Here is a 57,671-nt window from a genome sequence, read left to right as displayed (position 1 = left end):
TCCCCGTGGAACCCCGAACTCCCGACCGCACGGCGCCCGCCGTCCCCCCGCTGACGGACGAGGTCGCCCAGGCGCTCGACGCCGGCACCGTCGCCGAGATCCGCGCTCTCCGCGACGACTTCGCGCGATTCATGCTGCAGTACAAGTTCGGCATGGACGAGATCGTCACGAAGGTGACGATCCTGCAGGAGGAGTTCCGCGAGATGCGGGAGTACAACCCGATCGAGCACGTCTCGAGCCGGCTGAAGTCGGCCGACAGCCTGATCGAGAAGATCGAGCGCAAGGGCTGCGACACCTCGTTCGAGGGCATCGCCGGCGCGATCACCGACATCGCGGGCGTCCGGATCACCTGCAGCTTCGTCTCGGACGTCTACCGCGTCTTCGACATGCTCACCTCGCAGGCCGACGTCCGCGTCCTCGAGGTGAAGGACTACATCGCCACCCCGAAGGAGAACGGCTACAAGAGCCTGCACGCCATCGTCGAGGTGCCGGTCTTCCTCTCCGGCGGCTCGGTGAACGTCTGCGTCGAGGTCCAGTTCCGCACCATCGCGATGGACTTCTGGGCGAGCCTCGAGCACAAGATCTACTACAAGTACGACCGGCAGGTCCCGCAGCAGCTGCTCGACGGCCTCTCCGACGCCGCGCGCACCGCCGCCGCCCTCGACGCCGACATGGAGCGCCTGCACCGCCAGGTCCGCGGCGAGCTCCCCCTCGACCCGGTCCTCCGCGTCCTCGACGTCTGACCCGCCGCGGACATGCTGATCGAGCAGCCCGCCCCGCCCCGACCATGCTGATCGAGCAGCCCTCGCAGAGGGCGTATCGAGATCCACCTCCCTGCAGACGTCGGTCTCGATACGCCGCTCCGCGCCTACTCGACCGGCAAGGACCGCATGCTGATCGAGCAGCCCTCGCAGAGGGCGTATCGAGATCCCCCTACCCCAGCGCCGTCACCAGCACCAGCAGCAGCACCGCCGACCCGTTCAGCGTCGCGTGCGACACGATCGCCGCGCCGAGCCGCCCGGTGACCGTGGAGATCCAGCCGTGCGCGAGCCCGGCGATGACGGTCGTCGTCCCCAGCGTGACCACCGTCGCCGGGTTCACCATCTGGTGCCCGTGCAGCAGCGCGAAGACCAGGGTCGACGCGATCACGCTGAACACCGCCGCCCACATCCGGCGCCCGCGCGCCGGCGGCGCGGCCTCGCCCTTCGTCCGCAGCATCCGGTTGCGCACCGCCCGCATCACCACGCCGCGGCAGAGGATCTCCTCCACGAACGGCGCGACCAGCACCGGGATCATCACCGAGCTCAGGACGAACCACAGCGGATCCGGATCCAGCTCGAGATTGCTCTCCGCCCCCTGCAGCAGCGGCGCGAACACGATCAGCACGGCGACGATCGCGATCCGCACGCCGATCCCGAGCGCGATGCCGATCGGCACGTCGATCCAGCGGAACCGCAGTCCGTAGTCGGCGGCCAGCGACCCGAGTCCGCGCAGCCGCGAGGCGGCGAACGGGATCACGAGCGCGACCAGGTAGCTGGCGAAGGACCCGGCGAAGACGAGCCCGGGGGAGTAGGGCAGCACCCCGAAGCCGAACAGCAGGATCAGCAGCGCCAGCGGCAGCACGATCCCCGCGATCGTCAGGGCCGCGGTCGGCAGCCCCCACCGCACCCGCGGATCCGGCAGATAGAGAAGAGAGGAGTACGGCGCCGCGACCGACGGCTGCGGCTCGGGCGGAGCCGGCCACGCGAAGGGGGCGCTCCCGCCCTGCGGCGCCATCGGCGCACCGGCGAGAGGAGGCTCCTCAGGAGCGACGGTCGACGGATCGGGCGGCGGGAAGGCGGCGGGATTCATGGCCGGTCCAGGCTACGCAGCCCACCTGTGCGAGACGCCCATGCGCTCGGCCGACCTCAAGAAGCAGATGATCAAAGCTTCCGTCGAAGGAACGGTTGTGCACCGCTCCACACGCCCTGCGGGAAGCACGACCCCGTTTAACGGAAGAAACCCCCGCCATGTAGAAGCTAGGCGAGGGTTTCCGTGGCTCCGACGGGCGTCGATCCCGTGACCTCACGATTTTCAGTCGTGCGCTCTACCAACTGAGCTACAGAGCCGTGTCCGACGTTGGTGTCCGAGGATACCGATGCCGCGAGGAGACGAACTCGTCGTCTCCTGGAAAAGGCCCTTCCTCTCGGAAGGGCCTCTCTGCGACCCTGACGGGACTTGAACCCGCGACCTCCGCCGTGACAGGGCGGCACGCTAACCAGCTGCGCTACAGGGCCTCGTTGCGAAGACAAGCATACTGCCTTCGAGGCTGTTCGATTGTCACGTCCCGTCCGTCTCCGGCCGATCCGTGGTGGTGCTCTTTCGTGCGGTGGTAACCCTCATCCGTGACCCCAACGGGATTCGAACCCGTGCTGCCGCCGTGAAAGGGCGGTGTCCTAGGCCACTAAACGATGGGGCCGGAAGCTCGCCGGGGCGACCTGCGGCCGACCCACCATGACTACCGACACGCAAGCATAGGGACAGCCGACCGGATATGCAAAATCGACCGCGCAACGGCGTCCGACACGCGGTCCGCGGGTGCGGCAGGCCAACCCTGTTCCGGCGCCTGTGCCCCTGACGGGCGGCGCCGGTCTCTAGGCGTACGCGAGGGGCTTGACTAGTGTGGGTCGGAATCATCACTTCCTCGCGACGGAGCCGCACCGCCGCCGGGGGAGTACTCCGCCCCCAGCACCGAGGTCCCATGATCCACTCCCCGCGCCCCGATCGCCCTGCACGCCACTCCGGCGCGCTGCGGATCGGGCGACTCCGCGGCACGGCTCTCGTCTCGGCCGCGGTGGCCCTGGTCGCGGGTCTGCTGGTCGCCACTCCCGCCCAGGCGGTCGAGTACCCCAGCTGGGCCGACGTCGAGGCCGCGAAGGGGAACACGCAGGCCGCGGCCGCGCAGGTCGAGAACATCCTCGGCCTGATCGACGATCTGCAGAGCGAGGTCGCGGCGGCGCAGGAGCTCGCCCAGCAGCGCGGCGACGAGTACTTCGCGGCGCAGCAGGACTTCGACGACGCGTCCGACACGGCGAGCACCCTCGAGGCGAAGGCCACCGAGAGCGCCGACCAGGCCGACGCCGCGACGCAGCAGGCGGGCCTCCTGGCCGCTCAGCTCTACCGCACCACCGGCACCGACCTCTCGGTCAACATCTTCCTCGACGGCGAGGGCGGCAAGGCGGACGACCTCCTCGGCCGGATCGGCAACATGACCAAGCTCGTCGAGCGGTCCAACGCGATCTACGAGCAGGCCAGCACCACGAAGAACACCGCCGAGTCCCTCGGCGACCAGGCGAGGATCGCGGCGGCGGAGCGGGAGAAGCTCCGTCTCGCTGCCGAGAGCAAGCTCGCCGAGGCCACGGCCGCGCAGGCCGCGTCCGAGGCCGCTCTCACCGAGCAGCAGAACCAGAGCATCGTCCTGGAGCAGCAGCTCGCCGCGCTCCGCGACACCGAGTCCGCCACCGTCGCCGACTACGAGGCCGGCGTCGCCGCACGCGAGGCGGAGCGCCTCCGCAAGCTCGCGGAGGAGGAGGCCGCCCGCCAGGCGCAGGCCGAGCTCGCCCGCCAGCAGGCCGCCGCTGCGCGCCAGGCTGCCGCGGCTGCCGCGGCCGCGGCTCCCTCACGCGGCTCGAGCGGTGGCGGCTACAGCGCTCCTGCTGCCCCGGCACCGGCGCCCGGCGGCGGTTCCACCGCGGTCAGCGACTCCGGCTGGGTGCGCCCGGCGGCGGGTCGGATCACCGGCACCTTCGGCCCCCGCGGCAGCCTCTCCACCGGCGGCGGCTCGACCAGCTCCTACCACCGCGGAACCGACATCGCGGGCGGCTGCGGGATCCCGATCCTCGCCGCGCACAGCGGGACGGTGACCTACGCCGGCTGGTTCGGCACCTACGGCAACTGGATCGAGATCGACCACGGCTCGGGCATCAGCACCGGCTACGCGCACATCATGCCCGGCGGCATCTACGTCAAGGTGGGCCAGCGGGTCGAGGCGGGCCAGCAGATCGCGGCCGTCGGCACCACCGGCGCCTCCACCGGCTGCCACCTGCACTACGAGACCCGCGTCAACGGCTCCGCCGTCGATGCCCAACCGTTCATGGCCGCACGAGGAGTCACACTTGGTTGACGCGCAGAAGACCGCCCGCAGCTTCACCCCGGCGCCGCGCGAGCGCGCGTGGAAGGGTCGGCTCCCGCTGGCGGTCTCGGCCGCCTTCGCGGTGACCGCCGTCACCGCCTCCCTCGGGATCGTGCCGGCCCAGGCGGACGACCCGTCCTACCCCTCGTGGGACGACGTCCAGAACGCGAAGACGGACGAGGCGACCAAGCAGGCGGAGATCGACTCGATCACGGCCCTCATCGGCGGTCTGCAGACCTCGGTCGATGACGCGTCGATCGTCGCGATGAAGAAGGCGGAGGTCTGGCGCCAGGCCCAGGAGGCGCTCGACGCCGCTGCCGCCGCCGTGACCGAGCTCGACGACCGCGCGAACGAGGCCGCGTCGACCGCGCACACCTCGCAGATGCGCGCCGGACTCCTCGCCGCGCACCTCTCCCGCTCCGCCGGCGGCGACCTCTCGATGAGCCTCGTCGCCAAGGGCCAGGACGCGGGCGACCTGCTCTACCAGCTCGGCGCCATGTCGCAGCTCTCCGAGCAGTCGCAGCGCGTCTACGCCGAGGCGCTCGCCGACAAGCAGACCGCGGAGTCGCTCGCCGAGCAGGCCGACGTGGCCGTCGCGGAGCACCGGAAGCTCTCGGAGGCCGCCGACGAGGCCCGCACCAGCGCGGACGCCGCGGCCGCCTCCGCCCGGAGCGCTCTCGCCGCGCAGGAGGCGAAGTCGGAGGAGCTCATCGCGCAGCTCGCCCTGCTGAAGGACTCCACCGTCGAGATCGAGACGGCGTTCCTCGCCGGCGAGCAGGAGCGACGTGCTGCTGCGGCCGCCGCTGCCGCCGCGGCGAAGGCCGAGGCCGACGCGAAGGCCGCGCAGCCCGCCGCGAGCGCTCCCGCCGCCTCGCAGCCGTCGTCCGGCTCCCAGCCCTCCGGCGGCTCGCAGCCCGCGGCCCAGCCGTCGGCGCCCGCTGCGCAGCAGCCGGCCGCCCCGCAGCCCGCCGCCCCGCAGCCCGCACCCCAGCCGGCCGCCCCGCAGCCCGCGCCGGCCGCTCCCCAGCCCGCGCCGGCCGCCCCGCAGCCCGCGCCGCAGCCCGTCGTCGTCCTCCCGCAGCCCGCCGCTCCGCAGCCCGCGCCCGCGCCGGTGCAGAACCCCGCGCCGCAGCAGAACCAGGTCGAGACCGCGATCTCCTACGCGATGGCGCAGCTCGGCGAGCGCTACGTCCTCGGCGGCATGGGTCCGGACGTCTGGGACTGCTCCGGTCTGACGAAGCAGTCGTACGCCAGCGCGGGCGAGTACATCGGCACCCACTCGGCGACGAACCAGTACAACACCATGGCGAACGAGGGCAAGCTCGTCCCCTACAGCCAGCGCCAGCGCGGTGACCTGCTCTTCTGGTCGGACTCGCCCGGCGACTACTACCACGTGGCGATCTACCTCGGCGACGGCCAGATGATCGAGGCGCCGAACCCCAACTCGCCGGTGCGCGTGCACTCGATCTGGGGCACCCCGACCGGCATGGTCGGCCGCCCCACCGCGTAGCTCAGCACCGCCCGCAACGACGGAACCCGCCCCCGCGAGGCGCCGGCAGCAGCCGGTCGACTCGAGGAGGCGGGTTCCGTCGTTCGCGGAGCCGAGGGGTCAGTGACCCTCTTCGGCCAGCTTCTTGATGCCGTCCTGGACGATCTGCTCGGCCTCGGCGGCGTCGCCCCAGGCCTCGACCTTGACCCACTTGTTGGGCTCGAGGTCCTTGTAGCGCTCGAAGAAGTGCTTGATCTCGTTCTTGGTCTGCTCCGGGACGTCGGAGATGTCCTGGATGTGCTGCCAGCGCGGGTCCTTCGCGGGGACCACGATCACCTTGGCGTCGGAGCCGGCCTCGTCGCTCATGTTGAGCACGCCCACCGGGCGGACGGAGACGCCCACGCCCGGGAAGACGGGGTACTCGAGCAGCACCAGCGCGTCGACGGGGTCGCCGTCGAGGCCGAGGGTGTTCTCGAAGTAGCCGTAGTCCGTCGGGTAGACGAAGGAGGTGAAGAGCACGCGGTCGAGGTAGACGCGACCGGTCTCGTGGTCGACCTCGTACTTGTTGCGGCTGCCCTTGGGGATCTCTACGACGACGTCGTATGCGGCCATGTTCGCTCCTTGAGTCGGTGGCGCCGCGGGCGGCGCATCGGCGGATCGGACCGGCCGGGGAATCGCGTGCGGACGCGCGCGCTCGCAGGCCGGATCGCTGGCCTAACGTTACTTGATGTGCCCGATCGCCCCCGCCTGACTCCCGCCGTCGCCGACATCCGGCGCGCGGTGCGCGCGAGCCTGGACGAGCTCGATCCGGGGGCCCTGGTGCTCGTCGCGCTGAGCGGCGGAGCCGACTCCCTGGCCCTCGCCGCGGCGGTCGCGTTCGAGGCCGAGCGCGGCGGTCGTCGCGCGGGCGCGATCGTCGTCGACCACGGTCTCCAGGACGGATCGGCGGACGTCGCGCGGCAGGCGGCGGGGCAGGCGCACGCGCTCGGCCTCGCGCCGGTCCTGATCGAGATCGTGTCGGTGCTGCCCGGCGGCGAGGGTCCGGAGGCGGCGGCGCGCACCGCGCGCTACCGCGCCTTCGACGACGCGGTCGAGGCGACCGGCGCGGCGGCGGTCCTGCTCGCGCACACCCTCGACGACCAGGCCGAGACCGTGCTCCTCGGCCTCGCGCGCGGGGCGGGCGCGGCGAGTCTGCACGGCATGGCGGCGGTGAGCGGGGTGCTCCGGCGCCCCCTGCTCGGGATCCGGCGCGCGAGCACCCGCGCGGCCTGCGCCGACGCCGGGCTCGAGCCGTGGGACGACCCGCACAACGACGATCCGCGCTACACCCGCGTCCGCGTGCGCGCCACCGTGCTGCCGGTGCTCGAGGACGAGCTCGGCCCGGGGGTCGCCGAGGCGCTCGCCCGCACCGCCGATCAGCTCCGCGAGGACGGCGACGCCCTCGACGCGATGGCGCTCGACTGGGCGCTCGAGCTCGTCGGGCAGAACGACGAGGGCCACGTCACGGTCGACGCGCGGGGCCTGGCCGCCGATCCGCCGGCGCTGCGCCAGCGGATCATCCGCCTCGTCGTGCAGAACGAGTTCGGCGTCGCCCTCTCCCGCACCCAGACCCTGGCCGTCGCCGCGCTCGTCACCGACTGGCACGGCCAGAAGGGCGTCGACCTCCCGGGCGTCCACGCCACCCGCCATGCCACCACCCTCACCTTCGCCCCGCGCTGACCCCCCCCGCCGCGAGATGCCACTTGTGCACGCGACACGCCGTGAAAGGCGTGCACAAGTGGCATCTCGCGGAGCTCGCGGAGGGGGAGCAGGCGCGGTGGCGGGTGCGTAGAGTGGCCGGGTGGAAGCAGCCGACATCGCCGACGACATCACCGAGGTCCTCTTCACGGAGGCCGAGATCCACGAGCGGATCCGCGATCTGGCCCGCGCCATCGAGCGCGACTACGCCGGCGAGAACCTGCTCATCGTCGGGGTGCTCCGCGGCGCCGTGATGGTGATGGCGGACCTCGCCCGCGAGCTCAAGCTCGACATCGTGATGGACTGGATGGCCGTCTCCTCGTACGGCAGCAGCACCAAGTCCTCCGGCGTGGTGCGGATCCTCAAGGACCTCGACACCGACATCACCGACCGCAAGGTGCTGATCGTCGAGGACATCATCGACTCCGGCCTCACGCTCTCCTGGCTGCAGGGCAACCTGCGCAGCCGCGGCGCCGAGTCGGTCGAGATCTGCGCGCTCTTCCGCAAGCCCCGCGCGGCCAAGGTCGAGGTCGATGTGGCCTACGTGGGCTTCGACATCCCGAACGACTTCGTGATCGGCTACGGCCTCGACTATGCCGAGCGCTACCGCAACCTCCGCGATGTCGCGATCCTCGCTCCCCACGTCTACGAGTAGCCGACCGGTGCCGGGCGACGCGCAGGCCCGCGCGGACATCGCGCAGTCGAGCCTCGAGCGGCTCTTCGCGGTGCCGGTCCTCGGCTACCACGTGACCTACCCGACGTCGCTGCGCGCGGACCTCGCCTTCCACTACTGGTGGCTGGCGCACGCGATCGACGCCGCGGTCGACGCGTTCGAGCGGACCGGGGACGCCGCGCACCTGGAGCGCGCCGAGCGGATCCACCGCGCGATCCGGATCCGCAACGGCGGCCGCCTGGTCAACGGCTACTTCGACGACATGATGTGGCTCGGCGGCGCGCTCGCGCGGCTGGGCGAGGCGACGGGGGAGGGGCGCTGGCTCGACCGCGCCGACCGGCTCTGGCGCTTCGCCGTCCAGCGCGGCTGGAACCTCCGGCACGGCGCGAGCCTCGCCTGGCGCCGCCGCCAGCTCGACTACAAGAACGCGCCGTCGAACGGACCGTTCGCGATCCTCGGTGCACGGCTGGAGCGGCTGCGCCCCGACGGCCGCGAGGAGCTGTCGCGCGCCGCCCTCGACTGGCTGCACGTGCGGCTGCGCGACGACGACACCGGCTTCGTCGCCGACGGCATAGGCCGCGAGGGCGGCTCGGCCCGCGACGACTGGGCGTTCAGCTACAACCACGGCGTCTACATCGGAGCGGCGCTCGCCCTGCACCGGCTCCGCCCGGACGCGCGGCTGCTCGCGCACGCGTCGCTCACCGCCGACGACCTGATCGCGCGCCTCGCCCCCGAGGGCGTCCTCGTCGACCAGGGAGCGGGCGACGGCGCCCTCTTCGGCGGCATCGCCTACCGGCACCTCGTCGACCTGGCGACCGCGGAGGGGGTCGACGCCGGCTCCGCCGCGCGGATCCGCGCCTTCGTCACCGGCAGCGTCGACGCCCTGTGGCGCTCGAGCGAGCGCGGGGGAGTGCTGCTCGCCGGACCGCGCTGGGACGCCCCGCCGACCCTGCCCGCGACCCTCTCGGCCGAGCTCGGCGCGGTCCTGGCGACGGAGGCCGCGGCGACCCTGGAGCGGCGCACGGTGCCGGACGCCTCGGCGGGCACAGCAGACTGAGACCGTGAGAGCTCCTTCCGACAGCCCCGTGGTCGCCGTCGTCATCAATCCGAGCAAGTTCGACGACGTCGGAGCGGCGCAGGACGTGGTGGCCACGGTCGCCCGCCGCGCGGGCTGGAGCGAGCCGCTCTGGTTCGAGACGAGCGTCGACGACTCGGGCGCCGGGGCCGCGCGCGCCGCGCTGGAGTCGGGCGCCGACGTCGTCTGCGCGATGGGCGGCGACGGCACCGTGCGCGCGGTCGCCTCGGTGCTGCGCGGCACTGCGGTGCCCTACGGGCTCCTGCCCAGCGGCACGGGCAACCTGCTCGCCCGCAACCTCGGCATCCCGCTCGGCTCGCTGGCCGACGCGGTCGAGATCGCGCTGCTGGGGCAGGACCGGGCGATCGACGTGGGCACGGCCGCCTTCGACGACGGCGAGGAGCGCGTCTTCATGGTGATGGGCGGCGTGGGCCTGGACGCCGAGATCATGGACAAGACCGACGACGAGCTGAAGAAGCGCGTGGGCTGGGGCGCCTACGTGGCGGCCGGCGCCGAGGTGATGTTCAAGGCGGGCTTCGAGGTGACGCTGACGATCGACGGCCGCCCCGAGCCGCCGACGCGCACCCTGATGGTGCTGGCCTGCAACTGCAGCTCGGTCGTGGCGAACATCGAGCTCGCCGCCGGAGCGGTGCTGGACGACGGTGACCTCGAGCTGGTGCTCCTGCGCCGCCGCTTCGGCCTCGCCCTCGACGTCGCGACGGGCAACCGCAACGGCCTCGCGTCGCTGCACCAGTGGCCCGGGCGCGAGTTCTCCTTCACGCTCGATCAGCCGGTGCTCGCCGAGCTCGACGGCGACCCGATCGGCCGCACCACGAGCGGCCGCTTCGGAGTCGATCCGGGCGCGCTGCTGATGCGGCTGCCGGTGCCGACCCCGAAGAGCCCGGGCCTCACCCCGCACGACTCCCTCGTCGTCGACACCACCGAGATCGCGACCCTCCTCGCGGAGGAGCCGCCCGCCTCCTGACGGGACGCGGCGCCCTCCTGCTGGTCGCGCAGCCCCGCAGGGGCACCCTTCTGCTGGTCGAGTAGCCCCGCAGGGGCGTATCGAGACCTCACGCTGTCCGAGGTGAGGGACGTCGCGCCCGACGGCCGGCGACGGTGGATCTCGATACGCCGCGCTGCGCGCGGCTACTCGATCAGCATGCTCCGGGGCCGCGCCGCGCGCGGCTTGTCGATCAGCATGGTGCGGGCGGCGGCGCGCACAGCTGCTCGATCTGCAAGGGATTGCCGACAGCTTCTTTACGGATGTAAGCTTTACTTACAAACGTAAAGGAGGCACCGTGACCGACCCACGACTCGCCCGCTCGCGAGAGCAGCTGATCGCCGCGATGACGGCCGCCCTCGACCACCCGGGGGACGAGCAGCCGTCGATCACCGATCTCTGCGCCGCCGCCCGCGTCAGCCGGCCGACCTTCTACCAGCACTTCGGCGACGTGCCCTCGCTGCTCGAGGCCGCCGCGCTGGAGCGCATGCACGCCCTCTTCGCCGACGTCGTGCCGCCCTCGCCGCTGGACGTCTGGGAGACCGCCGTGCCCCGCATCGTCCACGGCCTGCTCTCCGGTCTCCTCGAGCACCCCGACTTCTACCGCCGCGCGCTCAGCGGAGGGACGGCCCGCTCCGTGCAGGAGTCCGTCGTCGCCTTCCTCGCCCAGCGGCTGCTCACCTTCTCGCCCCTGGCCGCCCAGGAGCCGGGCGACCACGCCCGCGTCGAGCGCTTCGCCGTCTTCCTCAGCGCCGGCACCGTCTGGCTCGTCGTCGGCTGGCTCCTCGACGGCGACGACCGCCGCTCCGTCTCCTCCGCCTCGGCCGAGATCGCCGAGCTCCTCGTCACCGGAGTCGCGACGCCGCGGCTCACCGCACTCGCCACCGACTCCTCGAAGTAGAAGGACCATGCCCGCCACCGCCCCCCGTCGCCGCTTCCCCTTCCCGCGCCGCCTCCGCTCCGTCTCCCCGCGCCTGGTCGTCGTCTTCTCCGCGATCGCGCTCATCCCGCTGATCTACGCGGGCCTGCTGACCTCGGCGAACCTCGATCCGACCCACCACCTCGACACCGTCCCCGCTGCGATCGTCGACGAGGACACCGGCGCGACCGCGGCCGACGGCTCGACCCTGGCGCTCGGCGAGGCGCTGACCGACGAGCTCACCTCGAGCACCTCGACCTCGAACTTCGACTGGACGCTCACCGACGCCGACGAGGCCGCGCGCGAGCTCGCCTCCGGCGCCGTGTACGCCGTGCTGACCGTGCCGGCCGGCTTCTCGGCCGACGTCGCCTCCGTCGGCGGCGACGACCCGGCTGCGGCGACCGCGGCCCGGCTCTCGATCGAGACCAACGACGGCGCCAACCTGATCGTCGGCAACATCGCCGCGACGATCGGCACCACGGTCACGCAGACCCTCGAGAAGCAGGTCGGCGAGGAGTACCTGAAGAACGTCTACGTCGGCTTCACCGACGTGCACGACAGCCTCGAGCAGGCCGCCGATGGAGCCGCCCAGCTCGCGGACGGCGCCTCGAGCGCGTCGAGCGGCTCGGACGAGCTCGTCGTCGGCCTGGAGCGGCTGCGGGACGGGACGGCGCAGCTCGCCACCGGCGCCGACTCCCTCCGCACCGGCGCCGACTCGGCCGCGGACGGAGCGGCCGCCCTCTCCGCCGGTCTGCAGCAGCTCGCCGACGGCACGGCCGCGCTGCCGTCCTCCGCGGCGACGCTGAACGGCGGCGCGCAGTCGGTCGCCTCGGGCGCGCAGACCCTCGACGGGGGAGCGGCCGATCTCGCGACCGGAGCGGCCAGCCTCGCCGACGGCACCGCGGCGCTCTCCTCGGGCGCGGCGACGGCGGCGACCGGAGCGCAGACCCTCGCCGAGGGCGCGTCCTCCGTCTCCGACGGCGCGACGGCGGCGCTCGCCGGGGCCGGGACGCTGCGCGACGGCTCGGCGGCGCTCGCCGCGAGCACGCCGGCGCTCGCCACCGGTGCGGCGACGGTCGACTCAGGCCTGCAGTCGCTGATCGCGGGCTGGAGCACCCTCACCGACGCCGAGCGCCTGGCGCAGCTCACGCAGCTGGAGTCGGGGGCGGCCGGAGTCTCGACCGGAGCGACCGCCGCGGACCAGGGCGCGCGGACCCTCGCCGCCGGGTCGTCCGCGCTGGTCGGCGACTCCTCGAGCGGCCTCACCGCCCTTGCGGCGGGTGCGGCGTCCGTGTCGTCGGGAGCCGCCGATCTCACGACCGGCGTGCAGTCGCTCGCCACTGGCGCGGCCTCCGCCGACAGTGGCGCACAGACGCTCGCGACCGGCGCGCAGTCCCTCGCGACCGGCGCCGCCTCGCTCGACTCCGGAGCCGCGCAGGTCGCGGCCGGCACCGGCACTCTCGCCGGCAGCGTCGGCCCGCTGACCACCGGGCTCGACTCCGCCGCGTCGGGGGCCGACGCGCTCGCCTCGGGCACCGCCGCGCTCGCGACCGGCGGCGGCACCCTCGCCACCGGTGCGGACGCCGCCGCCCAGGGCTCGGCGGACGCCGCGACCGGCGCCGAGACACTGTCCTCGGGGATCGACTCCCTCGCCAGCGGCTCGGAGACCCTCGGCGGGAAGCTCGCCGACGGGGCCGCCGACGTCCCGTCCTACACGGCGGACCAGGCGGAGTCGCTCAGCGCCGTCGCCGCGGCCCCCGTCTCGCTCGACGCCGAGCGCCTCAACCGCGTGCCGGAGTACGGCTCCGGCCTCGCGCCCTACTTCATGGCGCTCGCGCTCTGGGTCGGCGCGCTCGCCTTCTACCTGATGAGCGCCCCGCTGAGCGAGCGGCTGCTCGCCGCCCGCCGGCCCGCCTGGGTGATCGCGCTGCGCAGCTACCTGCCGGGTGCCCTGATGGCCGTGGCGCAGGGCGTCCTCGCCGCGCTGATGATCCGCTTCGGGGTCGGCGTGGAGATGGCTCAGCTGCCGGCGCTGATCGGGATCGCGGTGCTCACGAGCCTGACCTTCGTCGCGATCAACCAGGCGCTGATCGCCCTGCTCGACGCGCCGGGCCGCTTCCTCGCGCTGCTGCTGATCGTGCTCCAGCTCTCCTCCGCGGGCGGCACGTACCCGATCGAGACGGCGCCCGCCTTCTTCCAGGCCGTGCACGGGGTGCTGCCGCTGACCTACACGGTCGAGGCGTTCCGCTCCCTCATCGCCGGCGGCAGCATCGGCGTCGCGAACGCGGTGCTCGTGCTCTCAATCTGGCTGCTGGGCGCCCTGGCGGTCACCGTGCTGGCCGCCGCGCGCCGCCGCCGCGGTCTCGCGCCGGCGCTGCGCGACCCGGAGCCGCTCCTCGAGACGGCCTGACCCGCGCCGCGTCCTTCAGACCGGGCTGCTGACGACGGTGGATCTCGATACGCCCGCTGCGCGGGCTACTCGATCAGCATGGTGCGGGGCCGGGTCGCCCCGTCCATGCTGGTCGAGTAGCCCGCGCAGGGGCGTATCGAGACCCGCCCGCTTCAGCTGATCCGCGCCATCCGGCGCGCCGCAGCCGCTCTCGCGCGCCGGAGTGCGCGCCCGCCGGATGCCCACCCGACGCATCCTCCGCCCAGGGCGAACGCGTGGCGCGCGCTCAGAGAGCGGGAGGTAGCCTGACACTCACATTTCCTCGTCAGAAAGGTGCCGGGCCTGCGCCCGCAACATTCATGAACGTCAAGCGCATCTTCCGGGGTCCCATTCTCTACGTCGTCCTGGCGATCGTGGCGGTCTGGATCGGCTCCTCGCTGATCACGATGTCGGGCTTCCGGCAGATCAGCACGCAGGAGGGGCTCCAGCTCCTCTCCGACGGCAAGGTCGACTCCGCGAAGATCGTCGACGGCGAGCAGCGCGTCGATCTGACCCTCGCGCAGGACGACGGCGACAACGGCAAGCAGGTGCAGTTCTACTACGTGGCACCGCGCGGCGCCGAGGTCGTGGACGCGGTCACCGCCGCCGCCCCGTCGGACGGCTACGACGACGAGGTCCCGCAGACCAACTGGTTCCTCTCCGCGCTCGGCTTCCTCCTCCCGATCCTCCTGATCGGCGCGTTCTTCTGGCTGATGCTCTCGGGCATGCAGGGCGGCGGCAACCGCGTCATGCAGTTCGGCAAGTCGAAGGCGAAGCTGGTCTCCAAGGAGTCGCCGAAGGTCACCTTCGCCGACGTCGCGGGCGCCGACGAGGCGATCGAGGAGCTCCACGAGATCAAGGAGTTCCTCAAGGAGCCGGCCAAGTTCCAGGCCGTCGGCGCGCGCATCCCCAAGGGCGTCCTGCTCTACGGCCCTCCCGGCACCGGCAAGACCCTGCTGGCCCGCGCCGTCGCGGGTGAGGCGGGCGTCCCCTTCTACTCGATCTCCGGCTCCGACTTCGTCGAGATGTTCGTCGGCGTCGGCGCGAGCCGCGTCCGCGACCTGTTCCAGCAGGCCAAGGAGAACTCGCCGGCCATCATCTTCGTCGACGAGATCGACGCCGTCGGCCGCCACCGCGGCGCCGGCATGGGTGGCGGTCACGACGAGCGCGAGCAGACCCTCAACCAGCTCCTGGTCGAGATGGACGGCTTCGACGTCAAGACGAACGTCATCCTGATCGCCGCGACGAACCGCCCCGACATCCTCGACCCCGCGCTGCTGCGCCCGGGCCGCTTCGACCGCCAGATCGGCGTCGACGCCCCCGACCTGCTCGGCCGCAAGAAGATCCTCGAGGTGCACGGCCGCGGCAAGCCGCTCGCCGGCGGCGTCGACCTCGAGGTCGTCGCCCGCAAGACCCCGGGCTTCACCGGTGCCGACCTGGCGAACGTCCTCAACGAGGCCGCGCTGCTCACCGCCCGCTCGAACGCGCAGCTGATCGACAACCGCGCGCTCGACGAGGCGATCGACCGCGTCATCGCCGGGCCCCAGCGCCGCACTCGCGTCATGCGCGACAAGGAGAAGCTGATCACCGCGTACCACGAGGGCGGCCACGCCCTCGCCGCCGCGGCGATGCGCCACACCGACCCGGTCACCAAGGTCACGATCCTCCCGCGCGGCCGCGCCCTCGGCTACACGATGGTGCTGCCGCTCGAGGACAAGTACTCGACCACCCGCAACGAGCTGCTCGACCAGCTGGCCTACGCCATGGGCGGCCGCGTCGCGGAGGAGATCGTCTTCCACGACCCGACCACCGGCGCCTCGAACGACATCGAGAAGGCGACCTCGATCGCCCGCAAGATGGTCACCGAGTTCGGCATGTCCTCCACGGTCGGCGCCGTCAAGCTCGGCTCGTCCTCGGGCGAGATGTTCCTCGGCCGCGACATGGGCCACCAGCGCGACTACTCCGAGCAGATCGCCGAGCGCGTCGACCTCGAGACGCGCCAGCTGATCGAGCAGGCGCACGACGAGGCGTGGCAGGTCATCAACGCCAACCGCGACATCCTCGACCGCCTCGCCGCCGACCTCCTCGAGAAGGAGACGCTCGACCACGACCAGCTGGCCGAGATCTTCAAGGACGTCCGCAAGATCGACGAGCGCCCGCAGTGGCTCTCGAGCGACAAGCGTCCGCTGTCCGACCTCCCGCCCATCGCGATGCCGCCCGCCAAGGCGCCGATCGACGCCGGCGCGACCGACGGCGCGGTCGTCTCGGAGGGCTCCGAGCAGACCGCTCCGCAGCGGCCGCCGCTGATCAACCCGCGCCCCACGACGGCGTAGCAGCGCCGTGCCGGTCGACAGGGCGCGCATCGAGGCAGCCGTCGCCGAGCTCCTCGCGGCCATCGGGGAGGACCCGGGCCGCGAGGGGCTCTCGACGACGCCGCAGCGCTTCGCCGACTCCTACGAGGAGTTCTTCGGCGAGTTCGACCTCGACCCGGCGTCGCACCTCGCCGAGACCTTCGCGGTCGTCGAGGAGGGCGAGCAGCCGCCCGCCACCCAGACCGTCGTCGTCCGCGATCTCGCGTTCCGCTCGGTCTGCGAGCACCACCTGCTGCCCTTCTCCGGTGTCGCGCACATCGCTTACCGCGCCGGCGAGCGCGTCGTCGGCCTCGGCAAGCTCCCGCGGGTCGTCGAGACCGTCGCCTCGCGGCCGCAGCTGCAGGAGCGCCTCACCGAGCAGATCGCGGACGTGCTCGACGCCGGCCTCTCGCCCGAGGGCGTGCTGGTCGTCGTCGACGCCGAGCACGGCTGCGTGCGCCTGCGCGGCGCGCGCCAGACCACCAGCTCGACCGTCACCGTCGCGGCGCGCGGCACCCTCGCCGACCCCGCCGCGCGCGCCGAGATCATCGCGCTGATCGGCGCCGCGCGGGAGGCCTGACGTGGCTCCCGTCGTCGCCGACCTCGCTCCCGGCCACCGCGCCGCCCTCCTCGGGATCCTCAACGTCACCCCCGACTCCTTCAGCGACGGCGGTCGCTGGCTCTCGGTCGACGACGCGGTGCGGCACGGCGTGGGCATGACCCGGCCCTCGGGCGAGGGCCCGGCCGCGTTCGGCGCCGACCTGGTCGACGTCGGCGGGGAGTCGACCCGTCCCGGAGCCGCGCGCGTCGACGCCGCGTCCGAGCAGGCCCGCGTCCTCCCGGTGATCCGCGCGCTCGCGGCCGAGGGCGTCCGCGTGAGCATCGACACCATGAGCGCGGCGACCGCCGAGGCGGCGCTCGACGCGGGTGCGGTGGTCGTCAACGACGTCTCCGGCGGGCTCGCCGATCCCGCGATGCTCCCGCTGGTCGCCGAGCGCGGTGCCGTCTACATCGCGATGCACTGGCGCGGCCACAGCGCCGGGATGACGGAGCTGGCCTCCTACGCCGACGTGGTCGCGGAGGTGCGCTCGGAGCTCGAGCGCCGCGTCGACGCCGCCCGGGCCGCGGGGATCCGCGACGACCGCCTCATCCTCGACCCCGGGCTCGGCTTCGCGAAGGTCGGCGGCCACGACTGGGCGCTGCTCGCCCACCTCGACGCGATCGTCTCGCTCGGCCTGCCCGTGCTGGTGGGGCACTCGCGCAAGCGGTTCCTCGCGCCGTTCGCCCCGGCCGGCGCTCCCGCGGCCGAGCGCGACGACGCGACGGCGCTGCTGAGCCTCGCCGCCGTCGACCGCGGCGCGTGGGGTGTCCGCGTGCACGACGTCCGCTCGAGCGCCCGCGCACTCGCGGTCGGCGCCCGCCTCCAGGAGGAGCTCCCGTGACCGACCCCACCCACCGCTCGCCCCGCCCCGGCTCGGCCCCCGAGCTCGACGCCGCGGCCCTCGCCCTGCGCGACTCGATCACGCTGACCGGCCTGCGCGTGCGAGCGCACCACGGCGTCTTCGACTTCGAGCGCGAGAACGGCCAGGACTTCGTCATCGACGCCACCGTCTGGCTCGACCTCGCCCCCGCCGCGGGCGGCGATGCGCTGGCCGAGACGGTGCACTACGGCGAGCTGGCCATCGCATTGGCCGACGCCGTCACCCGCGACCCGGTCGACCTGATCGAGACCGTCGCCGAGCGGCTCGCCGCGGTCGCGCTCGGCTTCGCCGCCGCCGAGGTGGTGCGGATCACCGTGCACAAGCCCGACGCGCCCATCCCGCTGCCGTTCGACGACGTCGCGGTGCAGATCACCCGGGTGCGCCCGTGAGGCCCCGGCAGCAGCGGATGCTGCCCGAGCGCCGCGTCGTCCTCGCCCTCGGCAGCAATCTCGGCGACCGGCTCGCGCACCTCGAGACCGCGGTCCGCGCGCTGGCGACGACGCCGGGGCTCCGGATCGACGGGGTGTCGAAGGTCGTCGAGTCGCCCGCCTGGAAGCTCGACGGCGTCGACGAGGACGCCCCCGCCTACTTCAACGCCGTCGTGATCGGATCGACGACCCTCGACCCCGACGACCTGCTCGCCGCCACCGCCGCGATCGAGAGCGCGGGCGGGCGCCTGCGCGGCGAGGGCGAGGAGCGCTGGGGCGACCGCACGCTCGACATCGACGTGATCGCGGTCGGCGGCGTCACCCGCGACGACGCGCACCTCACGCTCCCGCACCCCCGCGCCGGCGAGCGCGCCTTCGTGCTCGAGCCGTGGCTCGACGTGGAGCCGCACGCCGTCCTGGCGGGGCGCGGCCCGGTCGCCGAGCTTCGCGCCAGGGCGAGCGACCGGGTGACCGATCGCCCCGAGGCGATAGCGTGGCGGCGCACGCGATCCTCCGAGAACGCCCCCGCCTCCGCCCGCACAGCCCCCGGCCGCATCGACCCCGAGAGCAGCACTCCGTGAAGCGCACCCGCATCAGCTCCCTGCTGGGCCTCGGCCTGGCCGGGGCCGTCGCCGGCTTCCTGATCGACCTGGCCATCGCCTCCGCCGGCCGCCCGGTGCTGATCCCTCCCCTCACCGTTCCGCTGACGCTCGTGGTGGTCGCGGCGCTCGTGATCGGATTCGCGATCCCCATCCACCGCGCCACCAAGGGGACGCTGCGGCGCCCCATCGACCCGTTCCGCGCGATGCGCGTGGTCGTGCTGGCCAAGGCGTCCAGCCTCGTCGGTGCGCTGCTGCTCGGGGCGTCCGGCGGGGTGCTCGTCTACCTGCTGAGCCGCCCGGTGGTGCCTTCGCTAGGCTCCGTGTGGCAGGACGTGGCCGCCATCGTCGGCGCGATCGTCCTGCTGGTGGCCGGTCTGGTCGCCGAGCACCTGTGCACCATCCCGCCGACCGATGACGACGACCCCGTCGTCGGCGAGGTGAACCACGCCTGACGCCGACGCCCGCTCGGACGCAGGCAGGGAGGACGTCATCATGGCCGACGACCAGGAGGCGACCCCCTCGGTCGCTCCCGAGCCGCTGAGTCGGCGCGAGGCGAGGAACCGCGAGGCGGAGAGCCGCGAGGCGGAGAGCCGCGTTGAGGCGAGCACAGATTCGGTGAGCCCTCAAGCAGTGATTCCCGAGGTGACCCCGCAGACCCCGCAGACCTCGCAGCCGGAGGGCGTCCGGCCCGAGCAGGAGACCCTCCAGGCTCCCGCCGGGAGCCGCCTCGATCTGGCCGGTCCGTGGCGCCGGGTGTCGCCGAAGTACGTGGCCGTCGAGGTCGTCTCGGCCGTCGTGTCGAGCGTCGTCCTCCTCGCCGTGCCGATCGTGATGCTGCTGATCGGCGTGAGCTGGGCCTGGATCCTCGTGCTCGCGGCCGCGATCCTCGCCGTCACCCTGCTGATCGTCGCCCCCCGCCGCGCCCGCGCCTACGGCTACCGGCTGCGCGAGGACGACCTGCTCTTCCGCCGCGGCATCATGTTCCAGCGCTTCGTCTCCGTGCCCTACGGGCGCATGCAGCTGATCGACGTCAACCGCGGTCCGCTCGCCCGCGTGCTCGGGCTGGCCGACCTGCGCTTCGTGACCGCCGCCGCGGCGACCGGCGTGAGCATCCCCGGGCTCGTCGACGGCGACGCGGAGGAGCTGCGCGATCGGCTCGTCGCGCTGGCGGAGTCGCGCCGGGCCGGCCTGTGAGCGGGGCCCCCGCAGCCGTCCGCGGCATCGAGACCGATCTCGCCGACGGCGAGTGGCACCGCCTGCACCCGGCGACGCCCGTCCTCAAGGGCGGCATCGGCCTGCTGGTCGTCCTCGGCCTCCTGATCACCAATCTGCGCGAGCGGCTGCTCGAGCTCTTCCTGCCCGGCCCCGGCGACTACGAGAGCGGCGACCCGGTCGACGCGCTGATCGACCGCGGTCTGATCGGCTGGGCGCTGCTCGCCGTGGCCGCCGGCCTCGCCGTCGCCGTCTTCGCCTTCTGGCTGTCCTGGCGCATGCACACCTTCCGCATCACCGACGAGATCGTCGAGGTGCGCTCGGGCGTGCTCTTCCGCACCAACCGGCGCGCGCGGCTCGACCGCATCCAGGGCATCGCCGTGCAGCGCCCGCTCTTCGCGCGGCTGTTCGGGGCGGCCAAGCTCGAGGTGAGCGTCGCCGGGCAGGACGCCAACGTGCAGCTCTCCTACCTCGGCTCGCGGCTCGTCGACGCGCTGCGCCGCGACATCCTGCGGCTGGCGTCCGGGGTGCGCGAGCGGGAGGCGGTCGCGGGGGAGGCGCCGGCCGGCGGCTTCCTCGCGCGCCGGATCGAGGAGTTCGGCGAGCAGCCGGAGGACGCGCCGCCCGAGTCGGTCGTGTCGATCCCGCCGGGCCGGCTGCTCGGCTCGCTCGTCTTCAGCGGCTTCACGCTCTTCCTGCTCGTCTCGGTCGTGGCCGTCGTCTTCACCTCGGTCTACGGCTCGCCCTACGTGCTGTTCGCGATCCTGCCGGGCCTGATCGGCTCCGGCAGCTACTACGTCCGCCAGTTCGTCCGCTCGCTCCGCTACTCGATCGCCTCGACGCCCGACGGCGTCCGGGTCGGCTACGGCGTGCTCTCGACCAGCAGCGACACCCTGCCGCCCGGCCGCATCCACGCGGTCGAGATCACCCAGCCGCTGCTCTGGCGGCCGTTCGGCTGGTGGCAGGTGAAGATCGACCGGGCCGGGCACGCGGCCTCCCGCGGCGCGAACGGCGAGCCGAACACCACGATCCTCCCGGTCGGCGACCTCGTCGCGGTCGAGCGCGTGCTCGCGCTGCTGCTGCCCGGGGCGGACGAGGGCGCCGAGGCGACCCCGGTCGGAGACGCGCTGCGCCGCCGCGACGCTCCCGGCTTCACGAGCGCGCCCCGCTCGGCGCGGCTGCTGCGCCCGTTCTCCTGGCGACGCACCGGCTTCCGGCTGGCAGAGGACGTGGTGGTCCTGCGCAGTGGCGCCGTCTGGCGCCACGTGATCGTCGTCCCGCTCGCGCGGATGCAGAGCGTCGGCGTGCAGCAGGGGCCGCTCCAGCGGATGCTCGGGCTGACCTCCGCGCACGTGCACACGGTCGCAGGCCCGGTGACGGCGACGGTGCCGGTGATGAGCGTCGCCGACGGCCTCGCCTTCTTCGAGCGCGTCGGCCGGGCGGGCGCCGCCGCCGCCGAGCGCGACGCCAGCCACCACTGGGGACGCCGCGCCGTCGACGCCCCGACGCCCCGCGACGCGTGGGCCGCACCCGAGGGGGACCCGTATGCCTGACGCCCGCCGCGACGGACGCCTCGGCGTCGGGATCATCGGGGCCGGACCCGTCGGCCCGGTGCTCGGTGCCGCCCTGGCGAACGCCGGGCACGCCGTGATCGGCGTCGCCACGACGAGCGAGGCCGGCCGCGAGCGCGTGGACGCCCTGCTGCCCGGCGCCCCGGTGCTCGCGATCCCGGATCTGGTCGAGCGGAGCGAGCTCGTGATCGTCGCCGTGCCGGGCGGCGAGATCGCGGCGCTCGCCGCCGGGCTCGCCGCGACCGGAGCCTGGCAGCCGGGCCAGCTCGTCCTGCACACCGCGGCGGAGCACGGCTACGGGGTCCTCGCGCCCGCATTGGCTTCGGGAGTCATCCCGCTCGCCGTCCACCCGGCGATGGCCTTCAGCGGGACGAGCCTCGACCTGGCGCGCCTCGCCGAGACGTACTTCGCCGTGACAGCGCCCGGGCCGGTGCTGCCGATCGCGCAGGCCCTCGTCGTCGAGATGGGCGGCGAGCCGGTCACCGTCGCGGAGGCGGACCGCGCGGCCTACGCCGAGGCCGTCTCGACCGCCACCACCTTCTCGACCGCCATCGTCGAGCAGGCCGCCGGCCTCCTCGCCGGCATCGGCGTCGACAAGCCCGGCTTCTTCCTCTCCAGTCTCGTCCGCTCCTCCGTCGACGACGCCCTGCGCCGCGCCGCGGGCTGACGCCCCCTGCCCGTCGAGCAGCGCCGCAGGCGCCCCGTCCCATGCTGGTCGAGTAGCGCCGCAGGCGCGTATCGAGACCCTGCGTCGACAGCACGCCGGCTCTGCAGACCCGAGTTCCGACGCCGGCTGGTCGCGGGCATTCAGGGAGCGCCCGAGAAGGGCCGCCGAGCGAGCCGCGTCATAAGCGTCACCGCGCAGAGCAGGCCGAGTCCCGCGAAGCACCATGCCAAGGGTGCGTATCCCGCGGCGGCGACCACCGCGCCGGCGACGACGCTCGCTGCCCCACCGCCGAGGTTGATCGCCAGATCCGTCGCCCCTTGCGACGCCGTTCGATCGCGCCGGCCCAGCGACTCGGTCACGAGCGTCGATCCCGCGATCATCCCGATCGACCAGGCGACGCCCAGCAGGGTGAGACCGACCGCGAAGAGCGGTGTCCCTCCAGTGACGCCGGCCCCGAGCAGTGCAGCCGCGGCGATGGAGAGGCCCAGGCCGGCTGCCGCGCAGCGTGGTGCACCGGCGCGTCGCACCAGGAGACCGACCATCGGACTCAGCGCGTACATGCCGGCGAGGTGTGCGCTCATGAGCAACCCGATGATCGCGGTCGGCTCTCCCTTCGCGTGCAGCTGCACGGGAGCCAGGGTCATCAGCGCGATCATCGTCGCGTGCACCGAGACGGAGACCACCAGTCCGATGAGCGCGCGAGGACGCCTCCTCAGGACGGCGACGACATCCCCGAAGCGCAGTCGGCTGTCGGGCGCGACCTTCGATCGGGCAAGGGAACGGGGAAGCCCGACGAGCACGCACACCGCGGAGACGCCGTAGAGCGCTGCGACCAGCAGGAACGCCTCGGCACTGGAGGTCGTGACTGCTCCCGCGAGGATCGGTCCGACGATCGATCCTGCTGTCGAGGCCCAGAGCACGAGTGAGATCGCGAGCGCTGCGTTGCCGGGCGAGAGCTCGGCAGCGCTGAAGCGGGCCGCCAATCCCGCGACCGTGCCGCCGCCGAGCAGCATCGCCGCGCCGAGAAGAAGTGTCGACAGGCCGCTGAACACCGCGGCAGCCGCCAGGGCGGCGCCGAGCATCGCCACGCCGTAGCCGACCGCCAGGGCCGTCCTCCTCCCCCTGCGCGAGGCGAGCCGGGCGATCGGCAGCGTCAGCGCGCTCGCGCCGACGACCGTCGACGTCTGCACGAGTCCGGCGATCTGCTCGGATCCGGACAGAGTGAGTGCCGCGATGCTGGCGACCGTCAGCACCGTACCGGTGGCGGTCGAGGCGGCGACCTGCGCGAGCGCGAGCGCACCCAGTCCGGGGCCGAGCGTCGAGCCTCGATCGTCGCGCTCTCGCACTGTCAGTGCCCGATCGACCGATAGAAGAACGGCGCTTCATCACCGGCGATGAAGACGCCCTCGTAGCTCTCGAATTCCTGGTAGATGCGCGACTCGTACTCGGTCCGGATCTCTCCGCTCGGTGTCCGGATCGCGACTCCGTGCCAGGGACTGATCCGAGTGGCGGGGTTCTTGATCCGCGGGGAGTACTGCCCGGGCTTCGGGTGAACGGTTCCTCGGACGGCCTGTGGGAAGGCGGCTCCGAGCACGTCGAGCTCGCGGAGCTTCGTGAGCAGGACGGCGTACTCGAACGCCGTGTGCTCGGCCCGCTCGCCGACGATCTCCACGGCTTCACGGAGCAGGGCCTGCGCGTCGACACCCTCGATGTCTCCGCTCTTCGTGAGCTCGATGAACGCCGCCGAGATCGCGGTCGTCTCGGTCCCCTGGCGGAGTGCGCGGACAAGGTCCTTCCGATGGCCGAACGACTGGTCGTCCCATGTCGCGGCGACCTCGCGCCGAACCTTCTCGTCGATCTCGTCGAGCTCGCCCCGCCTCGCCGTCATGAGGTCGTGCATGTCCACGATCTGCAGCCGTCCCCGCGCTCCGATCAGATCGATATGTCGCTGGAGATGCGAGGAGTACGGCATCGCCTCGTCGTCGCTGTAGCCGTAGAACGGGCGGTACGCCCGCCCGTCGAGGACGAGAGTGAAGAGAACCCCGGGGCGGTGAACCTGACTCACTGCGGTCGAGATGTTCTTGAGGAGCTGCAGCGCGTACAGCTCACCGAGATCGGGAGCGACACGGCGATGTGCTGCGGGATTGTGCGGGCGGCCGGCGAAGGAAGGCAGAAGCACCTCGACGGGTCGACCCCCTCGGATCGCTGCGTCGATCGACTTCAGGATCCGGCCGCGCGGGTCCCAGGGGAACGACTCAGGTCCGACACGGAACGCAGGATCATTCATGATCGCGAGGACCGCGGGACCGTCGACGTGCTCTGGAATGTCGAAGACCCGGTCGTGCAGTCCGTGGGCGGCGCTGAAGGAATCGACGTCGAATCGATCGAGAGTGACCGAGGCGGGGGATCGCCATCTGCGAGCCGCATCGAGGAGGGCGAGCGGGTCTGCTCGCCAATTCGGCTCTGTGTAGGAGACGTGGTTCAGGATCGTGTCGTCTGCAGGCATCGTTCCCCTTTGAATGAAGATGCCTCAACATAGTGCGCGGACCGTCCTCAGAGCGGCTGTGGCGCCGGAAGCGTGCCCTCGTCGCTGGCGCCCCGCTTCCCTGCGCCGCGGGTAGGGTTCTCGGGTGATCAGCACCATCGAACGCATCGGAGAGCTCCGCGAGACGCTGCAGGGGGTGCGGCGCACCGGGTCGCGGATCGCGCTCGTGCCGACCATGGGCGCCCTGCACGACGGGCACCTCGCGCTCGTCGATCGGGCCCGCGAGCTCGCGGACGTCGTCGTCGTGTCGATCTTCGTGAACCCGCTGCAGTTCGGCCCGGACGAGGACCTCGACCGCTACCCGCGCGACCTCGCGGCCGACCTCGCCCTGCTCGAGGAGCGCGGCGTCGAGCACGTCTTCGCGCCGAGCGTCGCCGAGATGTACCCGGACGGCCCCTCCTCCACCCGCGTGGTCGCGGGGAAGGTCGGCGCGCTCTACGAGGGCCGTTCGCGCCCCGGCCACTTCGACGGCATGCTGACCGTCGTCTCGAAGCTCCTGCACATCGTCCAGCCCGACGTCGCGATGTTCGGCCAGAAGGACGCGCAGCAGCTCTTCCTCGTCCGCCGGATGGTCCGCGACCTCGATCTGCCCGTCGTGATCGAGGGCGTCGACACCGTCCGCGAGGAGGACGGCCTCGCCCTCTCCAGCCGCAACCGCTACCTCGACGCGCGCGAGCGCCGGGCCGCGCGGACGATCCCGCTCCTACTCGAGGCCGCCGCCTCCGCCGCCGACCGCGGACTCGACGCCGTGATCGCCGCCGCGCAGTCCGCCTCGATGGGCGAGCCGCTGGTTAAGCTGGACTACCTCGTCGTCGCGAATCCGGCGACGCTCCTGCCGGTCGACGACGACCACCGCGGCCCGGCCCTCGTGCTCGTCGCCGCGGTCGTCGGCTCCACCCGGCTCCTCGACAACGGCCCGATCCTGCTCGCCTGATCCCGCCCGCCGCCTCCAACCGAAAGCACCCGCGTTCTGACATGGTCGACACCCCCGGCGCCCCCGTGCCCCCGTCCGAGCCCACGCCCGAGGAGGCCTCCGAGCAGAAGGCCGTGCGCCTGGCCAAGCGCGAGCGCCTGATCGAGCTCGCCGGCGAGGACCTCGGCGGCGGCGCCTACCCGGTCTCCGTCCCCGTCACCGACACCATCGCCGCGGTGCGCGCCCGGCACGAGGGCATCGAGCCCGACGTGAAGACCGGCGAGCGGGTCGGCCTCGCCGGCCGCGTCGTCTTCCAGCGCAACACCGGCAAGCTCTGCTTCGCGACGCTGCAGGCGGGTGACGGCTCGCGGATCCAGGCGATGGTCTCGCTCGGCGACGTCGGCGAGGAGTCGCTGGCGAGCTGGAAGGAGCTCGTCGACCTCGGCGACCACCTCTTCGTCGCCGGCGAGGTGCTCTCCAGCAAGCGCGGTGAGCTCTCCGTCTGGGTGTCGGAGTGGAGCATCGCGGCCAAGGCGATCCTCCCGCTGCCGAACCTGCACAACGAGCTCGGCGACGAGACCCGGATGCGCCAGCGCTACCTCGACCTGATCGTGCGCCCGCAGGCCCGCGAGACCGTCGTCGCGCGCTCGGCCGTGAACGCGTCGCTCCGCAGGACGTTCGTCGACCACGGCTTCCTCGAGGTCGAGACCCCGATGCTCCAGGTGATGCACGGCGGCGCCTCCGCCCGCCCCTTCGCCACCCACTCGAACGCGTTCGACACCGAGCTCTACCTCCGCATCGCCCCCGAGCTGTACCTCAAGCGCGCGGTCGTCGGCGGCATCGACCGCGTCTTCGAGATCAACCGCAACTTCCGCAACGAGGGCGCCGACTCGACGCACTCGCCCGAGTTCGCGATGCTCGAGGCCTACCAGGCCTACGGCGACTACTCCTCCATCGCCGACCTCACCCAGGAGCTGATCCAGAACGCGGCGCTCGCCGTCGCCGGCTCGCACGTGGTCACCTGGGCCGACGGCACCCAGTACGACCTCGGCGGCGAGTGGGACCGCATCTCGATGTACGAGAGCCTGTCGCTCGCCGCCGGCATCGAGATCACCCCGGCGACGCCGCTCATCGAGCTCGAGACGCTCGCCGAGCGCGAGGGCGTCGAGGTGCACGTGCCCACGCACGGCAAGTACGTCGAGGAGCTCTGGGAGCACTTCGTCAAGGGCGGCCTGGTCCGGCCGACGTTCGTGATGGACTTCCCCGTCGACACCTCGCCGCTGGTGCGCGCGCACCGCAGCATCCCCGGCGTCGTCGAGAAGTGGGACCTCTACGTCCGCGGCTTCGAGCTCGCCACCGGCTACTCCGAGCTGATCGACCCGGTCGTGCAGCGCGAGCGCTTCGTCGAGCAGGCGCAGCAGGCCGCTGCCGGCGACGACGAGGCGATGCGCCTGGACGAGGACTTCCTCCGCGCGCTCGAGCACGGCATGCCCCCCACCGGCGGCATGGGGATGGGCATCGACCGGCTGCTGATGGCCGTCACCGGCCTCGGGATCCGCGAGACCATCCTCTTCCCGCTGGTCAAGTAGGTTCGAGTCGTGGTCAGGGCATCCAGCATCGTCGCGTCGGTCGTCGCCGGGGTCCTCACGCTCGCGCAGTTCGGCGTGGGCGCGGCGGTCGCGACCTCGGTGCTCGTCGACTCGGCCGATCTCGGCCGGGCGCTGGCCGACCAGCGGGTGGCGGAGTCGTTCACCCCCGACGACACGATCGCCGGCTTCGCCGACCGCACCGCGATGTCGACGCGCGGCCGTGCCCTGTACTACGCCTCGAGCCCCTCGGTCGAGCCGACCGCCGGCTTCAACACCCTCTGCGGCTACGGCGCCTCGGACGAGATCGTGCTCGGCTGCTACACCGGCAGCGACATCTACATCTCCGACGTCGAGAACCCCGACCTCGACGGGATCCGCGACGTGACCGCCGCCCACGAGATGCTGCACGCCGCGTGGATCCGGATGGACGCCGACGAGCAGGCCGAGATCGGCGCCGAGCTCGAGGCCGCCTACGCCGCGCTGCCGCAGGACGGCCCGATCGCCGAGCGCCTCGAGCTGTACCGCACCGGGGGCCTGGGCGAGCGCGTGAACGAGCTGCACTCCATCCTCGGCACCGAGGTCGCCGACCTTCCGCCGACGCTCGAGGCGCACTACGCCGAGTACTTCGGCGACCGCTCGATCGTCGTCGGCCTGAACGCCCAGTACGAGGCGGTCTTCACCGACCTCGAGAACCGCATCACCGAGCTCGTCGGCCGGATCGACGCGATGTACGCCGACCTCACGGCGCGCATCGACGCGAACAACGCCGAGTACGACGCGCTGAACGCCGAGATCGACTCCTTCAACGCCCGGGCGGACAGCGGCGACTTCGCCTCCGACGCCGCGTTCGACGCCGAGCGCGCCGACCTGCTCGCGCGGGGCGACGCGGCCGACGACGTCCGCGCCGCCATCGACGCGGACATCGCGGTCTACGACGGCCTGCGCGCCGAGCTCGAGGGGCTCAACGCGGACGCGTCGGCGCTCAATCGGTCGATCGAGAGCAGCTGAGCCTCCTCCACACCCTCCTCCACACCCCGATCCGGTGCCGGCCGCGCTCGCTCAGCGGCCGCTCCGGGCCCGCTCCCGGCCGACCCGGGTAGGATCGGCCGCATGGACTGGGAGCTGTGGAATCAGGGACTGTGGGCACTCGTGCCGACGGTCAGCATCGGCCTCCTCTTCTGGTTCATCATGCGCGCGCTGATCCGCTCGGACCGCAACGAGCGCCGCGCCTACGACCGCATCGAGGCGCAGGAGCGGGCCCGACGCGGTCTGCCCCCGCGCGACGCCGCCTAGAGCCCCGGTGAACGCCCCGGACTGGTCGCTGATCCTCGCGGTCGCCGCGATCGTCGTGGAGCTCGTCGTCCGCGTGATCGCCGTCATCGTCGTGCCGCGCAACCGCCGCCCGACGACCGGCCTCGCCTGGCTGATGGCGATCTTCCTGATCCCCTACGTCGGCATCCTGCTCTTCCTCTTCATCGGCAGCTACCGGCTCCCGCGCAAGCGCCGGCGCAAGCAGGAGGAGATCAACCGCTTCATCCTCGAGTCGACGGAGGGCATCGACCGGGTCGCCCGCAACCACCCGTGGCCGACCTGGCTCGAGTCCGTCGTCACGCTCAATCGCAACCTCGGCGCGATGCCGCTCGTCGGCGGCAACGACGCCCGCCTGCAGGGCGACTACGAGCAGACCATCCGGGCGATGGCCGACGAGATCGACCGCGCCCGCCGCTACGTGCACTGCGAGTTCTACATCCTCGCCGCCGACGCGACCACGGCCCCCTTCTTCGACGCGCTCGACCGGGCCGTCGCCCGGGGCGTGACCGTGCGGATCCTGCTCGATCACATCGCCTCCATCCGCGTCCCCGGCTACTACACCGGGACGCACCGCCGCCTGCGGGCGATGGAGCGGGCCGGCGCGCGGTGGTCCTACATGCTCCCCGTCCGCCCGTGGCTCGGGCAGTACCAGCGGCCGGACCTGCGCAACCACCGCAAGCTGCTGATCGTGGACGGGAACGCGGCCTTCATGGGCTCGCAGAACGTCGTGGACTCGAGCTACAACAAGCGCGGCAACATCCGGCGCGGGCTGCACTGGCACGACCTGATGGTGCGCCTCGAGGGGCCGGTGGTGCAGGGCATCAACGCCATCTTCATCACCGACTGGTACAGCGAGACGGACGAGCTGCTGCTCCGCGAGTCCGAGCCGATGGAGGCGCTGCAGCAGCGCGACACCATCGACTGCCAGGTGGTGCCGAGCGGGCCGGGCTTCGACGGCGAGAACAACCTGCGGCTCTTCCTCGCGCTGCTCTACTCGGCGCAGAAGTCGATCATCATCACGAGTCCCTACTTCGTCCCCGACGAGGCGATGCTCTACGCGATCACGACCGCGACCCGCCGCGGCGTGCACGTCGAGCTCTTCGTCTCCGAGATCGGCGACCAGGCCGTCGTCTACCACGCGCAGCGCTCGTACTACGAGACGCTCCTCACCGCGGGCGTGCGGATCTGGATGTACCGCAAGCCCACGATCCTGCACGCGAAGCACTTCACGATCGACGACGACGTCGCGGTGATCGGCTCGAGCAACATGGACATGCGCTCCTTCACCCTGAACCTCGAGGTCTCGCTGATGGTGCGCGGCGCCGACTTCGTCGAGGACCTGCGCGAGGTGCAGCAGGACTACCGCGAGCACTCCCGCGAGCTGACCCTGCGCGAGTGGCGGCAGCAGCCGCTGCGCTCGACGATCCTCGACAATCTGGCGCGGCTCACCTCGGCCCTCCAATAGGGGGAACCGAGTCTCGCTCGGATATGGCGAGCGACCCTCATGTCTTGCTACTCTCCGAAGGCGAGCAATCGTCGACGCTCGCCCGTCATCGACCGGAGTAGTCCCCGTGAACCCTCGCCCCGCCCATCTCAATCCGCTGTGCGTCCCCCTGAGCGCCGGGGCCCGCGTCGTCCGGCTGCGCGGCTCGGAGGGCATCTCGGCGCTCCGCCGCACGGTCGACGTCTCGGTGCCGACCCCGGCCGGCTTCCGGATGGACCTCGCGATCGCCGCCACCGATCGCGTCCGGGTTCTGCACGTCGTCTCGTCGCCGCTCGCCGTCCGCTGGCCCGGCCCGACGGCCGCCGACGGCTCCTCCGTCTTCGTGCTGCCGATGGAGGGGACGCTCTCCGTCGAGTCCTCCGCCGGTCCGCTCGCGGTCTCCGAGGGCGGGCTCGCGCTCCCCACGGAGGACCCGATCGTCCTGCACTCGTCCCGACCGGTCCGCTTCCTCGTGCTCTGCGCCGACAACGGCGTCTCCGAGCGGCGCCGCACCGACCCCGTCCGGCTCGTGCCCGCGACGTCGATGACCACGACCGCGCGGACCGTCCTGCGGGCCTTCCTCGGCGAGCTCGACCCCGAGCACCCGGTGCAGGCCGAGTACCTCGAGGGCACGGTCCTGCGCCTGGCCCGGCTGCTCGGCTCGGAGCGGGAGGAGGGCTCCCGCGAGCGCCTGGGCCTCCACGACATGGTCGAGGCCGCGATGCAGGTCATCCAGGCCGACTTCAGCGATCCCACCCTCGACCCCGGCACGGTGGCCCGGCGCTGCCGGGTCAGCCTGCGCACTCTGCAGCGCGCGGTCGCGGACGAGCGGGGCTCGACCCTCCGCAAGCTGATCTCGGACGTGCGCACCGAGAACGCCCTGCGCCTGGTCGGCACCCCGGACGTGGGCTCCCTGCCGCTCAGCGACATCGCGCGCCGCTCCGGCTTCTCCTCGCCCGAGCGGCTGCGGCGGGCGATCGCGACGGAGACCGGGCTGTCGCCGAGCGAGTACCGCCGCCGGCTGACGGGCGAGGACCTCGCCGCAGGCTGACCCCGCGCTCGTCCGCTTGCGGGTCGCCGCGCCTCGCGCAAGGCCCTGTCCCCTTCGAAGTGCCCGGCGTAGCGTCGGAGCGTCCTCAGCACAGTGCGGGCGGTCGGCCCTCGGGCCGGCACTTCAGAAGGGAACGTCATGGCGGCGAGCAGAACGACGCGCATCCTCATCCTCGGCGGCGGCTACGTCGGCCTCTACACGGCCTGGGGCCTCGAGAAGCTCCGCGGAGCGACGCCGATCGACGTCACCGTCGTCGAGCCGAACCCCTACATGACCTACCAGCCCCTGCTCCCGGAGGTGGCGGGCGGCCACGTGCAGCCCCGCCACGTCACCGTCCCGCTCGTGCAGGCGCTGAAGCGCACCCGCATCGTCCGCGGGGCGATCACCGGCGTCAGCCTGGCCGACCGGTCCGCGACGGTCGCGGCGATCGACGGCACCAGCCGCACGCTGCCCTTCGACCATGTCGTCTTCGCGCTCGGCGCGGTGACCCGCACCTTCCCGACGCCCGGTCTCGCCGAGCACGCGATCGGCTTCAAGACGGTCGAGGAGGCGGCGGACCTGCGCGACCGCGTCATCGAGAACATCGCGAAAGCGGCCCTGACGACCGATGCGGCCGAGCGCCGCCGGCTGCTCACCTTCGTCTTCGTCGGCGGCGGCTACACCGGGGTCGAGGCGCTCAGCGAGCTGCTCGACCTCAGCCGCCGCACCCTCGCCGCGCAGCCGTCGCTCTCGATGGGCGACGTCACCTGGCACCTCGTCGAGGCGCTCGACCGCGTCGCACCGGAGGTCGGCCCGGAGCTCTCCGGCTGGACGCTCGATCACCTCCGCGGCCGGGGCGTGCACGTGCACCTCACGACGACGATGCCCTCCTGCGAGGACGGCGTGGTCGAGCTCTCCAGCGGCGAGCGGATCCCCGCGGCGACGATCGTCTGGACCGCCGGGGTCAAGCCGAACCCGATCCTCGACGCGACCGACGCGCCGCGCGGCCCCAAGGGCCACGTGATGGCGGACGCGCGCCTGCGGGTCGTCACGGAGGACGGCGAGCCCGTCGGAGCGGCGTGGGCCGCCGGCGACGGCGCGCAGATCCCCGATCTCACCGCGGAGAAGCAGCCGGCGTACTACCCGCCGAACGCGCAGAACGCGGTCCGCCAGGCCAAGCTGCTGGCGCGCAACATCATCGCCGACATCACCGGCACGGTCGTGGAGGAGTACCGCCACGCCTCCGTCGGCACGGTCGCCGAGTACGGCATCGGCAAGGGCGCGGGCCTCATCAAGGGCGTGAAGCTCCGCGGAGTGCCCGCCTGGCTCGCCCACCGCGCCTACCACGGGGCGGCGATGCCGACCTTCGACCGCAAGTGGCGGATCATCGCGGGCTGGGTCGTCGACGCGGTGTCGCGCCGCGATCTCTCGCCGATGAGCGCGCTGCAGGACCCGCGGCGCGCGTTCCGCGAGACCGCCGAGGCGACCGATCGCGAGGCGGCCGAGAAGCGCGCGGCCAAGGAGAAGGAGAAGGCGGCCGGCTGAGCCGGGTCAGGCGCGGCGGCGCGGCTTCAGGCGGACCGTCGGCAGGGTCGGCGCCGGCAGCGCCCGGCCCGGGTAGCCCTCGACGGAGCCGAACGGCCCGTCCGCGTCGCCGCCCGCGATGACGTCGTCCTGCCAGCGCTCGCGCGCGGCGGCGACGTCGTCGTGGCTGCGGCCGACGAAGTTCCACCACATCACCAGCTGCTCGGCGAAGGGCTCGCCGCCGATCAGCACGACCCGTGCGCCCTCGTCGCCCGCCGTCAGCACCGTCGCGTTGCGCCCGGGGGCGAGGTAGGCGAGGTCGGAGCGGGCGACGTCGACACCGTCCACGGCGAGCGGGCCCGAGTCCACCAGCACGCCGTGCTCCCACGCCGCGTCCAGCGGGATCTCGACCCGGGCACCCGGCTCCAGATCGATCTGGGCGGCCACGAGCGGAGTGAACACGCTCGCGGGCACCGAGGCGCCGAGCATCTCGCCCACGAAGACCTGCGCCACCGCGCCGTCCAGCGCCACGCGCACGCCGCGGTGGTGCTCGAAGAACGGATCGCCCAGGCGCGCCTCCTCGGGCAGCGCCACCCAGAGCTGCACGCCGTGCAGCACGGGCTCGGCCCCGGTCGAGACCTCGGAGTGCGAGATGCCCCGCCCGGCCGTCATCAGGTTGAGCTCGCCCGGCCGCACCAGCTGGTGGCTGCCGACGCTGTCGCGGTGGTCGATCTCGCCCTCGAAGAGCCAGCTGACGGTCTGCAGGCCGGTGTGCGGGTGCGGCGGGACGTCCATGCCCGCCTCCTCGCCGAGGCGGACAGGTCCGTAGTGGTCGGCGAAGCACCAGGCGCCGATCGTGGAGCGCGAGCGCTGGGGGAGCGTGCGGCGCACCTCGATCGCGCGCGGCCCGCCGAGCGGCACGAGCCGAGCCTCGAGGATCTCGACGGCGGGGGGCTCGGCGGCGGACGTGTCGGCGGCGGAGTGGCCGGCGGCGGAGGCGTCGGCGACGGCGGCCCCGGCGCTCGCGCCGCGGGGCGAGGGCACCGGGTGCTCCTCCGGGTGCTTCTCGAGGTCGCTCATCCGGGAAGTGTATGCCTCTGCATGGATCTGCGGGGCCGGTTCATGGAACGCTGCAGGCGGGTTCCGTCGCGGCCGGCTGGGCAGGGGCGGTGACCGCGGGCTCCTCGACCGGAGTGCCCGCCGCCGGGACCTCGATCACCTCGGCGTCCTCCTCGCGGGTGCCGGCGATCGCCTCGGCGACGGTCCGGTGGACGAGGTCGATGTCGGGCTGCTCGGGGAGGGTCAGCGGCAGGCCGAGCTCGACGCGCACGAAGGGGTGCTCGCGGGCCGAGACGGCGAGCCGGGCGAGGGCCGGGAGCGACTCCTCCGGCAGGCTCGTCGACACGTTCTCGCCGCCGGCCCGCGCGATCGCCTGGAAGCGCGTGAGCACCGTCAGCGGGTCGGCCTGGCGGAACAGCGCGGCCTGGAGGCAGCCCTGCCGCTCGGAGCGGTCGGCGTCGGAGGTGTTCACCCGCGACCGCGCGAACCAGAGGGCCTCGCTGCCGTCGAGGTGCTGGAGTCCGGCGGGGATCGGCGGACCGTACTCGACCGGGCGCCCGCTGCCGTCGTCCGGCACGCCGGCCTGCAGCACGGGGCGGGCGACCACGACCGAGACGCCGCCGAGCGCGTCGATGAGGTCGACGAACCCGGTCATGCGGATCGAGACCGTCGCCTGCACGGGCAGCCCGGTGTAGCCACTGACGGCCTCGCGCACGGCGTCCGCGCCCGGGTCCGCGCTGCCGGGGTAGAGCTCCGGGTGCTCGAGCCCGTACTGGTAGGTGTGGTTGACGCCGCAGCCGGCGAGGCAGCGCGTCCCCTCGGGCAGGGCGGCCGCCAGTGCCGAGCCGGGCGGGTAGAGGAAGTTGGCGGCTGTCCGCGGCACCCCGAGCAGCACGCTGCGCCCGGTGACCGCGTCGATGCTGACGACGGTCAGGGAGTCGGGCAGGAGCACCTGGTCGCGCAGCGGATCGTCGTCCAGGCCCATCAGCAGGATCGTGTAGCGGCCGTCGATCGGCTCCACGCCCCGGCCCGAGGCCGAGACCGCCGTCAGGAGGCGGTGCTGGGCGGAGACGGTCGAGACCCACCAGGTCGTCGCGCCGAGCGGTGCGAGCACGGCCAGCACGGTGACGAGCGCGAGGGCCGCCCGCGGCGCGGCGGTGCGCCGGGCGAGCAGGGCCGCGGCGATCGGGCCCGAGATCCAGAACGCGCCGACCAGCGCGCCCATCACGCCGAGCAGGAGCAGGACGCGGCTGTCGGTCGCGGCGCCCACGAGGGCCGCCGGGTCCGAGAGCGCGATCCAGGCGCTCAGGGCGATCCCGAGCACAGCGACGACGGCGAGGGCGCCGCGGACGGCCGCCGCTCGCGGGCGGCCGAGCATCCGGTGGCCGAGTCCCGGAGCGACGGCCGAGGCGAGCACCGCCAGCAGCGCCCGCGTCCTGCCGGGAGCGGGCGGGTCGGCGTGCTCGCGCGAGCCGGCCCCGTCCGCTCCGGCGTGGTGCGTCAGATCCTCGCGCGGCGTCGGCGCGCCACGACGAGTCCGGCTCCGCCTGCCAGCATGAGGGCCGAGCCGAGCAGCGCGGCCGCCTCGCCCTCGAGGCCGGTCTCGGCCAGGCGCGGTCCGCCCGGCTTCGATCCGCTGCTCGAGACAGGGGCCGCGGCGACGGGGGTGGCGGCAGGGGTGGCGGCGGGGGTGGTCGGCGCGGTCGTGGGCACGGGCTCGGGAGCCGCGGCGGCGCCTCCGTCGAGGGTGGCGCTCGCGAGCACGCGGCCGTAGTCGTCCATCAGCGCGACGGTGTGCGGATCGGTCGTGTACTCGGCGCCGACCGTGGTGGTCACGGCTCCGCCGGCGATCGTGGAGGTGCCGATCGTCGTCGGCTCGGAGTAGATCACAGTGCTGGTGGCCAGGCCGTCGAGGTCGCCCTCGGCCGCCCAGTACAGGTCGGAGAAGGTGAGGTCGAAGCTCTCGCCCACCAGGTAGCTCGACGGGGCGAGCGACGCGTCGGTGAACGGCGCGATGTAGATCTCGAAGTTCTCGAGGGCGGGAGGCTCCACGGTGGGCACCTCTCCGTCGACGACCGCGGTCCCCGCCTCGGGGTCCACGTCGTACGCGATCTCCTCGTTGCGGTAGATGGCCGCGGTCGCGGCCGGCTCCGGGAGCTCCAGGCCGACGCTCGGCGAGCTCGGGCTGAAGAAGTAGAGGTTGACCGGACCGGCGAAGTTGTAGACGAGCGCATCGCCCTGAGCGTCGAGCGACGCCTTCTTGATCACCCACTCGCCGCGGTTCCCGCGAGCGCCGACCGGCAGCTGCGCCTGGACGAGGACGTCGTAGCCGGCGTACTCGGGGCCGGCGTCGACGGCGATGCCGCCGCCGTTGAAGAGGATCGCGTCCGTCCAGTCCGAGGGGTTGTCCGCGGGGTCGGCCGCGGCCGGCGCGGCGGTGCTCAGGGCGAGGCCCGCGGCGGCTGTCGCGGCGAGCGCGCAGCGGAGGAGCGGACGGGTCGATCGGTGCATGCGGTGTGTCCCCCAGAAGTCGCGGCCGTCGTCGTCGAGGCCGTCGGCTCACTCTCGGCGAGTGGCGTCGGAGTGCGCAAGCCCTCCGGGACGGTCGTCACCGGATCGGGACATCGTGTCCAGGGTGCTCACGCACGAGCGGGCGGCTCGCCGTGCCGAGGCACGACGGGCCGCCCGCTCAGTGGGTCGATCGGTCGTCAGGCGCTGACGCGGCGGCGGCGCGCCAGGACGAGTCCGCCGAGGCCCGCGGCGAGCAGGCCGCCCGCGAGCAGGGCCATCGGTCCGGCCTCGGCACCGGTCTCCGCGAGGTGCGCGCCGGGCTTCGCGCCCGGCTTCGATCCGGTGTTCGCGACGGGAGCCACGGCGACGGGCGTCGGGGTGGTGGTCGGCGCCGCGGTCGGCTCGGCCTCCGGAGCGGCGGCACCGCCGTCGAGCGTCGCGGCGGACAGCACGCGGCCGTAGCCGTCCAGCAGCACGACCGTGTGCGGGTCGGTGGTGTACTCGGCGCCGATGGTGGTGGTCACCGAGCCGCCGGCGATCGCCGCGGTGCCGATGGTGGTCGGCTCCGAGTAGATGACGGTGCTGGTCGCCTGCCCGTCGAGGTCGCCGGGCCCCGCCCAGTACAGCTCGGAGAACGTGAGGTCGAACGCCTCGTCGACCGTGTAGCTCGACGGCTCGACGGTCGCGAGCGTGAGCGGGGTGCCGTAGGTCTGCAGGTCGGTCAGGGCGGGCGCCACGACCGTCGGGACGGTCCCGTCGACGACGGCGGTGCCGGCCTCGGGGTCGACGTCGAACTCGATCTCGCCACCGCGGTAGATGGCCGCCGTCGCGTCGGGCTCGGGCAGCTCGAGGCCCGGCTGCGCGGCGCTCGGGCTGAAGAAGTAGAGGTTCGTCGGTCCGGCGAAGTTGACGACGCGGGCGGTGCCCTCGGCGTCGAGCGACGCCTTGCGGATGTTCCAGACCCCTCCGCCCTCGTAGCCCTCGACGGTGCGCGGGACCTGCGACTGCACGAACACGTCGTAGCCGGCGTACTCGGGACCTGCGTCGACGGTGATCCCGCCGCCGTTGTACTCGAAGATCTCCTCGCCCTCGACCTCGGCGGCCGAGGCGGGCGTCGCCGCCAGCAGTGCGAGGCCGAGTGCGGCGGCGGTGGCGGCGACGGCGCCGCGGGTGATGGGTCGTGCGAGTCGTGTCATGTCGTGCTGTTCCCCCGGTGATCACGGCCCTCGACTGTGAGAGCGCTGAGTCACGATCCCGCACGGAAGATGCGGCCGCATCCACCGTGAGGAGGAGGCCCGGCGGACGTCTGCGCCCGGACGCGTCGGCCCCCGTCGAGCACGGCCCTCACGCCCAGGGCGAACAGGGGGTCCGACCGGGGGGAGCGCTGGTTACAGTCGAGCTATCGGAGCCCACCCCTGCGGGTTCTGTAGGGAGTGACAGCATGTTCGAGAGATTCACCGATCGCGCACGGCGCGTCGTCGTCCTGGCCCAAGAAGAGGCCAAGATGCTCAATCACAACTACATCGGGACCGAGCACATCCTGCTCGGCCTGATCCACGAGGGCGAGGGAGTGGCCGCCAAGGCGCTCGAGTCCCTCGGCATCTCGCTCGACGCAGTGCGCGAGCAGGTCCAGGACATCATCGGCCAGGGACAGCAGCAGCCCACCGGCCACATCCCCTTCACGCCGCGTGCGAAGAAGGTCCTCGAGCTGTCCCTGCGCGAAGCGCTGCAGCTCGGCCACAACTACATCGGGACCGAGCACATCCTGCTCGGCCTCATCCGCGAGGGCGAGGGCGTCGCCGCTCAGGTTCTGGTCAAGCTGGGCGCAGACCTCAACCGGGTGCGCCAGCAGGTCATCCAGCTGCTCTCGGGGTACCAGGGCAAGGAGCAGGTCGCCGTGGGCGGTGAGCAGCAGCAGCCTCAGGGAGGCTCGCAGATCCTCGACCAGTTCGGCCGCAACCTCACGCAGGCTGCGCGCGACAACAAGCTCGACCCGGTCATCGGGCGCGAGAAGGAGATCGAGCGGGTCATGCAGATCCTCTCCCGCCGCTCCAAGAACAACCCCGTCCTGATCGGCGAGCCCGGCGTCGGCAAGACCGCCGTGGTCGAGGGCCTCGCCCAGGCGATCGTGCGCGGCGACGTGCCCGAGACGCTCAAGGACAAGCAGCTCTACACGCTCGACCTCGGCTCGCTCATCGCCGGCTCCCGCTACCGCGGAGACTTCGAGGAGCGCCTCAAGAAGGTCACGAAGGAGATCCGCACCCGCGGCGACATCATCACCTTCATCGACGAGATCCACACCCTCGTCGGCGCAGGGGCCGCGGAGGGCGCGATCGACGCCGCCTCGATCCTCAAGCCGCTGCTCGCCCGCGGCGAGCTGCAGACCATCGGCGCGACCACGCTCGACGAGTACCGCAAGCACTTCGAGAAGGACGCCGCGCTCGAGCGCCGCTTCCAGCCGATCCAGGTCGCGGAGCCGTCGCTGCCCCACACGATCAACATCCTCAAGGGCCTGCGCGACCGCTACGAGGCGCACCACAAGGTGTCCATCACCGACGGTGCGATCGTCTCGGCCGCCAACCTCGCGGACCGCTACATCAGCGACCGCTTCCTGCCCGACAAGGCCATCGACCTGATCGACGAGGCCGGAGCCCGCCTGCGTCTCTCGATCCTCTCGGCCCCGCCGGAGCTGCGCGAGTTCGACGACAAGATCGCCGTCGTCCGCACCGCCAAGGAGGCCGCGATCGAGGACCAGGACTTCGAGAAGGCCGCGTCGCTCCGCGACGAGGAGAAGCAGCTGCTCGGTGAGCGCCTGCGCCTCGAGAAGAAGTGGAAGGCCGGAGACGTCAAGGCGACCGGTGTCGTCGACGAGGGTCTGATCGCCGAGGTCCTCGCCCAGGCGACCGGCATCCCGGTGTTCAAGCTGACCGAGGAGGAGTCCTCGCGGCTCGTCTTCATGGAGAAGGCGCTGCACCAGCGCGTCATCGGCCAGGAGGAGGCCATCGCGGCCCTCTCGCGGACCATCCGCCGCACCCGCGCCGGCCTCAAGGACCCCAAGCGCCCCTCGGGCTCGTTCATCTTCGCCGGCCCCACGGGTGTCGGAAAGACCGAGCTCGCGAAGGCGCTCGCCGAGTTCCTCTTCGACGACGAGAACGCGATGATCTCGCTCGACATGTCGGAGTACGGCGAGAAGCACACCGTCTCGCGACTGTTCGGCGCCCCTCCCGGGTTCGTCGGCTTCGAGGAGGGCGGCCAGCTCACCGAGAAGGTCCGCCGCAAGCCGTTCAGCGTGGTCCTCTTCGACGAGATCGAGAAGGCGCACCCCGACATCTTCAACTCGCTCCTCCAGATCCTCGAGGAGGGTCGTCTGACCGACGGCCAGGGGCGCGTCGTCGACTTCAAGAACACCGTCATCATCATGACCACCAACCTCGGTGCTCGTGACATCGCCGGTGGTCCCGTCGGGTTCCAGATCGAGGGCGACAACGCCACCGGCTACGACCGCATGCGCGGCAAGGTCAACGAGGAGCTGAAGAAGCACTTCAAGCCCGAGTTCCTCAACCGCGTGGACGACGTCATCGTCTTCCCGCAGCTGTCGAAGCCGGAGCTGCTCCAGATCGTCGACCTGTTCATCGGCCGTCTGAGCGACCGCCTGCTCGACCGCGACATGACGGTGGAGCTGACGCAGCCGGCCAAGGAGCGGCTGATCGAGGTCGGGTTCGACCCGGCCCTCGGCGCCCGCCCGCTGCGCCGCGCGATCCAGCGCGAGATCGAGGACCAGCTGTCCGAGCAGATCCTGCACGGCCAGCTCGGCTCCGGAGACCACGTCCACGTGGACTTCGCGGAGGGCAAGTTCGTCTTCACGACGACGCCGCGGCTCATCTCGATCAGCGCCGGCGCGACGGCGGGGGCGGCGACCACCGGCCCGGCCACGCCCGACCTGATGTCGTAGCACCGCACCACCACCGCACGACTCGACGAGCCCGTTCCTCCCACCGGAGGGGCGGGCTCGTCGTCGTTCGGCCCTACGCTGGACGGATGGCCGATTGGAAGTACCCGGTGCGCCGCGCGCGCACGAGCGACGTCCCCTTCATCCAGGAGCTCAGCGAGCCGCTCGTGAACGAGCGCATCCTCCTGGGCAAGGACCGCGTGGTGCTCTACGGCGCCGTGCAGGAGTTCCGCATCGCGGAATCCGAGGACGGCACCGCCATCGGCTGCGGCGCGCTGCACGTGATGTGGGACGACATCGCGGAGGTGCGCACCCTCGCTGTCGCGCAGGACTGGCTCGGCCGCGGCGTCGGCCACCACATCCTGGAGCGCCTCGAGAACGACGCGCGGGAGCTCGGTCTCAAGCGCCTGTTCTGCCTGACCTTCGAGGTCGGCTTCTTCGAGCGCCACGGCTACGCGCCGATCGGCGAGAAGGTCGTCGACCCCGACGTGTACGCCGAGCTGCTGCGCTCGCCCGACGAGGGTGTCGCCGAGTTCCTCGACCTCGCCCGGGTGAAGCCGAACACGCTCGGCAACACCCGCATGCTCAAGACGCTCTGACCGCGCGCACGTCGTAGCCTGTGTCGGTGACTCCGCCTCCCCGCCGCCTGCCCTCCCGGGTCTACCGGCGGCGCAGGGCCGGTCTGCTCCTGGCGCTCCTCGTGATCATCGCCGGCGTCGCCGCGCTGGTGTCGCTCCAGCCTTGGGCGGGCGCCCGCGGGACCGGCGAGAGCGCGAGTCCGACGGCCTCCGCGCTGCCGACGCTCTACCCCTCGACGGCGCCCGAGGGCTCGGCGCCCGTCGACGTCGCCGCGTGCACCGCGGACAGCGTCGCCGTCACCGCCGTCACCGACGCGACGAGCTACGGGGCCGACGAGGCGCCGCAGCTCTCGCTGTCGCTCGCGAACATCTCCAGCGCCGACTGCATCATCGACGCCGGGACCGGCGAGCAGGTCTTCACGATCACCAGCGGCTCCGACCCGGTGTGGACGTCGACCGACTGCCAGACGAACCCGACCTCGCAGGAGATCCTGCTGCAGGCCGGGACCTCCGTGACCGGCAGCGCGATCACCTGGGACCGCACCCGCTCCTCGCCGGACACCTGCTCCGGCGGACGCGAGGCCGTCGAGGGCGGCGGCGCGGCCTACAACCTCTCCGTCTCGGTCGCCGGCATCCCCTCCGGGTCGACCACGCAGTTCCTGCTGCAGTAGGCGTCTGAACGCGCCATCTGTCGCTCTTCAGGGGGAGGTGGCGCGGAACACGTCCGCGTACGCTCGCGAGCATGATGAGGATGCTCGGCCGGATCCTGTCCGCGGCGACGCCGAGGGGTCGGGGTTCCGGCGTGCGCGACGGGCGCTCCCGCGGAGCGGTGGTGGGCGTGCTGCTCGTGGCGGCGCTGGCGGGAGCGCCGGCGGCCGTGGCCAGTGGGGTTCCCGCGGCCGGGGGTGCTGGGGCCGCGAGTGCTGCGGCCGCTGCGATCGCTGCTCCTGCCGCGGCGGGCCGGGTGGAGGCCGTGGGCGGCGGCCTGGCGAGCGGCGTCGACGACTTCCGCTTCTCGCGCTACGCCGTCGACTACGAGCTCGGCCGCGACGCCGACGGGCGCTCGACGCTGACCACCGTCGAGACGTTCGTCGCGGAGTTCCCCGCCGACCAGAACCGCGGAATGCAGCGCGCGATCCCGCTCGAGTACGAGGGGTACCCGACCGGGGTCGACCTGGTGTCGGTGACCGACGAGACCGGGGAGCGGCGGCCCGTGGACACCGAGCGCGAGGACGGCTTCCTCCTCGTCACCAGCGCGGCCGACGGCTTCGTCAGCGGCAGCCAGACCTACGTCTTCACCTACACGCAGCACGACGTGACGCTCCCCGGCTCCGGCACGCGCAGCGGCGAGGACGAGTTCTACTGGGACGCGAACGGCACGGCCTGGCGCCAGCCCTTCGACCGGTACGACATCCGGATCCGGCTCACCGGCGGGCTCGTCGACGCGGCGACCGGCACCTCCGCCTGCTACCGCGGCGCCGCGGGCTCCACCGACGGCTGCTCGATCGGCCGCGACGGCTCCGTGGTGACCGCGAGCGGGACGGACCTGGCGGCGGGCGAGAACGTGACGGTCGCCGTCGGCTTCGCGCCCGGCACCTTCACGCCGCGCGACGACGGCTACTTCGCCTCCGGCTGGGCGTGGGTGCAGCTGGTGTCGCTGCTGGTGCTGCTCGGGGTGCTCGTCGTGGCGGTCCACCGGCGGGCGACGGTGCTGCGCGACGCCCCCGGGCGTCCGACGGTGATCGCCGAGTACGAGCCGCCCGCGCAGGGGCTCTTCCTCTCGGCGGCGCTGCGCGGCAGGTCGTGGAACGCTCCGGCCGCGGCGCTCCTGGACGCGGCGGTCCGCGGGCTGGTCCGGGTCGAGGAGAAGGAGTCGGCGAAGGGCGGGTCGGCGAAGAAGCCGGCCTTCCTGCTCCGGGTGCTCGACCCCGCGACGGCCTCGCCGCGACGCGCCGGCCGGCCGCGGGCGATCCCTCCCGTGGACCGCGAGTTCTTCGACATCGCCTTCGGTACGGCGCCCCAGCCGGGCGCGGTCCGCGATCTGAGCGAGAAGGACAAGGAGCTCGGGAAGGCCGTGTCGGCGTTCCAGACGGGGATGTCCAAGCGGGTGACGCAGGAGGGGCTGCGGCGACCCGGGACGGTGCGCGGCTCGGTGGTCCTGGTCCTGCTGGCGGTGCTCGCGTCGGTCGGCGCCGTCCTGGGCGGTGCGCTGCTGCTGGGGGCGAAGCTCGGCGGGCCGCTGCCGTTCGTGCTGGTGCTCGTGGCGATCGCGCTGGGCGCCGCGATCTGCGTCCTCCTCGCGAAGGTGCCGCTGACGGCGGCGGGCGCGGAGCTGCGCGATCACCTGAAGGGGCTGACGCTGTACCTGCGCCTGGCCGAGGCGGACCGCTTCGCGATGCTGCAGTCTCCGCGGGGCGCCGACCGGCGCAGCGTCGGGCCGGTGGAGGTGGTCGAGGTCACCGAGCGGCTGCTGCCGTGGGCCGTCCTCCTCGGTCTCGAGAAGGAGTGGTCGGCGGCGCTGGCGAGCGCGTACGAGCAGACGGGCGAGAGCCCGGGCTGGTACTCGGGGCGGAGCGGGTTCCAGGCGGCGGCGTTCGCGGGGAGCGTCTCGGCGTTCTCCTCGTCGGCGTCGAGCTACGTCGGGTCGTCGTCGAGCTCGTCGAGCGGCGGCGCGGGCGGAGGCGGCAGCTCCGGCGGGGGCGGCGGAGGCGGCGGCGGAGGCGGGGTCTAGCCCGCTCGGTGCCGCCCCTCGCGGGATCGGCCGGGAACGGCGGTTCCGCGGCCGCCCTCAGCCGACCGGGATGCGGGCGGGCACCGGCACGAGGGCGTGGGTGATCGCGCTCGAGAGGGTGAAGGCGCCGGAGTCGAGGTGGGAGGGGTGGCCCAGGCGGGTGGCCTCGTTCGCGCGCTGCTTCGCGCCGGAGGCCGGGCGGATGTCGCCGGAGAGGCTGATCTCGCCGAAGGCCGCGATCCCGGGGCGCAGCGGGGTGTACGCGTGGGCCGAGGCGATGGCGACGGCGATCGCGAGGTCGGCGGCCGGCTCCATCAGCTTCACGCCGCCGACGGTCGAGACGTAGACGTCGCAGCGGCGGAGCGGAATGCCTGCCTGGCGCTCGAGCACCGCGAGGATCATCGCGACGCGCGAGGCGTCGACGCCGTTCGTGACGCGGCGCGGGTGCTCGCCGTCGTTCGCGATGACGAGGGCCTGGATCTCGACGGGCAGGGCGCGGCGCCCCTCCATCGCGACGGTCACGCAGATGCCCGGGGTGGGGAAGCGGGTGCGGCTGAGGAAGAGGCCGCTGGGGTCGGGGATCTCGGCGATCCCCTCCGCGGTCATCTCGAAGCAGCCGACCTCGTTGGTCGGGCCGAAGCGGTTCTTGAGCGAGCGGACGAAGCGCAGCGCCGTCTGGCGGTCGCCCTCGAAGTGGCAGACGACGTCGACGAGGTGCTCGAGCAGGCGCGGGCCGGCGATCGAGCCGTCCTTGGTGACGTGGCCGACGAGCACGAGGGGGAGGGCGCGCTCCTTGCAGACCCGGATGAGCGTCGCCGCGACCTCGCGGACCTGGCTGGGGCCGCCGGGGAGTCCGTCGACGGTGTCGCTGGCGACGGTCTGCACGGAGTCGACGATGAGGAGGTCCGGGCGGACCTCGTCGATCTGGCCGAGCACGGTCGCGAGGTCGGTCTCTGCGGCGAGGAACAGGCTGTCGTGCATCGCTCCGGTGCGCTCGGCGCGCATCCGCACCTGGGCGGCGGACTCCTCGGCGCTGACGTAGAGGACGCGCTGGCCCTCGGCGGCGGCGCGGGAGGCCACCTCGAGCAGCAGCGTCGACTTGCCGACGCCGGGCTCGCCGGAGAGGAGGACGACGGCGCCGTTGACGATGCCGCCGCCGAGCACCCGGTCGAGCTCGCCGACGCCGGTGGGCCGGTGCGCGGCCGAGGTGGTCTCGATCTGCGTGATCGGCTTGGCGAGCCGGGCCGCCGTGGGGGCGACCGCGGTGACCGCGCGGACGAGACCGGTGCGCTCGGTGCTCTCGATCACGGAGCCCCACTGCTGGCACTCGCCGCAGCGGCCGACCCACTTCGCGGTGGTCCAGCCGCACTCGGAGCAGCGGTAGGCGGCGGTGCGCGTCTTCGAGGAGGCCATGGGGTCCTTCCGGGCCGGGGCGGGCTGAGCGGGGAGCGGTGATGCGGCGGTGCGGTGGTGCGGTGGTGCGGGAGGCATCGGCGACGCTACGGCCGGCCTCCGACATCGGAGCGTTCCTTCGAACGTGTCTTCGACGATAGCGGGCACCGCCGACACCCGGACGCGCCGCGCCCGGACTGTGGAGAGCCGGGCGGCCTGCAGCGCGGGGGAGGGGCGTGTGCGGCGCTCGGCGGGCGGGAGTGCGGTGTCGCTCGCCGGCGGTGTCGGTCGTCTGCGGGAGACTGGGCCCATGCCCTCGACGGTCCACACCCTGAAGTCCGGCCGCGCACTCGGAGTCGTCTGGTCGGGTCCGGAGGACGCCCCGCACGTCGTCGTGCTCGCCCATCCCGCGCCCGGCGCCGCCGGTCTCGACCCCGACCCCGCCGCGACCGCCCGCCACGGCGTGCGGCTCCTCTCGATCGACCGCCCCGGCTACGGCGCCTCGGAGCTCCTGACGGACCTCGACCCCGCCGGCGCCGGAGCCGGAGCGAGCCCGGAGCAGGCCGCCGCCGACATCGCCGAGTACCTCGCCACGGCGGGCATCGCCTCCGTCACCGCGGCCGGCTGGTCGGCGGGCGGTCGCGTCGCCCTCGCCCTGTCGGCCAACTACCCGGGCCTGGTCGAGCGGGTGGCCGTCCTCGGCACTCCCGCACCCGACGACGCCGTCCCGTGGATCGGCGAGCAGAACCGCACGATGCTCGAGCAGCTGCGCGGCCTGCCGCTCGACGAGGCCGTCCGCTCCCTCACCGCCGCTCTCGACGGCGCCTTCGGCTCCGCGCCCGCCCCCGAGGCGCTGCTCGGCATGCTCGGCGCCGACGAGGCCGACGCCGCCGTGCTCGAGGCGCCCGGCGTCCGCGAGCGGCTCCTGGCCGTGCTCGAGCGGGCCGCCGCCCAGGGCAACGTCGGCCAGGCCGCCGACATCCTCGGCTACACCCTGCAGGAGTGGGGCTTCGCGGTCGAGTCCGTCGACGCCCCCGCACTCCTGCTCTACGGCGCCGAGGACGCCGCCGTCGGCCGCCTGCACGGCGAGTGGTACGCCGCCCGCCTCCCCGACTCGCGCCTCGAGGTCGTCCCCGGCCGCGGCCACCTGCTCGCCGTCTCCGAGTGGGACCGGGTGCTCTCCTTCCTCCTGCCCGAGCCCGCCTGAACCGGCCCGGCGCGGCCGCGACGGCCGTGGTCCTGCGCCGATTGGCGGGATTCCGGAGCCTCGCGTACACTCGTCCTCGGTACCGTGTCCGAGCGGCCGAAGGAGCATGTCTCGAAAACATGTGTGGGCTTGCGTCCACCGTGGGTTCAAATCCCACCGGTACCGCCAGTCAGAACCCCCGAGTCAGCGTCAGCTGACCGGGGGTTCTGTCGTTTCCAGCCCGCTGATCGGCCGGCGCGACGACCTCTCAGGAGGGTCCCCGAAGCGGCCTCCGAGTGGCACCGGCACAACGAGGGGTGCTCATGGTTGCGCTGCCATGCTACGGTCCTCGAGGCAGATGTTGACGTGGACATCCGGGTGATGCCGGGGTCGCACGACGGTACAAGGAGGTACCCGTGGAGATGGACAGGAGAGGGCTCTTGGCCCTCGCAGGAACGGCGGCGTTCTCGGGCGCGCTGGCGGCGGTCGCCGGGCCGGGAGCGCAGCGCGCGAGTGCGGCGACCGGGACGGCGGTCGTCGATCCGGTGCAGCGCGGGCCGGTGTGGGAGGGCTTCGGCACGGCGCTCTGCTGGTTCGCGCACCGGATCGGCGGCACCGCGACGGTGCGCGACACCTACGCGGATCTGCTGTTCGACCGCACCCGGGGGCTCGGGCTGAACATCGTCCGCTACAACATCGGCGGCGGCGAGAATCCGGCCTATCCCGGGCACATGGATCTGCGGGCCCGCATCCCCGGCTACCTCGCGTCGGCCACGTCGGCCTACGACTGGTCGGCCGATGCGAACCAGCGCTGGTTCCTCCAGGCGGCGAAGTCGCGGATCCCGGCGAGCGAGTTCCTCGCGGAGTCGTTCTCGAACTCGCCGCCCTGGTGGATGACGATCTCGGGCAGCGTCACCGGTGGCCGGAACGCCGCGGAGAACCTGCGCACCGACAGCTACGCGGCCTTCGCCCGCTACCTCGTCACCGTCAACGAGCGGTTCCGCACCGCCTGGGGCGTCGACTTCCGCACCCTCTCGCCGGTGAACGAGCCGAGCGCCGCCTACTGGACCTTCGGCAACCGCCAGGAGGGCAACCGGATGTACCCGGCGAACCAGGCGATCATGCTGCAGCGCCTCACCGAGGAGCTCGCGCGCCAGGGCTCGCCGACGCGGATCGCGGCGTCGGACGAGACGAGCATCGACGTCGGGCGCGACACGGTGAACAGCTGGTCCGCGCAGACCCGCGGGCTCGTCGGCCAGTACAACGTGCACAGCTACGAGGGCTCCGACCGGACCGGCTTCAAGAACGCCGCCCAGGGCACTCGGATCTGGGACTCGGAGCACGGCAACGGTGACGCGAGCGGCATGACGCTCTCGCAGAACATCCTCTGGGACGTGAAGTGGCTGGGCGCGAGCGCCTTCGCCTACTGGCAGGCGGTCGACTCCGGCGGCTGGGGGATGCTCGACACCGATCTCAACAACGCCTCCGCCGACCTGTCGAGCTTCACCCGCAACAAGAAGTTCTGGGCGATGGCGCAGTGGAGCCGGTACGTCCGCCGCGGCTACCGCGTGATCGGCGTGAGCGACAACGACACCGTCGCCTTCCACGACGAGGCCGGCCGGCGCGTCGTGCTGGTCACCGTCAACAACACGCCGACGGCCGCGACGGTCACCTACGACCTCAGCCGCTTCGCCTCCGCCTCCGCGACCGCCACGGGGGTGCGCACGAGCGGGTCGCAGGACCTCGCCGCGCTGCCCCCGGTGGCGCTGTCCGGCAACAGGTTCACGGCATCCGCTCCCGCGATGTCGACCACGACGTGGGTCGTCCCCTCGATGACCCAGAACTAGGAAGGAAGTTTCAACGATGAAACGACACGGACGGATCCGGCTGGCGCTGATGGCGCTGGCCACGGCGGCGCTGGTCGCGGTCTCGGGCCTCGCGCCCGCCGCGGCGGCACCGCAGACCATCACGAACGGCACGCAGTTCCTCACCACGCAGGGGCAGCCCATCCACGGGCACGGCGCCGGCCTGCTGAAGGTGGGGCAGTACTACTACTGGGTCGGGCAGAGCACCGATGCGGACAACCGCTTCATCTCGGTCCCGCTCTACCGCTCGACCGACTTCAAGAACTGGGAGTTCCGCGGCGACATCCTGACCAAGAACTCGGCGCCGGAGCTCAACGTCTCCACGATCGAGCGGCCCAAGCTGGTCTACAACGCGGCCACGAAGAAGTACGTGCTCTGGATGCACTGGGAGAACGGGCAGAACTACTGGGAGGGCCGGACCGCGGTCGCCACGTCGAGCACGATCGACGGCTCCTACGCCTACCAGGGCAGCTTCCGGCCGCTCGGCTACGAGTCGCGCGACATGACGGTGTACCAGGACGACGACGGGTCGGCGTACCTCTTCTCGTCGACGGCCATCCCGACCACGAACGCGTCGACGGCGATCTTCAAGCTCAACGCGTCCTACACGAACGTCGAGTCGTTCCAGGGCCTGCACTGGGAGAACCAGTCCCGTGAGGCTCCGACGATCTTCAAGCGCAACGGCGTCTACTTCGCCCTCTCGTCCGGCACGACCGGCTGGAGTCCGAACCAGAACAAGTACTCCACGGCCACCAGCATCACCGGCCCGTGGACGACGCCGACCGACTTCGGCGGCCCGACGGGCAACCGCTCGCAGCCGACCTACGTCGCGACCATCAGCGGCACCGCCGGCACGTCCTACCTCTACATGGGCGACCGCTGGGCGGGCGCCAACAACGGCGCGGTGAACGACTCGACCTACGTCTGGCAGCCGCTGCGCTTCCCGACGAACACGTCGGTCGCGATGCCCGAGGTGGACGGCGTGGTCGTCGACACGGCGGCCGGAACCGTGAACGCCGCACCGGCGCTCGCCCGGTCGACCATCAAGTCCGCGTCGAGCTCGCTCTGCGTGAACGTGGCGGACGACTCGACCGCGACCGGCTCGAAGGTCGTCCAGTGGACCTGCGGGAACGGCTCGAACGCGGTGTTCGCCCGCGCTCTCAACGGCGGATACGTGCAGTTCCAGACGCAGCACAGCGGGCTCTGCCTCGCGCAGTCCGGGAGCTCCGGCTCCGGCGGCGCGCTGGTGCAGGCCTCGTGCTCGTCCGGGGCGACGACGCAGTGGCAGCTGAACGGTCAGACGATCGTGAACCGCGCGAGCGGCGCCTGCCTCGACGTGCCCGACGAGAGCACCACCGCGGGCAGGCAGCTCGGGACCTGGACCTGCAACGGGCAGGCCAACCAGAGGTGGAGCCTCGTCGCCTAGCTGAGGCCTGGGGTCGCGGCAGGGAGAACGACGCGCGCGACCCGGCGTCTCACCCGGGGGTTGGCGGACCCAGCGGGTCCGGTCCCGTCCACCCCCACCGGAACCCCCGATCGGCGCGAGCCGGCCGGGGGTTCCGTCGTTCCCGGAGTCAGCGCGCGGCGGGTGCGCGGCGCGCGGCGACGGCGTGGGTGAGGAGGGTGGCGACGATGCCGACGGCGACGCCGATCGCGGTCTCGAGGGCGCGGTCGCGCAGCAGGACGAACTCGTCGGTGTGGTGGGCGAGCTCGACCATGAGGATCGCCAGCGGGGTGATCAAGGCGAGGGTGAGGCCGTAGTTGCGGCCGACGACGAGCTCGGCGAGCATCTGCAGCAGCACGACGACGCCGATGGTCGCGAGCGGGGACAGCGGCAGGGCGAGCAGCGCGGCGGCGATCGCGACTCCGACGACGGTGCCGAGCATCCGGTGGCCGGCCCGGACGAGGCGGGCGGTCGCGTCGGCGCCCGAGACGGCGGCGACGGCCGAGACCATCGCCCAGTAGGGGTGGCCGAGGCCGGTCGCGGTGGGGATCGCGCCGGCGATCAGCACGACGGCGCCGAAGCGGAGCATCCCGGCGCGGGTCGCGGGGCGGAGGGCGGCCGCGCGGAAGGACGGGCGCCACGGCGTCGCGGGCAGGAGGCGGGCGCGCGGTGCGGCGAGACCGCTCACTCCGACGAGGAGCGAGAAGGCGGCGGACGCGGCGGCGAGGGCGAAGGCCTCGGGGATCCGCGAGGCCTCGACGGGGACCGAGGCGCAGGCGGTGACCGCGAAGACCGGGAACAGCGGGCCGGGCGGGTGCCAGTGCAGGGCGTCGCTGAGGTAGGTGGCGCCGGCGGCGGCGATCGTGACCACCGGGATGATCAGCCACTCGCGCTGCGGCGAGAGGGCGACGGCGGTGCCGATCGTCACCATCGCGACGAGGTAGGCGGCGGCCGAGGCCTGCATCAGCAGGCGCGGGCGGTGGGTGTGCCGGCGGCCGTAGAGGGCGGTGAAGGCGCCGAAGGTGGCGTAGAGCGCGAGGTCGGTGCGGCCGAGCATCCAGAGCACCAGCAGCGGCACGGCCATCGAGACGCCGGCGCGCAGGGCGACGCGGTGCGCGCCGTCGTGCGGGCCGAAGGCGACGAGCTCGCGGGGGTGCGGCAGTGCGCTGCGGAGGGAGGGGGTGGCGGGCATCGAGGTCCTCGGGTCGGCGGGGGCGGGTCCGAGCGGCACCGGCCGGAGAGGTCGTTCACGGGTGAACCAGATATACTTTACTCGTGAATCATTCCGTGTCGAGCCCGCCATCCGACGCCGCAGCCGGTTCGGCCGCCGCGCCGGACGCGGTGGACGAGATCCGCGCGGGCTGGCAGCGGCTGCGGCCGGAGCTGGACACCGCGGCCGTCGACATCGCCGGACGGCTGATCCGCGCCTCGGCGCTGCTCGTCCGCGCGACCGAGGAGCGCCTCGCGGCCTTCGAGCTGACCCGCGGCGAGTTCGACGTGCTGACGTCTCTCCGCCGACTGGTCGAGCCGCAGTCGCCGACGACGCTGCGCACCATCGGCCTCGCCTCCGCGCCGGCCGTCACGAAGCGGCTGCACGCGCTCGAGCGCCGCGGCCTGGTGCTGCGCACCGCGAACCCCGCGGACGGGCGCGGCGCGCTGATCGCGCTGACGGCCGAGGGGACCGCGCTGGTCGACGCCGCGTTCCCCGAGGTGCTCGACGTGGAGCGGGAGCTGCTCGCAGCGGTGCCGGACGCGCTCCGCGACGACGCCGCGCGCGGATTGCGGGCCGTGCTCGCGAGCATGGCTGCGGCTCCCGAGCGGTGACCGCCCCGGTGCGCCGCGGCTACCGTGGACCCATGCGCCTGACGTCCAGCTTCACCGTGGACTCGCGGCCGCCGGTGCTGCAGCTGGTCAAGACGGCGGCGGCGACCGTCGTCACCTGGATCGTCGCCGCCCTGATCTTCCCCGGGACGCTGCCCGTCTTCGGCGCCATCGCGGCGCTGCTCGTGGTCGCCCCCAGCGTCAACCAGTCGTTCTCGAAGGCGCTGGAGCGCAGTGTCGGCGTGATCATCGGCGTGGTCGTCGGGTCGCTGATCGGCACGCTCTTCGGCGACGACAGCGCGATCGTGCTCGGCGCGATCGTCGCGGCGATCGCCGTGGGCTGGGCCGTGCGGCTGACGCCCGCCTCCGCCGTGCAGATCCCGATCAGTGCGATGCTCGTGCTCTCGGTCGGCTCGGTGACGCCGAACTACGCGGTCGACCGCATCCTCGAGACGCTGATCGGCGCGGCCGTCGGGATCGTCGTCAACGCGCTGATCGTGCCGCCGGTCACGCTCGCGCCGGCCGAGCGCGCGGTCGGCGACCTCACCGCGCAGCTCGCCGCGGCCCTGGACGATCTGGCCGACGTGCTCGAGACGAGGGTCGGCCGCGAGCGGCTGAGCGAGCTGCTGATCAACGCGCGCCTGCTGCAGACGATGCAGACCAAGGCGGAGGAGGCGATCGTGACGGGGGAGGAGTCGCTCCGCCTGAACCCCCGCCGCTCCGCGCACCGCGACCGGCTGCTGGCGCTGGACTCCGTCACCCCGCGGCTCGCGCGCATCGTCACCCGGGTGCGCGGGATGACCCGCACGGTGCACGACCTCTACGACCAGGACCTGGTGGGGGAGCCGACGATCGGGGACATCGCGGTGCAGCTGCACCGGGCGGCGCACGATCTGCGGCTGCTCGTGCAGTCCTCGGTCGCGGTGCCCGAGCCGGAGCCGATCACGGACGAGCTGCCCGCTCTCACCGCTCCGCTGGTCATCGTGACGCCGCACCCCGAGCACTGGATCCTGCTGGGGGCGCTCGCCGAGGACCTGCGGCGCATCCGCGAGGAGATCGTGGGCGAGGAGTCCTGACCGGCGGCCGCGCTCAGCGCGCGGTGGCGGGGTCGTCGAAGAGGTCCGGGCCGGGGTCGCCGTCGCCCGCGTCGGTGTCGGACTCCTGCAGGGCGGCAGGGTCGGTCGCCTCGGCGTGCTGGGTCTTGCCCTCGGCGATGAGCGAGTCGTCGTCGACGAGGATCCCGGCGAGCTCGGTCACCCGGCCGCGGATCGCGCCGAGCGGATCGTCGATCGGGGCGTCCTCCTGCGAGCGGTCGACCTCGTCGTCCGGGAAGCGGCGCAGCTCGGCCTCGTCGCGCTCGGGCTGCGGGGCGCGGGCGTGCTCGACGCAGAGCCGCGCGACCTCCTCCGCGTGGGCGTGCATCACGGAGTGCGAGGCGTCCGGGATCTCCCAGGCGCGGGCGTGCGGGATCGCCTCCGCGACCTCCTCCGCCCACTCCCGCGGGACCAGGCGGTCGTGCTCGCCGCGGATGACGAGCGTGGAGGCGCGGATCCTCGGAAGGACGTCCTCGATCCGGTACTGCATCATCTCGGGCAGCACCCGGGAGAACCAGCGCGGGCCGCAGAGCAGGTAGGCCGCGGAGGCGAGCACGGCGACCTGCACCGGCTCGCGGACACTCGACTGGAGGAAGCGCCAGGCGGCGATCGGAACGCGGCGCTCGTGCGGGTTCATCACCGGTCCGAGCAGGACGATCGTGGTGAGCCCGGGGCGCCGAGCGGCGAGCTCGGCGACGACCTGGGTGCCCATCGAGTGGCCGAGGACGACGGGGTCGTCGAGACCGAGGTCGTCGATGACGGCGCCGACGAGCTCGGCGTAGTCGCCGATCGTCATGTGGCGGGCGTTCGGCGGGTGCGGGACGCCGCCGAAGCCGGGCAGGTCGAGGGCGTGCACGGGGCCGAACTCGTTGAGCGCGGGCGCGAGCCGCTCGAAGTAGGTGGCCGCGACGCCGATGCCCGGGACGAGGACGAAGGTGCGCTCGCCGGTGTGGCCGACGGTGCTGACCCGGGCGTAGACGTCGCCGCGGCGCACGCGCAGCACGGACACGTCGGTGTTCTTGTAGCGGCGGCGCGGGTCGCGCCGGCGGGAGCGCGCGGTCGAGAAGACGTCGCGCAGGCCGTGGCGGACGCTCGAGGCGAGGGCGCGCAGGGGGCGGCCGGGATAGGGCACGGGCGCCTCCTCGGGTCGTCGTCCTCGGGTCGTCGGGCGGTACTGGTCGGGGGAGAGCCTAGGCGCTGGCCGATCCGCTCAGATCAGCATGTCCTCGGAGCGGTGGAGGATCAGCCGGGCCGGCCCGATGTGGAGGACGCCGTTGCCGAGCGGCGCGCAGCGGACGCCGCCGCGGCGCCGCATGGCCTTGAACGCGCCGGGCGCGAGCGAGACGTCCATCCAGGCGCAGGGGTTCGCCGGCCGGCCGCCCTGGAACTCGATCCGCTCGCCACCCTGCTCCACCGCGAAGGTGCGGCCCGCGAGCGCATCGATGTCGGCGCCGCGGACGATGATGTTGCGGCGGGTGTCGGCGGGGTCGAACTCCGCGTGGCCCAGCTCGGCGGCGACGTGCTCGAGCGACTCGATCGCGAAGAGGGTGACCGCGGCCGGCCGGTGCGCCCGCTGCGCGAAGTAGCGGTCGCCGACGATGCCCAGCCCCGCGCGGATCTCGATCCGCTCGGGCTGCTCGTTGCCCTCGGACGGGATCGGGCCGTCGGCCGGGCGCCCCTCGAACCGGTGCAGCGGGGAGACGACGAAGCGCACGAGCTCGATCGCGGCGGCCTCCATGCCTGCCACCGTACGCGGGCCCGGCCGCGCTCCCGCTCGATTCGCGGAGGGGCTCCCCGGCATGTATAGTCGTACCTCGTTGCGTGCGCCTCCCGGGGCCACGCGATGGACTGCGCCCGTAGCTCAACGGATAGAGCATCTGACTACGGATCAGAAGGTTGGGGGTTCGAATCCCTCCGGGCGCACTCTGGTTGAGACAGAACAGGACGGCCCGCTTCGGCGGGCCGTTCTTTGTTTAACGGCCTGAGCCCGCTGCCTCGAATCCGCCGCCCTGCCGGGTTCGCCGCGCGCTCCACCCCGCCCCCGCCCTCGCGGACTGCTTCGGCGCGCCTCGGAGCGGTGTCCCGCGACTCGCTCTTGCGGCAAAGCTGAACGCACCCCATACTCAAAACCATACGACACAAGGTTTTGGTCGTGGCGGCGCCGCACGGCGCACTCGATGACGAGAGGGAACGATCATGACGACGTCCAGCGGATCCGCAGCGGGGATGCCCTCGGGCATGACCACCGCGACAGCGACGGTGCGAGGGCACCACTCGTTCTCGGAGCCCACGCAGCCGGCGTCGAAGGGCTACGTCTTCTGGCTGCTCGCCGCGCAGCTGATCTTCTTCATCGCCCTGCTCGGGCCGGCGATCGTCGGCATCGGCCTCAAGATCCAGTCACTCGTCGACGCGGGCGAGATCGCGCAGGACGGCGCGACCGGAGCGGCGGCGATCCTCGGCGGGTTCGGCGCCCTCTTCGCGACCGTCGCCAATGTCGTCTTCGGCCGGCTCTCCGACCGCACGACCAGCCGCCTCGGGCGTCGCCGCGTCTGGATCGTGGCAGGCACGGTCATCATGACCGTGGCGTTCACGATCATGGCGCTCGCTCCCACGCTGCTGATCGCGACCGTCGGCTGGTCGCTCGCCCAGCTCGGTGCGAACATGACGCTCGCGCCCTTCATCGCCACACTCGCCGACCAGGTGCCGAAGTTCCAGCGCGGCAAGGTCACCGCCGCCCTCGGGATCGCGCAGAACGTCGGCATCCTCGGCGGCACCTACGTCGCCCAGGCGTTCGTCGACCAGCTCTTCATCATGTTCGTGGCGCCGTCGATCCTGGCGATCATCGTGATGGTCGTCTTCGCGGTCGTGCTGCCCGACAAGCGACTGCCCGTCGCCCCGCCGAAGGCGACCCTGCGCGACTGGGCCGAGACCTTCTGGGTCAGCCCGGTGAAGAACCCCGATTACGCGCTGGCCTGGTGGTCGCGCTTCCTGATCACCTTCGCGAGCTTCGGGTTCACCACCTTCCGCTTCTTCTACCTCCTCAACCACATCGGGGTGGAGGAGGGGAGCATCCCCGTCGTCATCAGCACGAGCGTGCTGATCTACACGGTGGCGTTGATCGGCGCGAGCTACTTCGCCGGCTGGCTCTCGGATCGGATCGGGCGCCGCAAGGTCTTCGTCTGGAGCTCGACCGCGCTCTTCGCGGTCGGCACCTTCGCGCTCATCTTCGTCCAGGACATCGGCGCCTTCTACGTGCTCGAGGCGGTCCTGGGCCTCGCCTACGGGATCTACGTGGGCGTCGACCTGGCGCTCGTCGTCGACGTGCTGCCGAACCCGGACGACTCGGGCAAGGACCTCGGCGTGTTCAACATCGCCAACGCGCTGCCGCAGACGCTCGCGCCGCTGGTCGGCGGGATCCTCGTCTACGTGAGCGACCCGACGGGCAACAACTACGGGCTGTGGTTCACGGTCTGCGCACTGGCCGCGGTGGTCGGCGCGCTCGTCATCCTCCCCATCAAGAAGGTCCGATAGGGCCTCCTCTCCGACGGGCCCGTCCCTCCGATTGGCCCATCACCTCCGATAGGACAGGCTGGTCGGAGACGACCGTCCTGCCCGCACCACCATCACCAGTGAAAGCGACATCGATCATGACTCTGCCCCTGGCCTCCATCCAGCTCTACACGCTGGCGAAGGAGTTCTCCGAGGACCCGAACGGCTCGCTCGAGAAGCTCGCGGCGATCGGCCTGAAGAACGTCGAGGCCTTCGACTTCGTCCGCCGCCCCGCCGAGATCCGCGCCGCGCTCGACGCGAGCGGTCTCGCCTCGCCGACCGGCCACGCTCCGCTGCTCTCCGACGAGCTGTGGACGCCGGACGGCTCCATCCCCACGCCCGCGCCCGAGGTCGTCTTCGAGGCGGCCGCGCAGATCGGCATCCAGACGGTCATCGACCCGTTCGTCTCGGCCGAGCGCTGGCTGACCGAGGACGGCGTCGCGGACATCGCCGACCGCCTGAACAAGGCCGCCGAGGTCGCCGCGACCTTCGGCCTGAAGGTCGGCTACCACAACCACGCGCAGGAGTTCATCGCCTCCTTCGACGGGCAGACCGCGTACGAGCGCTTCGTCGCGAGCACCGACGAGCGCGTCGAGATCGAGCTCGACCTGTTCTGGGCGCTGACCGGCGGCCAGGACGGCCCCGCGCTGGTGTCGAAGCTGGGCTCGCGCCTGGTCGCGGTGCACGTCAAGGACGGCGTCGTGCCGGCCGAGAACCCGTTCGCGCCCGGCGCGGCCGAGTTCGGCTCGGACACCCTCGACCAGCGCCGCCCGGGCGAGGGCGACGTGCCGCTCGTCGAGGCGCTCAAGGCCGGCGAGGGTGCGATCAAGTACGCCGTCATCGAGTACGACAACGCCCCCGGCGATGTCTTCGCGGACATCCAGGCGAGCTACGACTTCCTCGTGAAGGGCGGGTACGCGGCGTGAGCGGCCCCGTGGGCATCGGCGTCATCGGCGTCGGCGTCATCAGCGACACCTACCTCGAGAACCTGGCATCCTTCCCGGACGTGGAGGTCCTCATCGTCGGCGACCTGCTCGAGGACCGGGCGCGCAGCCAGGCCGAGAAGCACGGCGTCCCCGCGTGGGGCTCGGCCGAGGACGTCCTCGCGCACCCCGACGTGCAGGTCGTCGTCAACCTGACGATCCCCGCCGCGCACGTCGCGGTCTCTGCGGCCGCGATCGCCGCGGGCAAGCACGTCTGGAGCGAGAAGCCGCTGGGGCTGGACCGCGCCGGCACCGCGCAGCTGCTGCAGGACGCCGCGGCGAAGGGGCTCCGCGTCGGCTCGGCGCCGGACACGCTGCTCGGCCCGGGCTTCCAGACGGCGAAGCGCGCGCTGGCGGAGGGCGTGATCGGCGAGCCGATGTTCGCCTCCACCGTCTTCCAGACCATCGGCCCGGACCTCTGGCACCCGAGCCCGGCGTTCCTCTTCGCGGAGGGCGCGGGGCCGCTGCTGGACATGGGGCCGTACTACTTCACCGGGCTCGTCAGCCTCTTCGGGCCGGTCGAGCGGGTCGCGGCCCTCGGGCGCAAGAAGCTCGAGGAGCGGGTCATCCGCTCGGGGCCCGATGCGGGGACGACGTTCCCGGTCGAGGTGCCGACCTCGCTGCAGGTGCTCACCGCGTTCGCGGCCGGGCAGCAGGCGTCGAGCCTGCTGAGCTTCGACTCCGCGCTCGAGCGCCACGGCGTCTTCGAGATCCACGGCACGGAGGGGTCGCTCGTGATCCCCGACCCGAACCAGTTCGAGGGGCGCACGGCGTACCTCAAGGCACGCACCTCGATCAGCGACGGCGAGTGGGGCGAGCCGGAGTGGATCGAGGTCGAGCAGCAGGGCACGGTCGTCGGCCGCGGTCTCGGGCTGCTCGACATGGTCCGCGCGATCGCCGAGGACCGGCCGCACGTCGCGACCGGCGAGCTCGGCTTCCATGTGCTCGACGTCATGCTGTCGGCGCAGGAGTCGGTCGAGAGCGGCGAGTTCGTCGCCGTCGGCAGCTCGCTGGCCGCGCCCGTGCCGGCGGTGCCGGTCGACTTCGACCCGTTCGCGCAGACGCTCTGACCGTCTGACGGCGGTGGCCGCCCCCGCGCTCCTTTCGGAGGGCGGGGGCGGTGTCGTTCGCGAGGGTCTCGATACGCCGCTGCGCGGCTACTCGACCAGCATGGAGGGGGCCGCTGCGCGGCTGCCCGGCCGGCATGGAGGGGGCCGCTGCGCGGCTGCTCGGCCGGCATGGAGGGGGCCGCTGCGCGGCTGCTCGGCCGGCATGGAGGGGGCCGCTGCGCGGCTGCTCGGCCGGCA

General features: G+C 72.7%; 49 protein-coding genes and 5 tRNA genes. 39 read left to right on the top strand and 15 right to left on the bottom strand.

Annotation, left to right across the window (positions count from 1 at the left end; genetic code table 11):
• Positions 1-131 precede the first annotated feature (131 nt).
• Positions 132-743, top strand: a complete 612-nt coding sequence (locus HQQ82_RS09030) for a GTP pyrophosphokinase family protein (RefSeq protein WP_173232987.1) — start codon at positions 132-134, stop codon at positions 741-743.
• Positions 744-933: 190 nt separating this feature from the next.
• Here the strand turns inward: HQQ82_RS09030 and HQQ82_RS09025 are convergent, their stop codons facing one another.
• The 4 genes from HQQ82_RS09025 to HQQ82_RS09010 all read right to left on the bottom strand — a co-directional run bounded on the left by HQQ82_RS09025 (position 934) and on the right by HQQ82_RS09010 (position 2,458).
• The gene (locus HQQ82_RS09025; protein WP_173232691.1) at positions 934-1,851 is read right to left on the bottom strand and encodes a CPBP family intramembrane glutamic endopeptidase; all 918 of its coding nucleotides are present in this window, start codon (positions 1,849-1,851) and stop codon (positions 934-936) included.
• Positions 1,852-2,035: 184 nt separating this feature from the next.
• Positions 2,036-2,108 (bottom strand) — tRNA-Phe (locus HQQ82_RS09020).
• A gap of 94 nt (positions 2,109-2,202) precedes the next feature.
• Positions 2,203-2,276 (bottom strand) — tRNA-Asp (locus HQQ82_RS09015).
• Between the two features lie 109 nt (positions 2,277-2,385).
• Positions 2,386-2,458, bottom strand: a tRNA-Glu gene (locus tag HQQ82_RS09010).
• Positions 2,459-2,740: 282 nt separating this feature from the next.
• Between HQQ82_RS09010 and HQQ82_RS09005 the strand changes: the two genes are divergently transcribed.
• Together HQQ82_RS09005 and HQQ82_RS09000 are read left to right on the top strand one after the other, a co-directional pair.
• Complete coding sequence (locus HQQ82_RS09005) at positions 2,741-4,162, top strand: M23 family metallopeptidase (protein ID WP_216848426.1); 1,422 nt, start codon at positions 2,741-2,743, stop codon at positions 4,160-4,162.
• A complete protein-coding gene (locus HQQ82_RS09000) occupies positions 4,155-5,681 on the top strand; it encodes a C40 family peptidase (protein ID WP_173232690.1) in 1,527 nt (508 codons plus the stop codon). The genes HQQ82_RS09005 and HQQ82_RS09000 overlap by 8 nt, the downstream gene beginning before the upstream one ends.
• A 99-nt stretch (positions 5,682-5,780) precedes the next feature.
• Here the strand turns inward: HQQ82_RS09000 and ppa are convergent, their stop codons facing one another.
• A complete protein-coding gene (ppa, locus tag HQQ82_RS08995) occupies positions 5,781-6,272 on the bottom strand; it encodes an inorganic diphosphatase (protein WP_123446811.1) in 492 nt (163 codons plus the stop codon).
• 117 nt (positions 6,273-6,389) lie between these two features.
• Here ppa and tilS point away from each other — a divergent pair, with 117 nt between their 5' ends.
• The 15 genes from tilS (at position 6,390) to HQQ82_RS08920 (ending at position 21,807) form a co-directional block, all read left to right on the top strand.
• Positions 6,390-7,379: a tRNA lysidine(34) synthetase TilS gene (gene tilS, locus HQQ82_RS08990; RefSeq protein ID WP_173232689.1), complete on the top strand. Its 990-nt coding sequence runs from the start codon at positions 6,390-6,392 to the stop codon at positions 7,377-7,379.
• 121 nt (positions 7,380-7,500) lie between these two features.
• Positions 7,501-8,052, top strand: coding sequence for a hypoxanthine phosphoribosyltransferase (hpt, locus tag HQQ82_RS08985; protein WP_159983582.1), 552 nt, complete (start codon positions 7,501-7,503; stop codon positions 8,050-8,052).
• Between the two features lie 7 nt (positions 8,053-8,059).
• Positions 8,060-9,127, top strand: coding sequence for a glycoside hydrolase family 76 protein (locus HQQ82_RS08980; protein WP_173232688.1), 1,068 nt, complete (start codon positions 8,060-8,062; stop codon positions 9,125-9,127).
• Positions 9,128-9,131: 4 nt separating this feature from the next.
• Positions 9,132-10,130, top strand: a complete 999-nt coding sequence (locus HQQ82_RS08975; protein ID WP_173232687.1) for a diacylglycerol kinase family protein — start codon at positions 9,132-9,134, stop codon at positions 10,128-10,130.
• A gap of 316 nt (positions 10,131-10,446) precedes the next feature.
• Complete coding sequence (locus tag HQQ82_RS08970) at positions 10,447-11,049, top strand: TetR/AcrR family transcriptional regulator (RefSeq protein ID WP_173232686.1); 603 nt, start codon at positions 10,447-10,449, stop codon at positions 11,047-11,049.
• A 7-nt stretch (positions 11,050-11,056) separates the two neighbouring features.
• Positions 11,057-13,477: a YhgE/Pip domain-containing protein gene (locus HQQ82_RS08965; RefSeq protein WP_173232685.1), complete on the top strand. Its 2,421-nt coding sequence runs from the start codon at positions 11,057-11,059 to the stop codon at positions 13,475-13,477.
• Between the two features lie 338 nt (positions 13,478-13,815).
• Complete coding sequence (gene ftsH / locus HQQ82_RS08960) at positions 13,816-15,828, top strand: ATP-dependent zinc metalloprotease FtsH (RefSeq protein ID WP_173232684.1); 2,013 nt, start codon at positions 13,816-13,818, stop codon at positions 15,826-15,828.
• A 7-nt stretch (positions 15,829-15,835) separates the two neighbouring features.
• Positions 15,836-16,426, top strand: a complete 591-nt coding sequence (gene folE, locus HQQ82_RS08955) for a GTP cyclohydrolase I (protein ID WP_173232683.1) — start codon at positions 15,836-15,838, stop codon at positions 16,424-16,426.
• Position 16,427: 1 nt separating this feature from the next.
• Positions 16,428-17,288 (top strand): dihydropteroate synthase, encoded by an 861-nt coding sequence (gene folP, locus HQQ82_RS08950; protein ID WP_367947892.1) that lies wholly within the window; start codon positions 16,428-16,430, stop codon positions 17,286-17,288.
• The gene (gene folB / locus HQQ82_RS08945; RefSeq protein WP_367947891.1) at positions 17,285-17,716 is read left to right on the top strand and encodes a dihydroneopterin aldolase; all 432 of its coding nucleotides are present in this window, start codon (positions 17,285-17,287) and stop codon (positions 17,714-17,716) included. Before folP ends, folB begins: the two co-directional genes overlap by 4 nt.
• Entirely contained in the window at positions 17,713-18,336 is a 624-nt protein-coding gene (gene folK / locus HQQ82_RS08940; RefSeq protein ID WP_367947890.1) for a 2-amino-4-hydroxy-6-hydroxymethyldihydropteridine diphosphokinase, read from the top strand. The genes folB and folK overlap by 4 nt, the downstream gene beginning before the upstream one ends.
• Positions 18,333-18,809: a DUF3180 domain-containing protein gene (locus HQQ82_RS08935; protein ID WP_173232682.1), complete on the top strand. Its 477-nt coding sequence runs from the start codon at positions 18,333-18,335 to the stop codon at positions 18,807-18,809. The genes folK and HQQ82_RS08935 overlap by 4 nt, the downstream gene beginning before the upstream one ends.
• Positions 18,810-18,999: 190 nt before the next feature.
• Complete coding sequence (locus HQQ82_RS08930) at positions 19,000-19,551, top strand: PH domain-containing protein (RefSeq protein ID WP_367947889.1); 552 nt, start codon at positions 19,000-19,002, stop codon at positions 19,549-19,551.
• Positions 19,548-21,122: a PH domain-containing protein gene (locus HQQ82_RS08925; RefSeq protein ID WP_173232680.1), complete on the top strand. Its 1,575-nt coding sequence runs from the start codon at positions 19,548-19,550 to the stop codon at positions 21,120-21,122. Before HQQ82_RS08930 ends, HQQ82_RS08925 begins: the two co-directional genes overlap by 4 nt.
• Positions 21,115-21,807 carry a Rossmann-like and DUF2520 domain-containing protein gene (locus HQQ82_RS08920; protein WP_173232679.1) on the top strand — a complete coding sequence of 231 codons (693 nt, stop codon included), beginning with the start codon at positions 21,115-21,117 and terminating at the stop codon, positions 21,805-21,807. The genes HQQ82_RS08925 and HQQ82_RS08920 overlap by 8 nt, the downstream gene beginning before the upstream one ends.
• A gap of 140 nt (positions 21,808-21,947) precedes the next feature.
• Here HQQ82_RS08920 and HQQ82_RS08915 read toward each other — a convergent pair whose 3' ends face one another.
• Both HQQ82_RS08915 and HQQ82_RS08910 read right to left on the bottom strand, forming a co-directional pair.
• The gene (locus HQQ82_RS08915; RefSeq protein WP_173232678.1) at positions 21,948-23,153 is read right to left on the bottom strand and encodes an MFS transporter; all 1,206 of its coding nucleotides are present in this window, start codon (positions 23,151-23,153) and stop codon (positions 21,948-21,950) included.
• Between the two features lie 2 nt (positions 23,154-23,155).
• Positions 23,156-24,094 carry an L-tyrosine/L-tryptophan isonitrile synthase family protein gene (locus HQQ82_RS08910; protein ID WP_254071351.1) on the bottom strand — a complete coding sequence of 313 codons (939 nt, stop codon included), beginning with the start codon at positions 24,092-24,094 and terminating at the stop codon, positions 23,156-23,158.
• 355 nt (positions 24,095-24,449) lie between these two features.
• Here HQQ82_RS08910 and panC point away from each other — a divergent pair, with 355 nt between their 5' ends.
• The 7 genes from panC to HQQ82_RS08875 all read left to right on the top strand — a co-directional run bounded on the left by panC (position 24,450) and on the right by HQQ82_RS08875 (position 32,223).
• Entirely contained in the window at positions 24,450-25,286 is an 837-nt protein-coding gene (gene panC / locus HQQ82_RS08905) for a pantoate--beta-alanine ligase (protein ID WP_367947912.1), read from the top strand.
• Between the two features lie 41 nt (positions 25,287-25,327).
• Positions 25,328-26,854 (top strand): lysine--tRNA ligase, encoded by a 1,527-nt coding sequence (gene lysS / locus HQQ82_RS08900; protein WP_173232676.1) that lies wholly within the window; start codon positions 25,328-25,330, stop codon positions 26,852-26,854.
• Between the two features lie 9 nt (positions 26,855-26,863).
• Positions 26,864-27,862 (top strand): hypothetical protein, encoded by a 999-nt coding sequence (locus HQQ82_RS08895; protein WP_173232675.1) that lies wholly within the window; start codon positions 26,864-26,866, stop codon positions 27,860-27,862.
• Between the two features lie 102 nt (positions 27,863-27,964).
• On the top strand, positions 27,965-28,147 hold the full coding sequence (locus HQQ82_RS08890) for a hypothetical protein (protein WP_173232674.1): 183 nt from the start codon (positions 27,965-27,967) through the stop codon (positions 28,145-28,147).
• Positions 28,148-28,154: 7 nt separating this feature from the next.
• A complete protein-coding gene (cls, locus tag HQQ82_RS08885; protein WP_173232673.1) occupies positions 28,155-29,630 on the top strand; it encodes a cardiolipin synthase in 1,476 nt (491 codons plus the stop codon).
• Positions 29,631-29,736: 106 nt separating this feature from the next.
• Positions 29,737-30,699 carry an AraC family transcriptional regulator gene (locus tag HQQ82_RS20560; RefSeq protein ID WP_173232672.1) on the top strand — a complete coding sequence of 321 codons (963 nt, stop codon included), beginning with the start codon at positions 29,737-29,739 and terminating at the stop codon, positions 30,697-30,699.
• 138 nt (positions 30,700-30,837) lie between these two features.
• Positions 30,838-32,223, top strand: coding sequence for an NAD(P)/FAD-dependent oxidoreductase (locus HQQ82_RS08875; protein WP_173232671.1), 1,386 nt, complete (start codon positions 30,838-30,840; stop codon positions 32,221-32,223).
• A 6-nt stretch (positions 32,224-32,229) separates the two neighbouring features.
• Here HQQ82_RS08875 and HQQ82_RS08870 read toward each other — a convergent pair whose 3' ends face one another.
• The 4 genes from HQQ82_RS08870 to HQQ82_RS08855 all read right to left on the bottom strand — a co-directional run bounded on the left by HQQ82_RS08870 (position 32,230) and on the right by HQQ82_RS08855 (position 36,968).
• A complete protein-coding gene (locus HQQ82_RS08870) occupies positions 32,230-33,282 on the bottom strand; it encodes a pirin family protein (RefSeq protein ID WP_173232670.1) in 1,053 nt (350 codons plus the stop codon).
• A gap of 40 nt (positions 33,283-33,322) precedes the next feature.
• Complete coding sequence (locus HQQ82_RS08865) at positions 33,323-34,678, bottom strand: LCP family protein (protein WP_173232669.1); 1,356 nt, start codon at positions 34,676-34,678, stop codon at positions 33,323-33,325.
• An 83-nt stretch (positions 34,679-34,761) separates the two neighbouring features.
• Positions 34,762-35,772, bottom strand: coding sequence for an LPXTG cell wall anchor domain-containing protein (locus tag HQQ82_RS08860; RefSeq protein ID WP_173232668.1), 1,011 nt, complete (start codon positions 35,770-35,772; stop codon positions 34,762-34,764).
• Positions 35,773-35,969: 197 nt separating this feature from the next.
• Complete coding sequence (locus HQQ82_RS08855) at positions 35,970-36,968, bottom strand: LPXTG cell wall anchor domain-containing protein (protein WP_173232667.1); 999 nt, start codon at positions 36,966-36,968, stop codon at positions 35,970-35,972.
• Positions 36,969-37,213: 245 nt separating this feature from the next.
• On the opposite strand from HQQ82_RS08855, the gene HQQ82_RS08850 reads away from it, so the two are divergent.
• From HQQ82_RS08850 to HQQ82_RS08835, 4 genes are all read left to right on the top strand, one after another.
• A complete protein-coding gene (locus HQQ82_RS08850) occupies positions 37,214-39,724 on the top strand; it encodes an ATP-dependent Clp protease ATP-binding subunit (RefSeq protein ID WP_173232666.1) in 2,511 nt (836 codons plus the stop codon).
• 86 nt (positions 39,725-39,810) lie between these two features.
• The gene (locus tag HQQ82_RS08845; protein ID WP_173232665.1) at positions 39,811-40,320 is read left to right on the top strand and encodes an amino-acid N-acetyltransferase; all 510 of its coding nucleotides are present in this window, start codon (positions 39,811-39,813) and stop codon (positions 40,318-40,320) included.
• A gap of 26 nt (positions 40,321-40,346) precedes the next feature.
• Positions 40,347-40,970, top strand: coding sequence for a hypothetical protein (locus HQQ82_RS08840; protein ID WP_367947888.1), 624 nt, complete (start codon positions 40,347-40,349; stop codon positions 40,968-40,970).
• A 71-nt stretch (positions 40,971-41,041) separates the two neighbouring features.
• Positions 41,042-43,030 carry a DUF2207 domain-containing protein gene (locus tag HQQ82_RS08835; protein ID WP_173232664.1) on the top strand — a complete coding sequence of 663 codons (1,989 nt, stop codon included), beginning with the start codon at positions 41,042-41,044 and terminating at the stop codon, positions 43,028-43,030.
• Positions 43,031-43,087: 57 nt separating this feature from the next.
• Here the strand turns inward: HQQ82_RS08835 and radA are convergent, their stop codons facing one another.
• Complete coding sequence (radA, locus tag HQQ82_RS08830; RefSeq protein WP_173232663.1) at positions 43,088-44,443, bottom strand: DNA repair protein RadA; 1,356 nt, start codon at positions 44,441-44,443, stop codon at positions 43,088-43,090.
• Positions 44,444-44,732: 289 nt separating this feature from the next.
• Between radA and HQQ82_RS08825 the strand changes: the two genes are divergently transcribed.
• From HQQ82_RS08825 to HQQ82_RS08810, 4 genes are all read left to right on the top strand, one after another.
• Complete coding sequence (locus tag HQQ82_RS08825) at positions 44,733-45,629, top strand: alpha/beta fold hydrolase (protein WP_173232662.1); 897 nt, start codon at positions 44,733-44,735, stop codon at positions 45,627-45,629.
• A 78-nt stretch (positions 45,630-45,707) separates the two neighbouring features.
• Positions 45,708-45,797, top strand: a tRNA-Ser gene (locus HQQ82_RS08820).
• 251 nt (positions 45,798-46,048) lie between these two features.
• Positions 46,049-47,455 (top strand): glycoside hydrolase, encoded by a 1,407-nt coding sequence (locus HQQ82_RS08815; RefSeq protein ID WP_173232661.1) that lies wholly within the window; start codon positions 46,049-46,051, stop codon positions 47,453-47,455.
• A 16-nt stretch (positions 47,456-47,471) separates the two neighbouring features.
• On the top strand, positions 47,472-48,899 hold the full coding sequence (locus HQQ82_RS08810) for an RICIN domain-containing protein (protein WP_173232660.1): 1,428 nt from the start codon (positions 47,472-47,474) through the stop codon (positions 48,897-48,899).
• A gap of 148 nt (positions 48,900-49,047) precedes the next feature.
• On the opposite strand, the gene HQQ82_RS08805 is transcribed toward HQQ82_RS08810, so the two are convergent.
• Entirely contained in the window at positions 49,048-50,109 is a 1,062-nt protein-coding gene (locus tag HQQ82_RS08805; RefSeq protein WP_173232659.1) for an FUSC family protein, read from the bottom strand.
• Positions 50,110-50,192: 83 nt separating this feature from the next.
• Here HQQ82_RS08805 and HQQ82_RS20555 point away from each other — a divergent pair, with 83 nt between their 5' ends.
• Complete coding sequence (locus HQQ82_RS20555; protein WP_173239169.1) at positions 50,193-50,741, top strand: MarR family transcriptional regulator; 549 nt, start codon at positions 50,193-50,195, stop codon at positions 50,739-50,741.
• A 32-nt stretch (positions 50,742-50,773) separates the two neighbouring features.
• Positions 50,774-51,814, top strand: a complete 1,041-nt coding sequence (locus HQQ82_RS08795; RefSeq protein ID WP_173232657.1) for an aromatic acid exporter family protein — start codon at positions 50,774-50,776, stop codon at positions 51,812-51,814.
• A gap of 13 nt (positions 51,815-51,827) precedes the next feature.
• Here the strand turns inward: HQQ82_RS08795 and HQQ82_RS08790 are convergent, their stop codons facing one another.
• Complete coding sequence (locus HQQ82_RS08790; protein ID WP_367947887.1) at positions 51,828-52,964, bottom strand: alpha/beta fold hydrolase; 1,137 nt, start codon at positions 52,962-52,964, stop codon at positions 51,828-51,830.
• Positions 52,965-53,042: 78 nt separating this feature from the next.
• Complete coding sequence (locus HQQ82_RS08785; protein ID WP_173232656.1) at positions 53,043-53,570, bottom strand: MOSC domain-containing protein; 528 nt, start codon at positions 53,568-53,570, stop codon at positions 53,043-53,045.
• 112 nt (positions 53,571-53,682) lie between these two features.
• On the opposite strand from HQQ82_RS08785, the gene HQQ82_RS08780 reads away from it, so the two are divergent.
• From HQQ82_RS08780 to HQQ82_RS08765, 4 genes are all read left to right on the top strand, one after another.
• Positions 53,683-53,755 (top strand) — tRNA-Arg (locus tag HQQ82_RS08780).
• 273 nt (positions 53,756-54,028) lie between these two features.
• Entirely contained in the window at positions 54,029-55,363 is a 1,335-nt protein-coding gene (locus HQQ82_RS08775) for an MFS transporter (protein WP_216848425.1), read from the top strand.
• Positions 55,364-55,479: 116 nt separating this feature from the next.
• Positions 55,480-56,307, top strand: a complete 828-nt coding sequence (locus HQQ82_RS19905) for a sugar phosphate isomerase/epimerase (RefSeq protein ID WP_173232655.1) — start codon at positions 55,480-55,482, stop codon at positions 56,305-56,307.
• Entirely contained in the window at positions 56,304-57,434 is a 1,131-nt protein-coding gene (locus tag HQQ82_RS08765) for a Gfo/Idh/MocA family protein (RefSeq protein WP_173232654.1), read from the top strand. Before HQQ82_RS19905 ends, HQQ82_RS08765 begins: the two co-directional genes overlap by 4 nt.
• The last annotated feature ends 237 nt before the right edge of the window (positions 57,435-57,671 follow it).

The organism is Rathayibacter sp. VKM Ac-2856, assembly GCF_013205055.1.
GTDB lineage: Bacteria > Actinomycetota > Actinomycetes > Actinomycetales > Microbacteriaceae > Rathayibacter.
The sequence above is the reverse complement of the archived record's forward strand: the minus strand, read 5'-3'. Positions and strand labels throughout refer to the sequence as shown.

Bases quoted from the DNA above. Each gene is read 5' to 3' on its own strand.
- HQQ82_RS08890 (WP_173232674.1), top strand. From the start codon at position 27,965: ATGGACTGGGAGCTGTGGAATCAGGGACTGTGGGCACTCGTGCCGACG.
- HQQ82_RS08870 (WP_173232670.1), bottom strand. From the start codon at position 33,282: ATGAGCGACCTCGAGAAGCACCCGGAGGAGCACCCGGTGCCCTCGCCC.
- HQQ82_RS08965 (WP_173232685.1), top strand. From the start codon at position 11,057: ATGCCCGCCACCGCCCCCCGTCGCCGCTTCCCCTTCCCGCGCCGCCTC.
- HQQ82_RS19905 (WP_173232655.1), top strand. From the start codon at position 55,480: ATGACTCTGCCCCTGGCCTCCATCCAGCTCTACACGCTGGCGAAGGAG.
- radA (WP_173232663.1), bottom strand. From the start codon at position 44,443: ATGGCCTCCTCGAAGACGCGCACCGCCGCCTACCGCTGCTCCGAGTGC.
- HQQ82_RS08850 (WP_173232666.1), top strand. From the start codon at position 37,214: ATGTTCGAGAGATTCACCGATCGCGCACGGCGCGTCGTCGTCCTGGCC.
- HQQ82_RS09030 (WP_173232987.1), top strand. From the start codon at position 132: ATGCTGCAGTACAAGTTCGGCATGGACGAGATCGTCACGAAGGTGACG.
- HQQ82_RS08775 (WP_216848425.1), top strand. From the start codon at position 54,029: ATGACGACGTCCAGCGGATCCGCAGCGGGGATGCCCTCGGGCATGACC.
- HQQ82_RS09005 (WP_216848426.1), top strand. From the start codon at position 2,741: ATGATCCACTCCCCGCGCCCCGATCGCCCTGCACGCCACTCCGGCGCG.
- HQQ82_RS08860 (WP_173232668.1), bottom strand. From the start codon at position 35,772: ATGCACCGATCGACCCGTCCGCTCCTCCGCTGCGCGCTCGCCGCGACA.
- HQQ82_RS08835 (WP_173232664.1), top strand. From the start codon at position 41,042: ATGATGAGGATGCTCGGCCGGATCCTGTCCGCGGCGACGCCGAGGGGT.
- HQQ82_RS08795 (WP_173232657.1), top strand. From the start codon at position 50,774: ATGCGCCTGACGTCCAGCTTCACCGTGGACTCGCGGCCGCCGGTGCTG.
- HQQ82_RS08825 (WP_173232662.1), top strand. From the start codon at position 44,733: ATGCCCTCGACGGTCCACACCCTGAAGTCCGGCCGCGCACTCGGAGTC.
- HQQ82_RS08855 (WP_173232667.1), bottom strand. From the start codon at position 36,968: ATGACACGACTCGCACGACCCATCACCCGCGGCGCCGTCGCCGCCACC.
- HQQ82_RS08910 (WP_254071351.1), bottom strand. From the start codon at position 24,094: ATGAATGATCCTGCGTTCCGTGTCGGACCTGAGTCGTTCCCCTGGGAC.
- lysS (WP_173232676.1), top strand. From the start codon at position 25,328: ATGGTCGACACCCCCGGCGCCCCCGTGCCCCCGTCCGAGCCCACGCCC.
- HQQ82_RS09025 (WP_173232691.1), bottom strand. From the start codon at position 1,851: ATGAATCCCGCCGCCTTCCCGCCGCCCGATCCGTCGACCGTCGCTCCT.
- ppa (WP_123446811.1), bottom strand. From the start codon at position 6,272: ATGGCCGCATACGACGTCGTCGTAGAGATCCCCAAGGGCAGCCGCAAC.
- HQQ82_RS08920 (WP_173232679.1), top strand. From the start codon at position 21,115: ATGCCTGACGCCCGCCGCGACGGACGCCTCGGCGTCGGGATCATCGGG.
- HQQ82_RS08810 (WP_173232660.1), top strand. From the start codon at position 47,472: ATGAAACGACACGGACGGATCCGGCTGGCGCTGATGGCGCTGGCCACG.
- HQQ82_RS08785 (WP_173232656.1), bottom strand. From the start codon at position 53,570: ATGGAGGCCGCCGCGATCGAGCTCGTGCGCTTCGTCGTCTCCCCGCTG.
- HQQ82_RS08875 (WP_173232671.1), top strand. From the start codon at position 30,838: ATGGCGGCGAGCAGAACGACGCGCATCCTCATCCTCGGCGGCGGCTAC.
- ftsH (WP_173232684.1), top strand. From the start codon at position 13,816: ATGAACGTCAAGCGCATCTTCCGGGGTCCCATTCTCTACGTCGTCCTG.
- HQQ82_RS08805 (WP_173232659.1), bottom strand. From the start codon at position 50,109: ATGCCCGCCACCCCCTCCCTCCGCAGCGCACTGCCGCACCCCCGCGAG.
- HQQ82_RS08845 (WP_173232665.1), top strand. From the start codon at position 39,811: ATGGCCGATTGGAAGTACCCGGTGCGCCGCGCGCGCACGAGCGACGTC.